Source organism: Bowmanella denitrificans (assembly GCF_039522935.1).
Lineage (GTDB): Bacteria > Pseudomonadota > Gammaproteobacteria > Enterobacterales > Alteromonadaceae > Bowmanella > Bowmanella denitrificans.
On sequence record NZ_BAAAEI010000015.1, the window covers coordinates 230,686 to 272,404 of the forward strand.

Here is a 41,719-nt window from a genome sequence, read left to right on the forward strand (position 1 = left end):
GTTTTAAGGTTAAGCTGGCAATGGCCAGCAGTTTTTATCTAACCCAGGCCTACGAGGAAGCCGGGCATCTTTGCCAGGCTTTGTTGGAGCATGTCCGGGACCTGACCGATAAACTGCGAGTCACCAAGTTGCAGCTACTGATCTTGTACGGTCAGAATCAGCTTCCTGAGGTGTACCAGCTAGGCGCGCAGGTGTTAGTTGAAGCCGGTATTGATATTCGCGAGCCAGCCGGTATTGCGACCCGCTATCTGGAACTGGAGCAGCATTATGATAAAAACAACATTGCTGGCCTTATTCATAAACCGGCCCTGAAAGACGAGAAGCTGAAACTGGCCATCGAGGCCTTGAATGTACTTTCCACCGCTGCCTATATTCTGGGGCCGGATCATTATCTTACCGTGACCCATGCGATTGTCGCTCTGAGTGTCACTCAGGGTAACTCGGCACCAGCCAGCCGCGCATACGGCTCCCATGCCATCATTCTCAGCGGTGCTTATGGACAGTATCAGCAAGCGCTGCAGTTTGCCGACCTAGCCATTGAAGTGGACAGACGTTACCAACATTTGTACACCCCTGAAGTGCAGTTCCAGAAAGCCGCCGCTGTTCTGCCCTGGGTTGCGCCCCTGGCGCAGAGCCTCGACAGTCTGGAGAGCAATATTTATCTGGCCATGGATGACAGCAACATTGAGTTTGCCGTGCATTCCGCGCTGTTTTTCGGCTTTTATCTGTGTTTAAGCGGCAAGCCGCTGGACAGAGTTAATGTGCAGATGGACAAGTATGCACGTTTTATTATGGACAAACGCATTCCCTACAATCTGGAGTTCATTAATCTTTGGCGCCAATACGTGTTGAATCTGCGCGAAGATGAGCAGGACCCATTACTACTGGCGGGGCCAGCCTTTGACGAAGCGGTGCAGGTGGAAGTACTGGAGCAAACCCAGAATCTGACCATTTTGTTTTGCTACCATAGTGTCAAACTGATGCTGGCGTATTTGCACGATGATCTGGAGCTGGCCGCGCATCACTATCAGGCCGCTGAACCATTGGCGGCCGTGGCGTTTTCACTGTATCACCAAACCGAATTTCACTTTTTTGCGGCATTACTGGCTGCCCGGCTCAGCCAGACTGAGCACGACTCATGGTATCAGATACTGCAAGGCAAACTGACACTACTGCAAAACTGGGCCATTAACGCCCCAGACAATCACCAGCACAAAGTGCTGCTGTTGGAAGCCGAACTGGCCAGGCTTAATAAGCAGGCTGCCGGCTGGCAACAATATGAAACCGCCATTCAGGCAGCACAGCAGTCAGGCTTTATCCAGCATCAGGCCATTGCCGAAGAACGTTACGCAGATTATTGGCTGCAAATGGGCAACCTGGATTTTGCCCAGCAGTTGCAAAGCAAAGCCTATCAGAACTTTAAGTTCTGGGGGGCTATCAGCAAGGTGCGCCATATGCGTCTGCGTCAAGTCGCAGGCCAGGCCGGTCAGGCAGACCAGGTGCAGCGCAGCGAAGATCTGGATTTAGTATCGGTATTTAAGGCATCAGAAACCTTAAGCGGTAAAGTCAATCTGCGCGCCTATCTGGACAAAATGATCCATATTATCGTCGAAAATGCCGGCGCGCAGGCCGGCACATTACTGTTTGTTGACGATGAAGGCGTGTTAAAAGTCCGCGCCGGTTATCCGGAAATTCGCCAGCATGAAGACTTGCCTCACAGTTTGTTAACCCTGGTCAGCCGTACCCTTAAGCCGAAACTGCTCAACAATATTGCGCAGGCCGGCAGTCTGGCCCGAGATCCTTACCTACAGCGCAGCCAACCCCAGTCTCTGCTCTGTATTCCTGTGATCGTAACCGGCAGTTATCGCGGTATTCTGTACCTGGAGCACTTCGATATGAGCGGTGCCTTTCCCCAGGACAGAGTAAACGTACTGCAGTTACTAGCCAACCAGACTGCGGTGATGTTTGACAACACCAGGCTTTATCATAAAGTGATCGAGGCCAACAAAAACCTCGAACGCAAGGTCCAGCAGCGCACCGCCGAGCTGGCCGCGTCTAAGCTGAAAGCAGAAGAAGCCACTCAGGCAAAGTCATCGTTTCTGGCCAAAATGAGTCATGAAATCCGCACCCCTATCAATGCGGTAATTGGCCTGAGCCGCCTGGCCATAAAAACCGAGCTGGATTCGGAACAACTGGACTACGTGAGCAAAATTCAGGAATCAGGCGAAACCCTGTTAGGTCTGGTCAACGACATTCTGGATTTTTCCAAGATCGAAGCAGGCAAAATGACACTGGAACACTGCAGCTTTTCACTCAGTAAGCTGGTGCAGCGTTCCATCAATCTGAACGCCTTCAGAGCACACGCCAAGGGTCTGGAACTGCTTTGTGATATAGAGCGTGATGTACCCGATCTGTTGCTGGGCGACCCGTTGCGGATCCAGCAAATCTTGGTGAACTTGCTGTCCAATGCCATAAAATTCACCGATCAGGGCCTGGTGCATATCCAGCTCAGCGGCAAAGCCAATGAGCAGAATCAGGTGCAGTTGCATATCAGCGTCCGGGATACCGGAATTGGCATGAGTGAGGAACAACAAAGCAGGCTGTTCCAGTCATTCACTCAGGCAGACGATTCGGTCACACGTAAATACGGCGGCAGCGGCCTGGGGCTGACCATCAGTAAACAGCTCTGTGATTTAATGCAGGGGCAAATCTGGCTGGAAAGCGAACTGGGCAAAGGGTCCTGTTTCCATGTCAGTCTGCCACTTAGCCGTTCAATGCAAACTGAAGCCAATCCTTTGTTCAACCCCACCCGCATGGCAAAAATGAAAGTGCTGGTGGTCGACGATGTGGCCCTGGCCAGAAAGTTGTTGCGTGGTCTATTGCAGGACGTTGGTATCAGCGCAGACGAAGCCAGTAGCGGTGCCCAGGCGATTGACATGGTCAGGCAAGCCGCCACCGACAAAAACTGTTACGACACGATTCTGATGGACTGGCGGATGCCGGAGATGGACGGCATCGAAACGTCCAAACGCATTCAGCAAATGGGATTGACGGAATCACCCCGCATTCTGATGGTGACCGCCTATGATAAACAAGAGGCCAGAAAGCAACTGGGTAGCACCATTATCAACCAGTTTCTGGAAAAGCCGGTGAATCATTCCACATTGGTGGATGCCCTGACCAATGTGATGGCGGGGCAATTAAATGATAACGAAGAGCAGCACAAAGGGCCGCTGGCCGTTCCTGATCTGCGTCAGTACCGTATTTTGTTGGTGGAAGACAATGCCATCAACCGCCAGGTGGCCTTGGGAATATTAAAAGACACTGGTGTCAGGGTGGAAACCGCTGAAAATGGCCTGGTAGCGCTGGAGAAGCTTCAGCAACAAACCTTTGATCTGGTGTTAATGGACATTCAGATGCCCCATATGGATGGTCTGACCGCGACCAATCTGATTCGCCACCAGCTTAAGCTTGTCGATTTACCTGTGGTGGCAATGACCGCCCACGTGATGGAAGCCGATCGCCAGAAAAGTCTGGAAGTGGGTATGAACGAACATATCTGTAAACCTCTGGAACCTGATGTGCTGTTCCAAACCCTGAGCCAGCTGCTGCAGGACAGGGCATTAACCAGAGCCGGGAAATTGCCCGTCAGCCAACAGCCCGAGGCTGATACAGCTTTACTTGGCAAAGTGTCACGCATCAAACTGCTATCCAGCAAGCAAGCCATCAATAATATGAGTGGTAAAACCCAACTGTATTTAAGCTTGCTACAGGATTTTTATTTTGAACAACAGGAAACACCAATCCAGCTTCAACATTTGTTGGTCAGTGGCAAGCTCGACGAATTATTGCGTTTGGTGCATTCATTAAAATCGACCTCTGCTTATATCGGCGCGTTCGACATATCCAAACGTTGCGGGGAAGTGGAAAGCCTGTTGCTGAAAAAAACCTGTGATGAAAAGGCCCTGGCCGCCATCAGTCATCAGTTACAGGAATTACTGGAAACACTCAGTCCGCTGTTCCAAGCCCCAAATGGCAGTAATAGCGCCGAACATTTAAACCCGCAGCAGTTCCGCCAAACGCTGGTTAAATTACTGCCCCTGCTGCAACAATCGGACTTTGCTGCCGAAGAGCAACTGGCGCAGCTGCTGGCGTTATGCCAGCAAACCGAATATGCAGAAAAACTGGAAGAAATTAATCGTCGGGTGGCAGATATTGAATACGAAAAGGCAGCGACTTTAGCCTCTGAATTATTAGCAAGCCTGGATAATGACCAAGTGACCTAGCCAGTTAACCGCCCTAATCCGGCACCAAGCCTATTGCGCTGCGCCTGATTGTTTTTTATGCTTGCGCAGTAAGGATAACAACAACTACAAAAATTGAGGGAACGCCCGTGAAAAAAGGTCGTCTTACCATTGCAGGCTGTGGTCTGCATCCGGGCCATATGACGCTGGAAACCCAGAGTCTGATTGAACATGCCGAAATTGTGCTTTTGGTGGCCCCGAATCCCCTGTCTATCCAGCATATACTGCAGCTCAATGCCAATACCGAGCATCTGGGGCGTTTTTATAATATGGGCTTCTCGCGCCCGGAAATTTACCGGCAAATGGCCAAACGCATTATTGAATTGGTCACGGCCGGCAAAGATGTCTGCACGGTATTTTATGGTCATCCCGGCGTATTTGTTTCTTCTACCCGGATGGCCAGTCGGGTTCTTAAGCCTTTAGGTCACCAGGTCCGCATGCTACCCGGCATTTCTGCCGATGCCTGCCTGTATGCTGATTTGGATCTGGACCCGGCTGATACCGGCTGCCAGTCTTATGAATCCACCCGCTTCTTACTTACCCGCCGCCAGGTGGACAGCAGCGCCGCGCTGATTTTATGGCAGGTGGGTCTGACCGGTGAGCACAGTATGGATCACTTTCAACCCGGCGAACAGGGACTGGCTGCCCTGACGAAACTGCTGTTGCAAAGCTACCCGGCCGATCATCAGGTATGCTTATACGAAGCGCCGATTTTTCCCGGCTTTGAACCGAAAAAAGACTGGCTGGCCCTGGCCGATTTACCCGGTGCCGGTGCCAAAGTCAATACCGTCAGTACCTTGTATATACCGGCCTGTCAGGCCCCTGAATTTGCCGCAGACCGCCTTGCCTGGCTGGGTCTGACGGAAGCGGATATTCATCATTGGGATGAGTATGAAGAAGTAGAGTGTGATATTTAACCCATAACAACAAAAGGAAAGCCTTATGGATAACCTAAGCCGTTTCTACCTGGAGCTGGCCACCAATGCCAGCAAACTGGACGCCTTCAATAATGGCAGCAATGCCGCCGAATTGGCCGCTAACCGCCAGCGTTTATTGGCTGAAGCTGGAGTGGAAGACGCTGACAAGCTCCTTTGCATGGATAGTGAAAGTCTACGTAAAAATTTAGCCACTGCTTTAATTTCTTCCACTGGAAATTGGAATGGATTAGATAAAACATCTAGCAATGATGACAATAGAAACAATGTTGGAAATATTGGTTTATCTAGAGCAGTGAACTAAAAATGAAGAAGGCGAGGCAACTGTTTTTATTCGTTGGGCTCATAATCTCCCTAGCGAGCAGCACTACTTTCTCAGATGAATTTAGCTTGCCTCAGTCTTCTCATGAAAATATTGCTATTAAAGCAGCAGATCTTGAAACGCTTGCCAGAACGGATCCCACTCAAGCGAGGTCCCTTGCAGAAAGTATATTAAACGATATAAGAGAAGATGTATCACCGGAGAACACCGGAAGAATATTAAATTCTTTAGCTTATTCACTAATGTTTTTGGGTGAGTATTCAAAATCTATGAATGCAGCTAGAGAAGCTGAAGAGTTAGCAGAAAAAGGACTGTCTCCGGAAGTAAAAGCAAGAGCTCAAATGCTACAAGGAAACATTTTACTCACCATTGGGGAATATACTAAAGCAATAGTAAAATATCAAAAAGCAGCCAATTACTATCAGAAATCTAACAATAAATTATATTTAGGTTATTGTTATAACAACATGGCTAATACATATAAAAGGTCTGGCCAATATGAATTATCTCTTCAGTACTATAAGAAATTTCAGGAGCTTTTAGAAGATAAGAACAAAGCAGGCTCTGCTGAAAAGGGAATTGGCGATGTCATGTTGTTAACTGGTCAGGTTGAAGAAGCATTTTCACATTACAATATTGCTTTAGAAAGATATTCACATGATAAGGACTATTTGGGACTGGTCTTAGCTTTAAATGGACTGGGTGACGCTTACCTTAAACAAGGAAAACCACTCGATGCAATCCAGCAGTATGAACAAGCGATAGAGATATCTTCAAAAAGGAGAATGGATTTTGCAAATCTTGCAACGCTGCATAGGAAAGCATCTGCACTGTTATTATTGGACAGAGAAGCTGAAGCTTTAGAGTGGGTAAATAAAGCCATAGAACAGGCAACGATCTCTGGTGAAAAAGAAGAACTTGCGACAAGCTTTCGGATAAAGGCGGAAATTCTAATAGAAAAAGGGGATTTCAAAGCAGCAATCAACGCATTAAAAAGTGCTCAATCAACAGAAGAACAATATAGAGGTGACAGGACAGTAACACAGCTAACAGTAATGCAAGCCCTATTCGAAAGCGAAGCCAAAGAAGCCCAGATAGCTGAGCTGGAAGAACAAAACCAGATGCTGCAACTTGAGCAGCAGGTTAGTCAGAAACGCACCGAAAATGCCTGGCTCACCGCGACACTGCTTTTGGGTATGTTGGGTGCCATCGCCCTCTGGGCGATGCTGATGCAGCGGGAAAAAATACGCCTGGCCAAACTCAGTCAGCAGTTAACGGTGGCCCGCCGTCAGGCCGAAGCGGCAACCGAGGCAAAATCCGCCTTTCTGGCCAGAATGAGCCATGAAATCCGTACCCCAATCAATGCCGTTACCGGCCTTAGTCGCCTGGCGCTGGACAGCCAGAATGAGCGTGAGCAACGGGGCCATCTGGTGAATATTCTGGATGCAGGTGAAATACTGCTGCGTCTGGTGGACGATATTCTGGATTTTTCCCGTATTGAGGCAGGCAAACTCTCTATCGAATGTGTAGCGCTGACGCCTCGCGAATTATTAAAAAGCACCCTGAATATGCATATTGTTCAGGCCAATGCCAAAGGCCTGGCACTGGTTGAAGATATCGCCGCGGATATGCCCCGCCAACTGCTTGGCGACCCCTGGCGCATCAAGCAGATACTGAATAATCTGGTTGGCAATGCCATTAAGTTTACCGAGCAGGGCACGGTGACAGTACGCCTTTGTGCTAATCCTGCCCCGGACCAGCCGGATCTGCTGATGCTGGAAGGCGCAGTCAGTGATACCGGCATTGGCCTGAGTCAGGATCAGCAGGATGCCTTGTTCCAATCCTTTAGCCAGGCTGACGATTCCATCACCCGGCGCTTTGGTGGCACCGGCCTGGGACTGGCCATTTGCAAGCAGTTATGTGACTTAATGGGCGGCCGCATCTGGGTGGAAAGTGAACCTGGCCATGGCTCAACATTCAGATTTGAATTACCGCTTAAACGCCTTGCCGGCAATCCGCAGCCCTGCCAGGACAGCTATCTTCCCAAGGGCATTCCTGACTGGTCACAATACCGGTTGTTGCTGGTGGAAGACAATGAAGTGAATCGCCAGGTGGCCATAGGGTTATTGCAAAAAACCGCGATTGAGATACAAGTGGCAGAACACGGCCAACAGGCGCTGGATAGACTGAAGGACGAGTTTTTTGATCTGGTTTTAATGGATATTCAAATGCCGGTTATGGACGGCCTGACTGCCGCTATTTTGATTCGCCAGGATCTCGAGTTACAGTTACCGATCATCGCCATGACGGCACACGCCATGGAAGCCGACCGGCAAAAAAGCGTTAAGGCTGGTATGGATGGCCACCTTGCCAAACCGATAGATACCCAGACCCTGTATAGCTTGCTGGGCAAGTATCTGCATACCGAGCGCTATTTTTCTCTGGCCTCGCCTGATGCTGAATCCAATGAGCCAACCTGGCAGGTGGAACAACTGGCGGGCCTGAATGTAAAGCAAGCCATTGCCAGATTAGGTGGCAACCCGCAATTGTATCAGTCATTGCTGGGGGCTTTTTTTCGTGACCAGAACGAGACTGCCCGTCAGTTGCGCCAGTTGCTGGCCCAACACGACCACTCCACATTGTTCAGGTTAATCCATTCGCTGAAATCCAGCAGCGCTTATATCGGCGCGTCAGGCTTATCGGCTCAGTGCGGCGCACTGGAGGCTATACTTGAACAAGGCCCTTGTGATCCTAAGCCCTTGTTAAAGGTCGCGGATGACCTGGAAGCCCTGTTAAATACGCTGGCGCCAGTATTCGAATCCAGCGACCAAAGCAGCCCACAGGCGATTGACGAGAGTGAGCTCAGGAGCCAACTGCAGCAAATACTTGCACTGCTGAAACAATCGGATTTTATGGTGGAGGAAAAACTGGCGGCGCTGCAAAAATTGTTGGCCGGAGGCCCTTATGCGGAACAAATTGCCCGCCTGGTCAAAAAAGTCGATGATGTGGAATACGAGCGGGCTGGTGAGTTGGTTACAGAGATGTTGGCAGAGCTACAGGACGCCGCGCCGCACCATAAACTTAAAGTGTTGAACCCTTAATCTTGGATCCTGACAGATGCTGGCTAAACAGCGGGTATTGATCATCGATGATGAAAAAACCAACCTAAAAATTCTCAGTGACATACTGCGAGACGAAGTTGAAGTGATATTGGCCAAAGATGGTCCTCAGGGTATTCGTAAAGCCGGGGAATATGCTCCGGATCTGATCCTGCTGGATGTCGTCATGCAAGACATGAATGGCTTTGACGTCATCAGTCACCTTAAGCATGATGCCACCACCAGCGCCATTCCGGTGATTTTTATTACCTCGCTGGGCGATGTCAGCCATGAGGAAAAAGGCTTATTGCTAGGTGCTTGTGACTATATTCAGAAGCCGTTCCACGCCGCTATCGTGCTGGCCAGAATTAAACTGCATCTGCAGTTAGGCAGACAGCGGCTGATGCTGGAAAAGCTCGCTAATATTGATCCACTGACGTCGGTAGCCAATCGTCGTCGTTACGACGAAGTGTTGCACAAAGAATGGCGCGTGGCAGTGCGCAACAAGGCGCCGCTGTCGCTGGTAATGATAGATATCGACAATTTCAAACAGTTTAATGATCGCCATGGCCACGCGGCAGGTGACAGGGTGTTGCAGGAAGTAGCGCAAACCCTGAATGAGCAATTAAAACGTCCACGGGATTTACTGGCCCGCTACGGTGGCGAGGAGTTTGTGGTGCTTTTGCCTGATATTGACCGGGCCGGCAGTATGGAAGTGATGGAAAATTGCAGACTGGCCATCCAGGCCCTACAGTTGGATCATCCCTTTTGTGAAAACAGGCAAAACGTGACGATAAGTATTGGCGGCATTACTTGTAGTCCTACAATGAAAAACCGTCCGGAGGACAGCCTTAAACTGGCTGACGACATGCTTTACCTGGCTAAGCACCAGGGCAAGAACAGGGTAATGTGGTTTGGCGAAGAACAGGGAGTGATCCAGCATGACAACAGCGCACCCAACGGTACTGCTGGTTGATGACGAAAAAGCCAACCTAAGGCTACTCAGCGATCTGCTGCGACAGGACGCCGGTATCATCCTGGCGCAAAGTGGTAACCAGGCCATTGAAAAAGCGGTGGCCATGCAACCAGACTTGATTCTGCTGGATATTCTGATGCCAGGCATGGATGGCTTTGACACCCTGCGCGCTCTTAAATCCATGCCGCAAACCAGTGACATACCGGTGATTTTTATTACCGGCCTGGACAACCCACAAAAGGAACAAGAGGGGCTGCGTCTGGGTGCGCAGGATTACATTCACAAACCTTTTAACATTGACGTGGTAAAAGCCAGAATCGCCACCCAACTGGAAATCGTCCGAAGCAGAAGGGAGCTGCAAACGCTGTCTGAGGATCTAAGCCGGGCCAGTGAGGCCAAAAGCCGCTTTCTGGCCAATATGAGCCACGAAATACGCACCCCACTGACCAGTATTATCGGCTATGCAGAAGCGTTACTTGCCGGAGAGTTTAACGGCGATGAGCAGCAGGCAATCAAAGCCATCAGCGTCAGTGGCAAGCATCTGCTGACTTTGCTAAATGACGTGCTGGACCTGTCGAAGATAGAAGCGGGCAAGCTGGAAGTGGAATTGTTACCGGTAAATTTAGCGGCACTGCTTGAAGAAGTGCAGATGCTGGTCGCCGACAACGCCAGAAAAAAGCATCTGACCTTTTCGATGGAACTGGCCAACAACCTTCCACAGGGTATTCTTACCGATCCTGTACGCCTTAAACAGATCCTGGTTAACCTGCTGTCAAATGCGATTAAATTTACCCCCGAGGGAGAAGTTAGCCTGTCTGTCAGCCAGCAAGGCGAGAAGATGTGTTTTACCGTGCGAGATACCGGACCTGGTATCGACAAAGCCCGGCAGGCAGAATTATTTGCCCCTTTTACCCAGGGTGATTCTTCTATCAGCCGGGAGTTTGGCGGTACCGGGCTGGGCCTGAGTATTTCTGCGCAATTGGCGGCGAAATTGTCTGGCCATATTCATCTTGACAGCACACCAGGTCAGGGCAGTAGCTTTAGTCTTTATCTGCAAGCCCAGCCCTGTCAAATCCCAGGTAAATATGATGCCATAGGTACCAACAAAGGCCAGCTCAACGGCAAAGTATTGCTGGCCGAAGATTCCACCGAAAGCCGCCAGTTACTCAAACGTATGCTGCAAAGCCAGGGACTGTTGGTGAAGGCAGTGGAAAATGGTCAGCAGTTGCTGGAAGCTGCCATGGCCGAAGAATTTGATTTGATATTGTCGGATATCAGTATGCCGACCATGGACGGATTGCAGGCCATTAAGTTGATGCGTGCGGTTGGCGTAGATACCGCGGTTATTGCCCTGACCGCCAATGTGATGAGTCAGGACATTAAGGTCTATCTTGAATCCGGTTTTACCGACCACCTATCCAAACCCATTGACCGGCAAAAATTCGCTAAACTGCTGAATACCTATCTTCCCAATTGCCAGAATGTTGATGAACTGCATATGCCAGGAGAGGAAATGCAGCAGTTGATGCAACAGTTTGTGCGTGGCTTACCTGCTCATTTAAGAGCCATACAACAAGCGTATCAGCAAAATAATATTGCACAGCTGGAACAATTGGCACATAAGCTCAGAGGCACCGCTGCGTTGTTTCAGTTCAAACAAATCAGCGAAATGGCCAGGCGCCTGGAACATCGTCTGCCCATTGACAAGCTACCACTGGCTCTTGACGACCTGAGCCAGGAAGTGGAAAAACTGGTCGCCGATACGGACAAGCTGTCCGCAGACTAATTAAAGGAGTCCACTATGCCATACAGGGATATGACCGCCCTGATTGTTGATGACGATGCCGATGTCAGGGCTTTTCTACGTACCGCACTGCGCAGTCTGTTTAGCTGTAATCTGATGGAAGCCTCTTGCGGAGACACCGCAGTGGGTATCTATACAAAAAACCAGATAGATTTGGTGTTTCTGGATATTCAGATGCCAGGAAAAGACGGTATGGCCATCTTACGCGAATTAAAGCAAACCGACGCCAATGCCAAGATAGTGATGGTGAGCGCCCATGGCACCATGGATTATGTTACCGAAGCCATCAAACTCGGGGCTTCAGGGTTTATTCTCAAGCCTTTCCATCTGCAGAAAATTAAGGCCATTGTTGAAAAATTAATGGGCCCCGCCACCAGCCCGGCCTAGGGGCGCACATTAAGGACTTTGCCACAGGCGTGACCTTTGCGGCATAATTGCGCAAAATTACCGCAAAAGGAATGCACATTGCGCCTGTTGAGCCTGACCGGTTTATTATTGTATAGCTGCCTGTCGTCTTCGCTGTATGCCGCATCCAGCCAATGGTTGGCGCAACTCGAAGCGCCTTTCCAGCAATGGCAAGTATTGATCAAAACCAACCCAAATCTGTTGTTGGAACAGCTACACTCAATGCCTGCGGAGCATAAAAACACCGCGTTACAACAAGCTCAATACCATCTATTGATGAGCCATGCCAGCGGCGCTCTGGTGTTGCCAGAACAATCCATACAAGAAGCACAGGCCGGGCTCAGCCTGGTGACGTTGGATGAACAGCCCTGGTTATACCACCAATTACAGCTTAGCCAGGCTCTGGCGCTGGATTTAGACGGTGCCCCCGCCAGTGGGTTAGACGCAGTAACCCAGGCCCTGCAGTGGGCAGAAAGACACGACGATGCAAACCTGCTGGTGGCGGCCCTGATGACCCGCGGCACGTTGTTAAACAGTCTGACCGACTACTTAGGTGCCATGGCCGATTTGCAACGCGCCTATAATCTGGCACCGCAACAAAGTGACGATATTGCCAGAGCGGATATTGCAGGCGCATTGGCGCTGGTTTATGAATATCGCGGAGAGGACAACCTTTCTTTGCCTTATTTTCAGGAAGCGGTGGATTACTACCGTCAGCAGCCAGCCTCGGTCAGCCTGAGTATTTATCTGTATGGTCTGGGCCGGGCGAACAAGAATCAGGGCAATACAGATACTGGCCGGGCACAACTGCAGGAATCGGCAAAAATATCTGAACAACTGAACGACCATCAGGGCGTAGCCTACGCGCTTAAAGAAATAGCCGGTATGGACTTACAAGCGCAGCGCTACACCGAAGCAGAGCGCCAGGCGTTAGAGGCGATACAACTATTCAGGCAAGCCGATAACAACTATATGCTGCTGGATACAGCCCGCTTGTTGTCGAGTATTTATCTGGCACAACAGCAGACCGAAAGAGCCCAAACCTGGCTTCAGCAGGCCCAGCAGGCGCTGGATCCGGTCAGTATGCCTATCCAGAGAGTTGAGTTGGCCATTCAGCAAGCTAAGGTGCTGGCGGCACAGGGCCATTACCAGTCGGCTTTTGACCTCTTATTGCAAAGTACCGACGAGAAACAGGCCATACAAAACAGACAGAGTAGCGAGCAGTTACATCAGCTTCGCAGTCGCTATGAACTGGATGCACAGGCCCATCAGAATCAAATACTAAATGCCCAGAATCAGTTGCAGCAAACCCAGTTGCAAAGCCAGCAACGCAAAAATCAGCTGCTGATCTTGCTGTTTATTTGCGCTACCTTAATTTGCACATTGTTACTGTTTTTATTCTATCGCCAACACAGCCACAAACGCGCCCTGCAACAACTGGCCGACACAGACAGTTTGACGGGGCTGCTAAACCGACGTAAAACACTGGCCCTGTTGCAACTGCAGGCCGATCTGGCTAAACGCCATGGTTTTGATTTTTGTGTGGCCTTGGTTGACCTGGACCATTTCAAAAAAATCAATGACAGTCTGGGGCATCAGGGAGGTGACGTGGTATTGAAGCATTTTGCCGATCTTTGTCAAAAAACCCTGAGGCATACAGATATTGTCGGCCGCATAGGCGGTGAGGAATTCCTGATTGCCCTTCCCCATACCAGTATTGACGATGCCGCTGTTCTGATGGAAAAGCTTAGGAAACGCGCCGAAGACATCACCAAGATGATGGCGCTGACTGATTTGCAAGTATCAATTTCAATCGGGCTGGTAAACAATACGCCACCGCGCACTGCCATAGAGCTTCTGGCCCAGGCAGATAAAATCCTGTATTCGGCCAAAGACGCCGGTCGTAACCGGGTTGTTGTGGATATTCCAGCGGTAGCATAAGCCATTGGATTATTTAGCTATCCCCCATGATCAAGCGTAGAAACTTGTTCAACGCGGTTTCCAGACAATGTATGGAATCACCGTCAACCAACAGCACAATATGGCCATCCAACTCCCGGTTACCAAAGCTGAAGCGGATTTTAATCAGCAACATCATCTTGTCGTCCTGACCCTTATCCAGCAGCTTGGCAATGGCGCCCCAGAACAACTGTGGCGGTTCATAATCAAAATGTTCGTCGAACATGTCTGCCAATGAGGCAAAACAAGCACTTAGCACAATATTGCCCATTTCCCCCAGCGCATCCTGCTCAATGTCGGTCAGGGCGCCCATCGGGACGTCAATGCCCATCATCATACGCACCAACTCCAGGCTGCGCATTTCAGGAATGACCATCATGGCCTGCCCTTTCAAACCACCCGCAAACTTTTGCGCAATAGCACAGACCTCGTGCCCCTGATTCAGATAGTCAACGGCAGTGGGTAGATCACACACATCCACCATGGGCACGCTCATATGGATGTCTTCCCGCACTATTTCGCTAAGAGCAGCAGCAGCCTGATTCACGCTGATATTAAAAACTTCGCTTAGGGCATCCCGCTGCAGGTCGTTAAGATGCAGCATGAAAACGCTCCATATCAATAAGCAACTGCTTGACCACATCTGGATTAACGGGCTTTTTGTAGTACCCCAATCCGGCGTCCTGAACCTGTTGTTGCATGGATCTCTGCACATTGGCAGTTAACAGGCCGATAAAGCATTTTTGCTGACTTTGCTGTAATTGAGTGGCTAACTCCAGGCCATTCATATTGGGCATATTGAAATCCAGCGAGGCACCATGAAACTGGTGCTTAACGGCCAGTTGCAGCGCTTCATCACCACTGCCCGCTTCAAACAACTCCAGATCAGTATGCTGCTCTCGCAAGAAATTGCATACGAATAATCTTGCTACTTTACTGTCATCCACTACCAGAATTTTATAAGGCATAGATGCCTCCTTTTCCTAATCTGCCACACATACCTTATTCCGCCCACTTGCCTTGGCCTGGTAAAGGGCCTTGTCAGCCCGCCCTAATGTATGTTCAGTTTTTTCCGATTCCTGTAACTGTGCTACGCCCACACTTAAGGTGACTGGCATCTCCATAGATTGCTCCTCGATCAGGGCCCTAAGCTTATCAGCCAGTATAGCGGCCTCCGACAAACTGGTTTTGGGACAAATCAACAAAAACTCCTCTCCACCCCAACGCCCCAGCACATCACTGGCCCGCACACTGTTTTTAAGTGTACGCGCCACCCGCTTAAGCACAGCGTCGCCAGCTAAATGCCCATAGTTGTCATTAATCTGCTTGAATCTGTCGACGTCCATCAGAAGCACGCTCAGCGCATCGCCGTAGCGCCCCGCCCTTACCCCTTCCTGACGCAACACCGTATCCAGAAACTTACGATTGTAAAGGGACGTCAGTTGATCGGTATTAGCCAAACGCTGATACAGCTTAGCTTTTTCTTCAATTAACCGCTTGGCGGTAACTGCTTTTACCAATTTATCAGTACGTTGATTCAGCTCCGCTGACATATGCGCAAAGTTACCCACCAGTGTCTGTAGCTCACGTATACCACCAGCTTGTATTTCATCCACTGACAACGGCCGCTGACCAATTTCAGAGGTCAGACTGGCCAGTTTATTAATTGGCTCGGCCAGCGTCTTGGCATACCAGGCTCTCCTGCGCTGCACATAGGGTATGTATATAAGCAACGCCATTGCCACAATCAGCACCAGGCCCCAGACCAGCTTTTTAACCAGACTCAGCATGTCCTGTTGCGATTGCAAAACATCTGAAAGCTCATAAAACATAATAAACTGCCAGTCGGTAGACGGAATTTTCACTTGCGTCACCAGGTGGTCATGCTGCTGACCGGCAATTCTGGCGACTTGCTCGTTGTTTTGCAGAAACTGCGCTAAACGCTTTGCCAGTTGCTGATCTTGCAGACTATCAAGCCGGTAACTGTCAGGCTTGTACTGGGTGCTGCTGACTTTTTCCGAATAGGCATGGCCCGACAGCTCAGGTAATCCCAGTAATTCAGACATATCATTAGACATGGCAACAATACGTCGCTGACCATCCAGCAGAAATACTTTTTTGCTGCCGATATGTTCATCGACGAGTAGATTGTCCACCAGGGCAGCCAAACCAATATCCAGACCAACCACCCCCTCAAGAAAGTCGTTGCGATAAACCGGAGACAACGCGGACACCACCCAACCCATACCAGCCGGGTCAAGGTAGGCCGAGGTCCAGACCACCCTGCGTTCGGGGTTATGTTGCTGATCGGCCAGATAATAAAAGTTAAAATCCTGCATGTGCATGACAGGGCCGAACCTCAGCGCGGGATTGGCGATATAAGGGTAAATGCGGTTCATATTATCCCAGGAATTAAAATAAGCCTGCGCCACCGTCGGATTGGTTTGCACGATAGACTTATACAAGGTGTCTAGCCCTTCCAGGTTACGCGCTTTCCAGCGCTGCTCTGCGCCTATCTCGGTATCACCAGAATAGTACATACCTGCTCCGCCATTATCGGCAGACTTAAAAAACACGCCGTCAGCATTGGTACTAAACTGCGGTTCTGGTGCCCTCAGGGGTAAATCGGTGTGGCGGGAAAGGCTCAGATAGTGTTCATGTGACGCCCGAAACAGCACAACCAGATGGCTGACTTCACGTAACTGGCTGTCAATCAAAGCCGCCGCTTTCTGACTCAGGCCCACAACAGAAGCCTTCAGACCATTAAGCAAGGCGCGTTCTGCCACAGGCGTGGCATAAACAGATAAAAGTATTGCCAAAGACGTGAAAAGCAGTAAGCCCAGGACCAATGGGTAGACCGAAACATTGATAATCATCTGCCGGATACTTGTATCCAGGCTGATCAGCTTGGCTGGATTGTTCAAGGTTGATGACTGACTTGACTTTGGTGGTAGCAAAACTTCGCTCCCATAGCTAACTCAGCGCAGGCATACCAGCTTGCCACCATCGCAGCAAATCTTCTTCTGGCATGGGCGGAGAATAATAATATCCCTGACCAATATGACACCCTTGCGCGGCCAGGTACTTCCAATCAGATTTCTTCTCGATACCTTCGGCGACAACCTTAAGTCCCAACTTGTTGCACATGGACAAGGTACTCTCAAAAATAACCTGCAAATGCGCCTTACGGGAGACGCCTTCAATCAGACTACGGTCAATTTTCAGCTCAGTAAAGGGAATTTGCGACAGTTGTTTAATTGATGAATAACCGGTGCCGTAATCATCAATGGAGAGGCCGCAGCCGGACAATCTCAAACGGGTAAGAATTGACAACGCCTTGCCGATATCCTGAATAATGGCGGTTTCCGTCACTTCAAATATCAGCTGTTTCGCCGCGTCCCCAAGTTCTCCGACCTGCTGCATTACCCGGCCACTGAAGGCTTCATTGGCAAAAGATACCGCCGACAAATTGACTGAAATTGCGGTATCCAACCCTGCCTGTTGCCAGCGCTTTTGCTGCTCAATCGCCAGACGAATCACTTCATAACTCAAATCATCGATGAGGCCATGTGCTTCACAAAGCGGGATGAAATCATTGGGGAACACAATCTGGTATTGATTGCATGTTAGCCTGACCAGCGCCTCAACGCCCGCCAACTGGCCGCTTTGCATGTCAATCTTGGGTTGATAATGCAGAACAAAGCGTCGCTGGGTCAGCGCCATGCGCAATTCTTCAATCGCCAGCGGCGATGACTGGGCTGTGCGGGGTTTAAAATCCAGTTTGTCGCGTCGCTGAGTATAAAGTCGCAACAGACTATGCAAACGCTCCACCGACAAGGGTTTCTGCACCCCATCCAGCACCCACAACCCCTGGGTATTGGCCATCAGTTCCACTGCGGAGATCAAACTCAATTCGCGGCCACTGACAATAATGATGGCGGAATTCCGCTGGCGGCTGGCCAACAGGTGGATCAGTTCAATACCATCCAGATCCGGCATTTCCAGATCACAAATCAATATGTCGTAATCCTGCTCCCTGGCATCGATCATGGTCAGGGCAACCCGGCCATTTTCGGCCAGCGCAACCTCACCAACACCAGCGTCCAGGCACATATTGGCAACAAATTCCCTTTGACTGACGCTGTCCTCAACAATCAACACAGAAAGCCTTTCCATCACATCACCTAATGCGTTCGACTCTGCCGAATCAGTACATCCGGCACATCATCCAGTTCGACGACCTGCTCTGCACCACCATGCTTAATCGCCTCTTTGGGCATGCCAAACACAACGCAGCTTGCCTCACCTTGTGCATAAGTATTGGCCCCGGCCTCTCGCATGGCTAACAAGCCCCTGGCACCATCGTCACCCATACCGGTCAGAATAATGCCGCAAGCATTGCGTCCTGCGTTGCGCGCCACAGAGCGAAACAAGACATCCACAGACGGACAATGACGATTTACCACAGGCCCGGCCCGAACCTGAACATGATAAAACGCACCACTGCGGCTTAACGTCATATGCCGACCACCTGGTGCAATCAGAGCCAGACCAGGCCTGACCCGGTCACCGTCACAGGCTTCACGCACGTCAATCTGGCACAAACCATTCAGACGCTGAGCGAAGGCAGCGGTGAATTTTTCAGGCATATGCTGAACAATCACCAGGCCCGCCACATCAGCCGGAAGGGGACTGAGAATTCGCTCTAATGCAATAGTCCCACCAGTAGAGGTGCCAATGGCTATAACCTTATCAGTGGTTTTACTGAGCGCCGCAGAGGCTGGTCTCTCCTGCTGATTTTGCAACTGGGTTCTATGCCCTGCAGAAAGCGGACGAATATTACCGACCCGGGAGGTTGCCGCCGAGCGAATAGCTTCAACCAACTGTTGCTTGCTACTTTGCAAAAAGCCTTTTACACCCAACTGTGGCTTAGTAAAGATTGCCACGGCACCGGCCGACAGCGCTTCCATGGTGGTCTCGGCACCCTGTTCGGTAAGGGAAGAACAAATAACCACGGGGGTGGGCCTGGACCCCATAATTTTTCGCAAGAACGTGATACCATCCATTCGCGGCATTTCCACATCCAGGGTAATAACATCCGGCCAGTTTCCGCGCATTTTCTCCACCGCAAAATAAGGATCTGCGGCTGTACCAATCACTTCCATATCAGCTTGTTCAGTCACTATTGCAGCCAACATTTGCCTAACCACAGCAGAGTCATCCACGATCAATACACGAATTTTTTTCTCTGCATGACTCATGGCAATGAACTCTCGCTAAGCCTGAAAACTTCACATTCCCCCGTGTGGCTATCAAACAATAGTTTTCGTCCCTGCTCGCCACCGACATCCCGGTTAAACAACTGCCACCCCTGCTGCTGAACAAATGCGTCAGCATAGTCCACGTTGCATCTTGCCACCTGAAAGTGCCTGGCCAATCCCCGTGTTCTGGCATTTCCCGCGCCACCATACAGACTGGCCTGCACATCGCCCGCCACCAGCCCGGCCTTTTGTACCTGACGCTGAAAATGCGGCAGGATAAGTTCGGCATATTTGCCCATGGACAAAGGACTTATCGCGCCAGCCTTGGCATGCACCATCAGATAGTGGCAGATCGCAAAAAAGCCTGTGGCTGGATGCCACAGCACCAGACTGACACAAGAACCTAAAATAGTGCTGTACTGACGGGATAGTCGCCGACCTGTTGCATAACCGCCTGGCGCCAGATAAATCATGGCATAAACCGATAGCAACCGGTCCTCACTGTCTGCAGGCGGGGATCATAACCATTGATGCTCTCAGAATGTCCAACCAGCAACCATCCGCCGGGTCGCAAGTTGCTCAGTACATTTTGTACAATTCGCTGTTTGTCGGCTAATTCAAAATAAATCAAAACGTTACGTAGAAGAATCAGATCAAAGCTTTGCCCTAGCCCAGGGCCATTTATCAGGTTGTACCTAGTGAACGTCACATGGTCTCTTAACGCAGGCTTGAACATAAACCAGCCTTCGTCTTTGCCCTTACCCTTAACACAGAAGCTTTTCAGGAGATTCTGCGGGATTCGTGCGGCTGCCTGGATGGGGTAGATCCCCCGCCTGGCCGTATTCAGTACCTGCGTGTTGATATCTGTACCGACAATCTGCCAGGACGAGGCTAATCCATAGCGCTCTGCCATCAGCAGAGCAATGCTGTAAGCTTCCTCGCCACTAGATGCTGCCGCACTCCATACCTGCCACCCGCGCTGCTTTTGCTCGGCATGCAATAATTCATGGCTGATAAAATCAAAATGCTTAGGCTCGCGAAAGAAGTAAGTCTCATTGGTGGTGAGCAGATTGATCGCCAGTTGCTGTTCGTTCTCATCGGCCATTAAGCACTTGCGATAGGCACTCAGGTTGGTCAACTGCAGTTCACGCAGACGTTTCTGCAAACGGCCGTTGACCAGAGGTTGCTTGCTGTCATTCATATAGATGCCAGTTTTTTCGTACAACCACCTGGCTATCTGCCTGAAATCGTGCTGACTGAGATCATTGGCTATCAATGGACACCTTGGGTCAGAAGTTTTCGAAATCAAACTCGTCGTCAGCAACTTTTTCCTGCGTTTTACTCTTTACTCTGGGCGCAACATTTTGTTTTGTGTGCAAGGCTTTACGGCTTAATGAACGCCTGCTGGCAGTCGCGTTATGGTCTACCTGGAAAAACTCCATCATCTCTTGTAATTCAACCGCCTGACTGGTCAGCTCTTCCGAGGTGGAAGACAATTCTTCCGACGCCGCCGCATTCTGCTGAGTAGCCTGGGTAATTTGGCTAATCGCGGCATTTATTTCATTTGCCCCCGTGGTTTGTTCAGCGCTGGCCGCTGCAATTTCCTGTACCAGCTCAGCGGTTTTTTGAATGGAAGGCACAATTTCATCCAGCAATTTGCCAGCCTGTTCCGCGAGGGCCACGGAACTTCCCGCCACTTCCCCAATTTCCTTGGCGGCAGTTTGGCTGCGGGCGGCCAGCTTGCGCACTTCAGCAGCCACCACTGCAAACCCCCGTCCGTGCTCGCCAGCTCTACCTGCTTCGATGGCGGCATTCAGCGCCAGTAAGTTGGTTTGGTAGGCAATATCATCAATAATACTGATCTTATCGGCAATCTGACGCATGGCCACCACCGTCTGCCTGACCGCTTCCCCCCCTTCCATGGCTTCCCTGGCACTTTTGTTGGCAATGCCGTCGGTGATCTTAGAGTTGTCATTATTCTGATTAATCGAGGCACTCATTTCTTCCATGGCTGCCGAGGTTTCTTCTACACTGGAAGCTTGTTCTGACGCCGCCTGACTAATGGACTGGGCCGTGGCACTCATCTGCTCAGAGGCAGATGACAGGTTATCGGCTGCGGCCCGCACCTGGCTGATAATACCGGATAGTTTCGCCACCATCTGGTTAATGGCATACAACATGCTGTTGTTGTCACCATTCGCCAGTTGGATTTTTACCCGCAAATCCCCGGCAGCGACTTTCGAAACAATCTCTTCGGCATATTGAGGCTCACCTCCCAACTGCTTGACCAGGCTACGGGTAATGGCGATGCCCAGTATAACACTGGCCACCAGGCTCACCAGAATCAACACAATATTAATGGTCAGGGTCCGCTGGTAGTTTTGCATCGACAGATTGAATTCCTTTTCCGCCACCATCAGTTGCACATCCACCAACTTTGAGAAGCGATCGGACACAGGTTCAATGCTTTGATACAGACGCTCCAGTACAAAGCGGTCAAGCGCTGCTTTGTCATTGGTGGTCAGGATTGTCAGCAGCTCACTCACCGCATTGTCTGCGCTGATAAGCAAAGGCTTTAGCTCATTCACCAATGCCGTTTCTTCGGCCACCAGTGATGTGGCAAGATAGGCCTGCCAGGTCTGGCGCACTGTTTGCTCTGCCATGCGGATATTTTTCAGTCCTGCCTCGGCACTTAGGCCACCATTTCTGACCTTATGAGCGGTATCGACAATATTGACAGCGTACATATCTGCGATAAGTTTAAGATCTTTAAGCGGCACCACCCGGTCTTTGTATACCGTTTCCATCGCCTGGTGTTCAGACTGCATGCCCCTGATGCCCATCAATCCTATCGTCACAATCAGCAGGATCAGGACACCGGCCAGCAAGGCCAGTCGAAAGGCAACTTTCATATTGCTAAACATAATTACCCCACTTTTTATTGTTCAATGACGTTTTCGATGATGGAGGCCATTTCTTCCACCGACAGCACTTTCTCTGCATGTAACAAGATCACAAATTGTTCATCAATATTGGCTACGCCCTTAATAAACTGAGCACGAATCTTGGCTCCAAAGGTCGGTGGTGCTTCGATTTGGTGCGGCTCAATGTCCAGCACTTCGTTCACCGCATCCACCACCACGCCAAGCACAACATGATGCTGCTCAAAAGGAATTTCCAAAATGATGATGCAACTGCGTTTTTGAATCTGTGTCACGCTTTTACCAAAGCGCAGGGATAGATCGATCACGGGTACCACTTCACCACGCAGATTCAGTACCCCTTTGACAAAATCCGGCATCAATGGAATGGCGGTCACGCCACTGTATTCAATAATTTCCTTAACCGCCTCAATACCAACAGCAAAACACTCATCGCGAAGTACAAACGTCAGATACTGGTGATGCTGGCTTGCATGCAACGGATCCAACACAACATCATTCATGTTTTTCTTTCTCCGATTTGTCTGACGCGGGCGCGCATTGGCGGCTTTCTTTATGCATGGTGAATTCAATTAACTGCGGCACATCAAGAATAAAGCCGATGTCTCCACTGCCCATCACAGTAGACCCACCTATGCCACGAATGGCACGAAACATCTTGTTTAACGGTTTAATTACCGCCTGCAGTTCCCCTAGCAATGTCTCCACAACCAAACCGGCGCGATTCTCACCAAACTGCACCACCACCACATGTTCGCGCTGCAAACGCTGCCCCGGAATTTTCAGAATATCCCGCACCCGCACAAAGGGCAGGACTTCGCCCCGTAAATTCAGGTAGTCGCGCTCTACTGCCAGTGCTTCGGCATCAAAAGCCAGGCACTCCTGAATCATATTGACCGGGATCACCAGATGGGCATCACCTACCGTGACTTCAAAGCCATCAATAATGGCCAGGGTGAGCGGTAAACGAATGCGAAACCTTGTGCCCTGATTAATGTCACTGGCTATGCTGATCTGGCCACGCAGTTCCTCAATATTGCGCTTCACCACATCCATGCCGACACCGCGGCCGGATAAATTCGTTATGGCTGACGCGGTCGAAAAGCCTGGTTCAAATATCAGTTTATAGATGTCTTCCTTGCTGAGCTGCTTGTCTGCATCCAAAATACCGTTTTCAATGGCTTTGGCGCGGATCCTGTCAGGATCCAGTCCGGCCCCATCGTCTGTGATTTCAATCACCACAGCACCAGCTTCATGATAAGCATTCAGACACAACTGCCCTTGTGACGGTTTGCCTTTGTAAATACGCACGTCCTGGGGTTCGATACCATGATCAATGGCGTTACGAACAATGTGCATAAGCGGGTCGGAAAGCTTTTCCACCATTGACTTGTCCAGTTCGGTTTCAGCTCCCAGTACCTCCAGGTTAATATCTTTGCCCAGTTCCTTACTAACATCGCGCACAATTCGCTTCAGGCGGCCGAATGATTCACCTATCTGCACCATACGCAGGCCAAGGGCCGCATCGCGGATTTGCTCAACCAGCAGGGTCATGCCGGCAAAGGACTCCTGCAGTTTTTCATGGGCCAACTGGCCGATAAGTAGCTCATTGGCAGCACCGGCCGTCACTAACTCACCAATTAGACCAATCAGATTATCCAGTTTTCTGGCATCAACCTTAAGAAACTGCAGGTCAATCGGGCGCTTGTGTTCCTGATTCTTCTGTTTACTCAGGGCTGCGCTCACCAGGCTCTTATCCACCGCCCCCTGTTTAATCAGCATATTGCCCAATGCCTCGGCTTGCCGGTTTTCCTGCAAGGCCCGACGCTGCTCAGCCAGTGCCATTTCAAGCTCACGTTTGGTCAGTGCCCCACTGTTGACCAGCGTTTCACCTAAGCGAGCATCATCCTCGGCACAGGCCTGCACCTTGTTCACCAAGGCCTTGGGGGCGCTGATCGTGACTTTGCTGCTATCCTGAATAAATTCAAACACTTCCTCTATTTGCTGCTTATCGGCACTGCTAATCAGCGCCATTTGTAGACGCAAATAACAGCACTCGGGATCAAACTCGCCATCTGAAAAATCCGCCGTGACCCTGACGTCATCTACCTGCCCGAGCGTTTGCAGAAATTTTAATTGCGAGCAGGGATCCATGCCGTCGCGAAAAACCTCCCGTCCGTAGTCTATGTGTATAGACCAATGCCCGCTGTCATCAGGAATTGGGGCCTGGCTAGTGTCTGTCAGTGGTTCATCTGACTTGGGTGGGTGCAAGTACACATCCAAAGCAGCCAGTAGTTTAGTGCCCTGGTTTTTGTCTGAGGCCAACTCAGGGTCAGCAATGGACTGGATCATCTGCACCATATGACGATGACAATCCAGCAGCAGCTCGGCCAGGGCTGGGGTAAACTCCAGCTTGTCTGCGCGAACTTGCTCTAAAACACTTTCAACGCTGTGCGTAAAGGCCACGATGGCATCAAAGCCAAACAGTCCTGCTGATCCTTTAATGGTGTGAGCAGCACGAAATATGGCATCGATATGTGCGTCTATTGTGGCATCACCGGCCTCAACCTCGAGCAGACAGGATTCCATCACGTCCAGCAGTTCTTCTGCTTCATTGATGAACAGCTGTTGAGCTTCATGCATGTCCATTGACTGGCTCCTGAGGGTTGTCCGCCAGCGGCTGAAAGTCAGCATCCAGTTGATAAAGGGCAAAAACCTTTTGCACCACATCATTGTCGGCCATGCTCAGAACAAACTCAGTATGCTCTGGCATACGGCTTTTCAGCCACCAACACAACTGCATTCCGGCCGAATCAAATTCCAGCAGGCTGGAGAGATCCAGAATCAGCTTTTCGGGAGGCTGTTCGGCCAGCTCGCTTAGTTGCAAAAAGGCCTCACGCACATTGAAAATACTCAGCTCACCGTCGCACTCAACAACGGTGAAGTCCGCCTTGTTAAACAGATTAATCGCCATAACAACGCTCAGGGCAGAATAAGTTTATTCACTGCATCCAGCATTTGCTCAGCCTTAAAGGGTTTCACTACCCAGGCCTTGGCACCGGCGGCTTTACCCGCGGCCTTTTTGTCATCGGCACCTTCGGTTGTCAGCATAATGACAGGAGTAAAGCGGTAAGCTGGCAGTTTCTTTAGCTCGCTGACAAAGGTAATCCCGTCCATGTTTGGCATATTCACATCTGAAATGACTAAATTAATTTTCTGCCCGCTCAGCTTAGCCAGTGCATCCTGTCCATCCACTGCTTCAATGACGTCAAAGCCAGCACTTTTTAACGCAATACCTACCACCTGGCGAATGCTGACAGAGTCATCGACTATCAATATCGTTTTGCCCACAACTGCTCCTTAAAAAAAAGTGACGTCTGAATTATCCTGCGGTTTGCCTTTGCTCTTCCCCCCGCGATGAACAGCCGCCTGTTCCATCGTGGTATAAGTGCTGCTTAGTGCATTCAACCAGGCCTGAATATCTATGGGTGGGGCCAGCTCACCGGTTTGTAGCAAGTGCTGATGCTGATCAAGTGTATGCTGTAACTTGTGCATATCGTCTTTGATATGCCCGAGGATCTGGCTGATTCTGTCCTGAAACTGCAACCCCACCAGTACGTCACCGACATCTTTTTGTATCTGATGACTTTCATCTTCCAGCACTTTGGCCGACTCAATTATTCCCTGGCCTGATTCCTTAAAGCTGGACAAGACATTACCTATACTGGCCTGTGCATCAGCCATTTGCTGTTCGTCTTGCTCTGCGAACTTAGTGGTGCGGGAAAGGGTTTTCTGCAGCGTTTCATTGGCCTGGTCAATTCGCTGGGTGATCCGAGCCCCCGTCTCACCAGAACGGGTTGACAAGGTTCTCACCTCATCCGCTACTACAGCAAAACCTCGCCCCTGCTCTCCTGCTCTGGCAGCCTCTATAGCGGCATTCAGGGCCAGCAAATTCGTTTGTGAAGCAATACCGGCGACCTCTGCCCCCATCGCTTTAAGCTCATCGGTAATGGCAGCAAGTTCGGTGATTTCCTTTAGCAGTTCACGACGATTGGCCATGGCTTGCTGCAGTATGTGCACTATTTGGCCAAGTTCAGTGTCCGCCTCCTCTATCACCTGACTCAGGCCTTGCTGGCCCTGCATACCGGATGCGGTCTTTCTGGAGGTCTGTACCGAGACTTGCAACTGTTCATGAATATGGCTGAAGCGTTGCACCAAATCATTGATATTGCTTTCCACCTGCTGATTCACCAGGTCCTGCAGACTGGTCCACAGGGGCAACAATTCCAGCAGGGTCTGCTGGTAGTTAGCCAACAGTTGGCGCTCTGACTCTGCCGGATTTTGCATCGGCAGCTCCTCAACAAATGGATCTTTTGCAACTGTCACAGCAGATAAATACCAAAAAGCCAGCAAGCCTGCCATGCCCAGCAAAGTACCACTGAGCATCAGGGCCCAAGATGCACCGCTTAACCAAAGACAAATGACCGGGGGGAGAAAAGCCAGCACGACAGTGCCGACCAGCAACAGCCTGTTGTTGCCTGAATGAATATCAAGCATGGTATCTCCCGTTATTTGATTGTCTGGTGAGAACATGCGCATCAGGCATACAGACTCCTTCCAACTGGTACCAATAAGATCAGCCACGCCAGCACCGCAAACTGCCTTAAAACTGCTCCACTTAGGTGTTGAATCCTAAGGAGTTTTAAGCGTAGACCTGGATATGGAAACTGCAAAGTTCAATTTATGCGGTTGCTTATCAAAGCGTCCAGACTATATGTTGGTAAGGTTAAGAATATCTTTGTAACGCGTAAGTCGCGGATCCTGAGCCTTGTTTTGGCTTTCTTCCTTAGCCGCGCGCTCCGCCGCTTCGCGGATTAATTCTTCCAGTTTGTCTTTCAGCGCCTTTAGCTCTTCTTCCATCATATTCAGGGATTCCTGCTGTTTGGGGCTGAGACTGCCTTTATTTTTCATCGACTCGATTGCACTTTCCAATTGCTCAATCTTTTCCTTTAGTTCTTCAATTTTTTCTCTGTCCAAACCAAGTCGATTGGCCAGCATAGCGTCCATCAGGTCATCCATAAAACGCTGTTGTTTGGATTTATCACTGAGGGAAACCTGATCTTGCTGCGGATCCAGTGCTGCGGTGTCTGTTTGCCGCCCGCTGGCAGTTGTCTGCCCCTGGGCCCCAGCAGAAGAGGATATAGGAAGGGGTTGATTACTGGTATTAATGTGCATCTTGCGTCCTGCCTGGCTGATTAGCTGAGAATCAGACTATGCACAGCAAGATGAATGCCAGGCGAAACTGGCAATATTTAATCCACCAACAGGGCGTACTGGCGTTTAAGTTGTTGAATTAGCCCTTCGGCTTTGAGCAATTCCACCCGCTTGTTCAGTCTTTCCACCAGCTCATCACTGGCGTCGGGATTCAAAGCAAGATGATTACCGGTCGATCGCCTTGGTAAGGCCATAGCAGGCTCCAGTTGCTCAGCATCATAGCCCGCATCCCTGGCCATGTAGGGCATGGTTAAATCCGACCCCGGTATCAATTCAACCCGCTCCATAAACACCATACTGTAAGTGTCACTGATACGGGCAACAGGGTAGAGTAACTCTCCTTCCTGCATACCTAACGCCAGCAAACGCTGATGCCATTCACCATTTCGCACCACCGCAATTCTTAGCTTGATGGCATCATTGAGGGTTCGAACATCAATGTCCTGTCGTTGTCTGAGACGGTAAAAATAGGGCTGGGATGAAACCAAAGGCCCCACCCACTTAAACTGATTCTCTCGGTGAATATTGCGCGGCAGAGTTAACAGCGCCGTATTCGGTGTTTTATTCACCAGTACAACCGCTCTGGCCCAATTGATTTTTTCCATCCGGTACTGGATGCCTTCATCATCAAGAGCCTGGCTGATTAACTGATAATTCATCCCGCCAGGGCGGCCATCCTGAATAAAATGATAAGGTTCAAGATCCTGTGTGTAGATAACAAGCGTGGGGGTGGCCCAAAGCTGGCCGCTGAGAAGGAAGAGAAAAGTCCATGCACACTTCATACGTCCACTGTAAAGGATGGCGGAGGCTCACAAAACAGTAGCACAGATTCTCTTCACTGTACTACCGTCGTGACTTTAATGCTGTTCCGCTAACTTTGTGCGATCCTGTTGATCGCTCAACCGCCAGCCCTGCAAATTTTGTCTGATGACATTGGTCAGGGCCTGAATATGTTCTGTACTGGCATTCAATGCAGGGATGTATTCGTAACGCTCACCGCCCGCCTCAAGAAAATAGTCGCGGTTTTCAACCCCAATTTCTTCTATGGTTTCCAGGCAATCGGCAGAAAAGCCAGGACATACCACTTGCACTGACTTGACCCCTTCGCCCGCTAAGGCTTTGAGTGTTTCATCGGTATAGGGTTTAAGCCACTCTTCCCGGCCAAACCGGGACTGAAAAGCACTCAGGTAATGGATCTTGTCCAATCCTAGTTTTTCAGCAACCAATCTTGACGTTTTCAGGCACTGACAATGGTAAGGGTCACCGTTATCCAAATAGCGTTGAGGAATGCCGTGGTAGGAAAACAACAAACGTTCTGCCCGCCCATGCGCTTGCCAATGTGTTTGAATGGAATCAGCTAACGCCTGAATATAAGCCTCTTGATCATGATACTGACCAATAAAACGCACTTCAGGCATCCATCGGCGTTTTTGCAGACAAGCACTGACAGCATCAAATGTCGACGCCGTCGTGGAGGCACAGTATTGCGGATATAAGGGAAGAACCAGTAGCTTTCTAACCCCCTGGTCCAGCATCCGGTTAATGGTGGAATCGATGGATGGATTGCCATAACGCATGGCAAATTCCACAACCAACGACTCCCCCCATTCAGCCGCTAAAGACTGTCGTAATGCATTAACCTGGTCTTGGGTGTGAAACATCAGCGGCGAACCCCGTTCTGTCCACACCGTTTGGTAGGCATGAGCACTGCGCGCCGGACGAATGTTGAGGATCACCAGATTCAGAATCAGCCACCATAGCCAGCGCGGGGCTTCCACCACTCTGGGATCTGACAAAAACTCCTTCAGATAACGTTTCAGCGCTTGCTTGGTTGGCGCGTCAGGGGTACCGAGATTGGTCACCAATACCCCTATTTTGTCAGGCTGGCTATGATTAAAGCTTTCGCTGTTGCGATACTGCATGCTGATTCCTCAAATGCTACATTCAGGGTGCGTAATAGGTTGGCGCCCCAGGTCCTACCGGCATACCCAGCAAAAACACCCAAAGGTAAAACAATACTGTCCAGCCGACAAAAAAGATCATGGAATAAGGCAACATGGTAGCAACCAAGGTACCTATTCCCAGATTTCTCTGGTAACGACTGGCCACCGCCAGAATAAGCCCAAAATAACTCATCATCGGGGTGATCAGATTAGTTACTGAATCTCCAATGCGATAAGCGGCTTGAATCACCTCCGGGGCAAATCCTACCAACATCAGCATGGGCACAAAGATCGGGGCGGTCACCGCCCATTGCGCGGACGAGCTGCCAAGCGACAAGTTCACTATCGCACACATCAAAATAAAGAACACAAAGACCTCTGGCCCATCCAACCCCATAGCAGTCAACAGCGCTGCGCCTTTCACCGCCAGCACGGTGCCAAGATTGGTCCAGTTGAAAAAGGCTACGAATTGAGAGGCAAAAAACACCAGGACAATATACATCCCTAAGGTACTCATACCTTTGGACATGGCATTTATCACGTCTTTGTCATTTTTCATGCTATCCACAGTTCTACCATAGACAAACCCTGGTATAGCAAAACCAACAAATATAAACACCACTATGCCATGCAAAAATGGCGACTTAAGAATACCACCGGTTTCAGGGTTGAGCAGAATGCCACCTAACTGGGGGACCAGGGTCATGCCAATCACCAAGGATACTGCCAATAACGCCAATCCGGCATTGCGCAATCCACGTTTTTCCTGCGCGGTCAGGGCTTGCAGCTTAGGGGTCTCAAGGTTCGTTTCTGCATTAGCCTGATTAAACTTGCCCAAACGAGGCTCGACAATTTTTTCGGTAATGACGGCGCCCAGAATGGCAATCATAAACACGCTGACAAACATAAAGAAGTAATTGGCCTCCGGACCGACGACATAGTCTGGATCGATCATGCTCGCCGCTTCGGTTGTCAGACCTGCCAGCAAGGGATCGATGGTGCCCAGAAACAAATTGGCACTGTAGCCGCCGGATACACCAGCAAACGCCGCTGCCAATCCCGCCAGAGGGTGACGGCCTAAAGAATGGAAAATCATCGCCGCCATGGGGATCAATACCACATAGCCCAGTTCAGATGCGGTATTGGATAAGATACCGGCAAACACCATGGTAAAAGTTACCAGTCGGGCGGGCGCTTTTAACACCAGTCCACGCATTGCCGCCGATAACAAGCCCGAATGCTCGGCCACAGCCACACCCAGCAAAGCCACTAATACCGTGCCCAGCGGCGCAAAACCGGTAAAGTTGGTCACAAGCCCGGTCACAATGCGCTGTAGACCATCAGCGCTTAACAACGAAATGACTTCAATCATACCGTCCGGCTCGCGGCCTGCAGCCCCCAGCGGTCTGGGATCAGCAACACTGACATCCAGATAACCAAGTAGACCACTTAACAAAATGATAAACAGCGAAAAACAGGCAAATAACGTGATGGGATGGGGCAACAGGTTGCCAAACCACTCAACGGTGGAAAGAAAGCGGTTAAACCAGCCGCTTTGCATCTGCTCTTTATTGGTGGAGCTTTGAGTATTTTCTGCTAGCAAAGGATGACCTCGCGGTTTCTGTCTAGAAGGTGAATAAGACCTAGTCTAACAAAAAACCGGATAAAAATAGAATTCAGTGTAAAAGCCTTATTTTTCCACCACTAGCAGTTAAAAATCAGTTATGTTACCCAAGCTTAAAACATTCACCCAGAACAACTATCTATTTAAAACAAGCCCCACAGAGGTGATACGGAAGAAATAACCAGACTTGCAGTCAGAAAATCACCAAACCTTTATTTCCATACGTTTCATTTATTCTGGCAGTAGCTGAATGCCTCAACGCAGGCCATCATCAGATGATACATTGAAGTGGCGGGGGCAGACTGAGCCAATGGCTGATTGTGTTCGTCGAGACGCTCGATATACAGTCCCGGCACAGGGCAGTTGAGATGATGCTCAAACAACGCATTGATGGCCTTTGCCGCTGCCAGCTCAGCCCCTGGCCGGCCCATTCTGGCCTCAGCCAAATGCGCCTTAATCAGCTCAGTTACCGTCCACAGGCGTTTTGAGGCCTTCGTTACCTGTCCAAGATGATTCACTTCGTCAAATAACAGACCATTGCAGTCCTGACCAAACTGTATTCCCCGTTGGTATAAAGTGTCGCAGTATGCGCTCACCGGTGCATCACTAAACATCTGATAACGGCGCAGTAACCATACCCATTCCATATGGTGCCCTGGTTCAACAGCCTGCCCTTGCGCAAAGCTGAGAGGGCTTAAATCCTGGTGAAAATATTCATAAAGCACACCGTGTTGGTGCGAAAAGAACTTAAGCTCAAATAAGCTGAAAATCTCTGCTGCTCTGGCCAGCCATTTTGCCTCACCGCTGGCTTCGTACCAGGCCAACAGCGCTTCAAACAGATGCATATGCGGGTTCTGCCGACGCGTCCCCCCCAGGCTGCCTTCCAACCATCCGCCTGTTGTGGTCTTGAATGTGCTGTCCAGCAGTGCCAGCAAACGCTCGGCACGCAGTTTGGCACAAGTATCGCCAAAGGCTCGAAACTGATAGGACCAGGCCAGTAGAAAAAAAGCACAGTCATAGGTGTCCAGACTGTTGTCCACCACCTGATGGGCCGCATCCAGTTTAAATACATAGGCACCGGGGTATTGCGGATGGGTGGCATGGTTATCCAGATAATGCTGTATTGCCGTCACTATCCCCTGCCCCTGGGCACACCAGCCCAGTTCATAAGCCACCGCATAGGTAAACATTTGTCTGGCCTGCACCCGGGTGCGCCTATCCTGTGCAAACTCGGCCTTGCCTAGTGCATTCATGCATTCGGTACTGGCCCCAGAGCTGGATTCAATGCCTTGTTGTTGCCACAACGGCAATGCATACGTTTGCATCCAGTGGGCAAACTTTTCCGTTGCTTGTATAAGTGGTGCTGATACTGTCATGGCTTAATACATCCGGCATTGGCAATGGGCAGATAATATTGAACAACTGCCAGGTTGCAACCGCTTTTGGAAGCGAACATTGAACACCAGAGCACAACAACAGGGGTTATGGGGCTTAAGCAAGCCACTCTTACTGGAGCAGACATTGCAGTTTTGCGTGCCCCTTATGGACACTTTATTCCTGGCTATTATCAGCGATGCCGCCGCGTCTGCAGCAGGGGCGCTGGCGCCGGTGCTGTTCTTATGTGGCAATATTATCTGGGTGACGGTATTTGCCGGCGCCAGTATTGCCAATCAGCGCCTGGGCGCAGGCAAGCTGGATAAAGCTAAAGCGACAATCTGGATTTATGCCTTCTGGTCAGTGCAGTTGGGTATTTTGATTGCCCTGTTACTGTATTTCAGTGCCCCTTGGATTACCTCGATAATGGGGCTAAGTGGCGATATCGGCCTGAATGCCAGAGAATACTTACAGGTGGCCTTTGCCCTGATTGTCATCTGGGCAGTTAAAGGTGTCTGTCATTCCATTCTCAATATGCATGGCCTGCCAGGCTGGAATCTGCTCGCCAATCTGGTGTACTTTGTGGCCAACCTGGCCGGTAACGCCATTGTGGTCTTCCAGTTATTTGGTATAGCCGATTACGGAATAAGTGGCGTGGCCTGGGCCAGTGTCATTGCATCCAGCCTGGGCGTGTTAGTCAGTGTAGCGGCCATTACTGTTAATGTGCCTCTAAGGGTCAGCATCCTGCAGCTCAAACAGAATGTCGCCAATGTCAGTCAGAACCTGGTGCGTATTGCCGCTCCCAGTGCCATTGAGCCCTTATCTTTTGATATCAATATGGTGGTGCTTAACAGTATGGCAGCCAAACTGGGGGCACTGGCACTGGCTGCCAAGGTTTATACGTTCAATACCTTTATGCTTGGCCTGATAATCTCGGTGGCCCTGACCACCGCCACACAAATTCTGGTTACGCAGAAAGTCGGTGCAGGTGAACTGGACCAAGCCGATCAACAATTACGCCGCAGCCTGCGTATTGCCTTATGGGGAACCGGGTTAACCGCCGCTTTACTGGTGACTTTGCACCATCCCATTATGCGTCTTTACACCCAGGATGAGCTGCTGCTGGCCGGAGCATTCTGGTGGTTTCTGCTGGCAGCGTTATCTGAGCCCGGGCGTACGGTTAATATTATGACCGGCCTGAACTTGCGGGCGACCGGCGACGGTTGGTATATCTCGGCGGTGGGGTTGCTGTTTACCTGGTTGGTGGCACTGCCGCTGGCCTATCTGCTGGCTTTTGTGATGGATTTGGGCCTGATTGGCCTGTTGATCTCTGCCGTGGTGGACGAATCGGGTCGCGCAGTTCTGTTTTACCGCCGCTGGCGCCAGCAACACTGGCATCATTCCCATGTACACGCCAGAGAAACCCGAATACAAGGTAAGCAGAATTAAAAGCCAACGCTATTGAGCCCATGTTTGATGTTCAACTTAGGGCTAATCAGCAAACGACAAACCCAGTTGATACAACTCGTTTTTCTTAAGCTGATAGTGACTGGCGGTCAAAGCTGCGGCTTTTTTTAATGGCAGCTCGGCCATAAGTAATTTCAGCAATGCGATGGCCTCTGCCGGTATTTCACTGTTGTTGTCAGAGGCAGGAGCGATCATCAGCACAAATTCACCTTTCTGATGTACGGGATCTTCACGGAGCCAGCTCAGCACATCTTCACTGCGCCCGCCATAAAAGGTTTCGAAAGTTTTGGTCAATTCCTTGGCCAGCACTACCTGACGCTCCGCACCGAGTTCATCCACCAACATGGCCAGGGTTTCTTCTATTCTGCGTGGCGCTTCATAAAAAACCGTGGTCGCCCTGGCATCTGCCAGATTGGCCAAGCTCGTCCTGCGCGCAACCTGCTTAACCGGCAAAAAACCTTCAAAGCTAAAGCGGTCGGTGGGCAAACCTGCTGCACACAAGGCCGCAATGGCTGCGCAAGGTCCTGGCAGTGGCACCACTTTAAAGCCGGCACTGCGGCACAAACTAACCAGTGCATAACCAGGATCGCTGATCAGCGGTGTGCCTGCATCACTGATTAATGCTAGGCTCTGTCCCTGTTGCAGACGTTCTAAAAGTTGCTCAGCACGCTGTTTTTCATTGTGATCATGCAGCGACAACAATCGGGTTTGAATCTGATAGTGGTTCAGCAAAGTACGACTATGGCGGGTATCTTCTGCAGCAATCAGGTCCACTTCCCCCAGCACCCTTAAAGCACGCTGACTAATATCCTCCAAATTACCAATGGGGGTCGCGACAATATAAAGACAGCCGCTGTGCATGGATGATTGTTGCATAGTTCGCTCATTAAAGTTTGAATCGCGCTATTCTACCTTGCATACATGTGAATTGCCGCAAAGCTGAGGTAGAATTGCCGGGAAACGCCAACCCCAAGCGCAGGAATGCTGATGTCCAGGATGAGAACCCTCATATATGCTATTGCTGTCATCGCCTTGAGCGCCTGCAGTTCAGCGCCCAAAGTGAGCCGCACTGACTCCACCAGCATCCGTCCGCAGCCGCAACAGGCGCCAATAATCTTAAATGCGCAGCAATATCTGCAACAAGCAAGACTCTCTGTCGGCGATAAACAGAAGAGCCTGCTGCTGAATGCTGCCCAGGCGTTCAGACAGGAACAGGACTGCACCAGTGCGCTTAAAGTGCTCAAGCCTTTGCTGCCTGCCCTGCAGGAGCAGGGCCTGCTGGATCAAGGCCACTTTTTACAAGCCCGTTGCTTAACCGACTTAGGGCATTGGTCACTGGCCAGGTCCAGTCTTCAGCAGGTTAGCCAAAATCTGCATATACTCCCCAAACGACTTGAGCTGGCGGCAGAGCTGGCTGAGCATTTGGGTGAGCATTATGCAGCCGCCGGGCACCTGGCTGATTTGGCTAGTCTGCAACCGGATCGACAACAGGCATTGAACAAAACTATCTGGAAATTCATTCAGCAAACACCGGATGATGTGCTTCGAACCAGCGCTTCCAGGCAAACAGCCTTGCATCCCTGGGTGCAACTGGCAGGTATCAGCAGAACGCAAAGCGGGGAAAGCCTGGCCACACAATTAATGGACTGGCAAAACCGTTATGGCCTGGAACTGCCGGAAGAGTTGCATCCATTGTTAGCACTGTCAACGGGTTTGCCAAAGCGCATCGGTATCATTCTGCCCTTGTCTGGCCGCCTGGCCAATCAAGGCGAGGCACTAAAGGATGGCATATTGGCAGCCTATTTTACCGGGGCACAAAGTGCCCGGCCGGAATTGCACTTTATTGATTCGCTGACATTGGACAATCAGAGCCTTGCCACACTGGATTTGCAGTATGATTTTATAGTTGGCCCTCTGCTCAAAGAAAATCTGGATGCGTTCCTGCCGCAACTGCCAGCACAACTGCCGATATTGGCTTTAAATCGTCTGGATCAACCGTCAAGCCAGCAAAATCGCTATTTTTATTCCCTGGCACCAGAAGACGAAGCAGAGCAACTAGCCAGTATCCTTGCCCAGAAAGGCTATAAAACACCCTTAGTGGTAAACGCAGACCGCCCTGTATTCGAGCGCATGACCAGCAGCTTTACGACCAAGTGGCAGGCTCTGAATCAACCCGAACCCAGACAAGTCAGTTTTACCGACAATAAATCCATGCGCGCTGCAATGGAGAGCTTGCTGGATGTCAATCACAGTAAACAACGTATCGGCACAGTAGAAAAATTAGTTAAACAGGAAGTGCACGCCTTCGCCCGCAACCGTAGGGACGTCGACGTCATTGTGGTATTTGCCAGCGCAGCACAGACTGAATTACTGAATCCTATTATTGAATCCAGTATCAGCCCTTTTGCGCAAATGGTGCCGGTATATGCTTCCTCGCGCAGCTTTAGCCAGGAACTGGGCAGTAACAGCTTACGTGACCTGCGGCATCTGACATTTGTTGATATGCCCTGGATGTTAAGCGATGAAAACAATCAACTGAGAGAACTCAGCCGACAACTTTGGCCTCAGCGTAATGATGGCCAGAGCAGACTGTTCGCAATGGGATATGACGCTTATAACTTGTTACCGAATCTGGCGCAGATGGCCAGCGTGCCACATATGACCAGGTCAGGGCTGACGGGAAGCCTCAGCATGGACGAATTTAACCAACTTCGCCGCAGCCTGCCGTTGGGACGAGTGGAGCAGGAGAAGGTTATCCGCCTTGCAATGGATTAAGCAAAGACTTTCCGGGCTGCGTGGTCAGGCCGCCGAACAAAAGGCCTGCCGCTATCTGACGGCGCAAGGTCTGGCGTTAGTGCAAACCAACTATCGCTGCAAATCGGGTGAGATTGATCTGATCATGCGTGACCAGCAAGAATGGGTGTTTGTTGAAGTGAAATTTCGTTCAAGTTCGTCGCACGGCAATGCCAGTGAATATTTTGACCAACGCAAAAGAAACAAATTCGAATCCGCCCTGCAACATTATATGCAAGCTAACAGACTCAACCCCGCCATCGTGCCGCACCGCATCGATCTGGTCGCCATTGACGGGCAGCAAATCCAATGGATTAAGTACCTATGATTGAAAGTATTAAAGCCAACTTCACTGAAAGCATTCAAACTAAAATTGCCGCCATCGAAATGCTCCCTGACGTGATTGAACGGGCCACCTACATGATGGTACAGGCATTAATTGCCGGCAATAAGATCCTATGCTGCGGCAATGGTGGCTCGGCCGGTGACGCCCAGCATTTTGCTTCACAACTGCTAAATCGTTACGACAGAGACAGACCCAGCCTGCCGGCGCTTGCCCTGACCTGTGACAGCGCCACCATCACTTCGGTGGCCAACGACTATAGCTACGATGAAATCTTTTCCAAACAAGTGCGGGCACTGGGGCAAAGTGGTGATATTTTACTGGCCATCTCCACCAGTGGTAATTCGCGCAATGTCATTATGGCAATGGAAGCGGCACTGAATCGTGATATGACCATTATCGCCCTCACCGGTAAAGACGGTGGCGAGATGGCTGGCTTGCTGGGCCCCAATGATGTAGAAATCCGGGTACCATCAAATAAAACACCGCGCATTCAGGAAGTGCATTTATTGGTGATTCATTCCCTGTGTTGCGCCATTGACGACTGTTTGTTTCCAGATCATAGCGGAGAATAAACCATGACTAAGCGCTTCTCTTCCTCCATGTTGTTACTGGGTCTTGTGTTAGGCGCCAGTCAGTTATCGGGCTGTGCGGCTGTTATTGTCGGCGCAGGCGTAGGCGCTGCTTCGGTGGCCCATGACAGGCGCACTGTCGGCACTCAGTTGGACGATGCCACCCTGGAGTCACGTATCAGCAGCAAGCTCAGCAGCCACCAACAGATAAAAGAACTGGCGCATATCAATGTGCAAGTCTTTAATGGTGTGACCCTGCTGGTCGGTCAGGTGCCAGACGAGCAATTAAAGCGTGAAGCACAGCAATTGGCTGAAAGCCTGCCACATGTAAACCGCCTGCACAACCAACTCCGCTTAGGTCCACCCACCCCGGCGTCCGTGCGTACTCACGACGTTTGGCTGGCGACCAAAGTGAAATCCAATCTACTGGCTGACAAACGGGTCGACGGCTTACACATTAATGTGGTGGTAGAAGATTCAGAAGTCTTCCTGATGGGACTGGTAAGCAATCAAGAAGCTAACATCGCCGTGGATATCGTCAGAAACATTGATGGTGTTGTGAAAGTTATAAAAGCGTTTGAATACTTATAAAGAAATTTATCTGCCAATGTAAAAAAATATTTCCACCTCTTGGCACTTACCCATAAGTGCCACATTTCTCTATCGCATTTTTTGCAACATTTCATATACATACCGCCACTTTGTGACAACTTTAGGCATTCATCGCAACATATGACACAAATTGTTGCAATTACTATCTTCCCGTAATAAAACTTTAATTATGCGACCTGCTTGTTTAACTAATAAGTCATGGCGCTGACAACACTCTAAATATAAAAGTCTGAACCGGATTTTACGGATTCTGAGATTCAGATATAAAAGGGAAACAACATGCTTAAAAAAAATAGAATCGCCAGGGCGATTCAATATTCACTCCTATTAGGTTCGGTTAGCATTGCTCAGGCTGCACTTGCTCAGGAAGCACAACAGCAGGACGATTCACTCCTCGAAGAAGAAGTCGTTGAGAAAGTAGCAGTTACCGGCTCACGCATACGCAAGGCTGAATTTTCCAGCGCTTCACCGGTTCAGGTTGTTAGCGGAGAAATATCCAGAGAAATGGGTATGTTTAACGCTGAAGACATGCTTCAAACAACCACTCAAGCAGGTGGCCTGCAAATTGATAACAGTTTTGGCGGTTTCGTATTAGATAACGGTCCAGGTGCCTCCACCGTTGGCTTTCGTGGGTTAGGGCCAGAACGCACGTTAGTGCTGCTAAACGGTAGACGCATTGCCCCTGCTGGGGTTGGTGGAGCGCCGGTCGCAGCCGATTTAAACCTGATTCCAGGTGTCATGATTGATCGGGTCGAAAACCTGTTTGATGGTGCCTCCACCGTATACGGTTCTGATGCCATTGCCGGTGTAGCCAACATCTTATTGCGAAAAGATGTTGAGGGCTTTGAAATTGAGGGCTCTTACTCAAATCCGCAAGCTGGTGGTGGTGAAGAAGAAATACTTTCTGTTATGTGGGGGCAAACCACTGACAATGGCTTCATCACCATAGGCGCAGAATATAACAACCAAAGAGCACAGTCCGTCGCACAAAACCCTTTCAACCCTAACTGTGTTGAATTGTATTATGAGGACGAAAATGGCAATAAATTAGGACAGTATCGCAGTGTTGCACCGTCCTCTCGACCTGTAGACAGCTGTGATATCTTCCCTTTAACCAACCGCATACAAGCTCAAAATTTCTGGGGCAGTTTGTATTACACTCCAAACAAAACCAATGTCGGTATTCCGAATTTTTCAGAGTCAGGCGTGCCCTTTCAATATGCTGGCCTGTTCCCTGACTGGGTTGCCGTTGATGGCAATGGTGATGGAATTCCCGATTCTGCCATAGTGGATGGTGATGGTGATGGGCTGCAGGACTTTTCATTCCAGGACCCCTTCTACTCATACGCCCGTTCTGATTACGCCAACTCTGAGGACTTTATCAACCCGCTGAAACGCTATTCCGTCATGGTTAATGGCGAACACAACTTCGGTGATGATGACGACACCACTGTGTTCTTTGAGGGGCTATACGCGACAAGAAAATCCACCTTTTTCAGTACCGGTAGTTCTTTCTTCCCTTGGGTACCAGCCAGCAACCCATTTAACCCTTGTGGTACAAGCGCGCCAAACTGTGAGGCATCTCTTGATATTGACCGTGGAGGTGTGGCAACCCGTCCCATTCTTTACGGCATAAGAGGTGATCGCGATCGCTTTGAGGCAGAGGTGTCTCAATACCGCCTGACAACAGGAATAATGGGTAACATTGGCGCACTTGACGACTTCGCTCAGGGAAACTGGGCGTATGAACTCTATGTTGGTTACAGTGCTTCAAAAGGCGAAGACAGAAGAAATGGTTTAGATGACAGAAGACTACAGTTGTCACTCAATACAACCGTACAAAATGCTGATGGCAGCTACAGTTGCGGTGATGGCACTGACGGTTGCGTTCCTGTTAATGTTTTTGCTGACAATATGTTCCAGTTAGGTGGTGGCCATTTCACTGCTGAGGAAGAAGCTTATCTGTTTACCGAACGTTATATGGAAACCAAGGTCAAACAGAGCATTATCAGTGGGTTTGTCACTGGTGACCTGTTCACTCTGCCCTGGAATGACGAAGTTGTTCCCATGGTACTGGGTGCGGAATTCCGTAAAGATGAGATTGAATCCAACCCCAATGACATCGCTTCTGAAGGGTATATGTATAACTACTTCGTCGACAAAGGGGCAGACGGCTCACGCAATATGCGCGAAGTATTTACCGAATTTGACTTCCCGTTGTTGAGAGGAGAAGAGTGGGCAGAGGAGTTAACGTTGACTGCCTCTGGACGCTGGACCGATGAAAGTTACTACGACCCGGCAACAACCTACAGCCTGAAGATGGTGTATCGTCCGGTTGAATGGTTTACCATTCGTGGTACCAAAGGCACGTCTTATCGTGCGCCCAACCTGCGTGAGCGTTTCCTGAATGGTACTACAGGCTTTAACAACATTACCGACCCCTGCGTAGTGCCGGAAGCTGCACGTGTTGAGCCTTTGGATCCCAACCTGCCGTCGACCTACGATCCTGCTGAAGAAACCCGTCAACAACGGATACTGGATTCCTGTAGAGCCAATGGTGCTGACCCAACCTCTTTGGGGTTGGGTCTGACCGGAACAAGTTTTACCAGCAACGTCAATACAGAAATTGTCACTGGCGGCTCTGAAGAGCTGAAGGAAGAGAACTCTACAGCAAAAACCTATGGTTTTGTTTTCGAACAGCCGTTCTCCGAAGACTTTGATTTAACGTTATCGGCGTCCTGGTACCACATCGAGATAACCGATGCTATTGTCGAGCCAAGTAATCAATACGTTGTGGATCAATGCTACGACAATGCCGAGATCCCGGATGGCAGCAGTGGTTTCTGTAGTCGTGTGACTCGTGATAGCAGTGGCCGTATCCAATTGCTGGATACCAGCTTCCTAAACGCCGGTCTGTATACCTCCAAAGGTATTGACTACAACATTTACTACAACCAGGAGTTTGTAGTTGATGGTAAAACGTTGGAAGTCACGCTCGACATGCTGGCTACCAACATGAAAGAGCAGATCAGCGATATTCTGGGCAGTGTTGACGACAATGCCGGCGAACCGGCTTACCCGGAATGGCGTGCCAGTGCCAGACTTTCGCTGGGCTATGACGATTTCCGTCTGAGCTGGATCACTCGCTTTATCGGCAAAGGTGAATTGGACGATCCGGGCGAGTTCGCCAATGACAGCACCACCCCACCTTGCGATGGCCTGGAAATTCAGTGCCGCCCGGTATGGTATACAGAAGATTACTATACTCACGACATTGCGCTGAATTGGTCTCAGGACAACTACAGCGTGACTTTCGGGATCCGCAACGTGTTTAACGATGCTCCGCCCAAAGCCGATGATGCTGGTGTGTTCTCTAACCGCAATATCCCTCTGGGTATCGGTTATGACGTATTTGGCAGAACAGCCTACCTCAACTTTGGCGTCGACTTCTAAAACGTCTTTAAATCCTTAAAAGCCAGGCACCTTTGTAGCAATACTCAGGTGCCTTTTATTTCAGATTGTGATGGAAGAGGATTGTTAATGAAACATCTGCTACCCGCTCTGTTGATGGCCTTGTCAACAATGGCCAATGCACAGACACAAACCAGCCCCCAGGTAGACGCCTTTGCCGCGTTACCAGCCATCCAACAGGCCAGTGTCTCACCCGACGGTAAACGCCTGGCTGTGCTCAGAGCTACCAGTAAAAATGGT

At 50.1% G+C, this 41,719-nt stretch carries 33 protein-coding genes and 1 pseudogene (1 of these 34 cut by a window edge); 15 read left to right on the forward strand and 19 right to left on the reverse strand.

Going from position 1 to position 41,719, the window contains the following annotated elements; genetic code table 11:
- The 9 genes and pseudogenes from ABD028_RS14590 to ABD028_RS14625 all read left to right on the forward strand — a co-directional run.
- Nucleotides 1–4,286, forward strand: the 3' portion of a protein-coding gene (locus ABD028_RS14590) for a response regulator (protein WP_343845870.1). It extends 2,311 nt beyond the left edge of the window; the window shows 4,286 of its 6,597 coding nt (coding positions 2,312–6,597); the start codon falls outside the window, past its left edge; the stop codon is at nucleotides 4,284–4,286.
- A gap of 107 nt (nucleotides 4,287–4,393) precedes the next feature.
- A complete protein-coding gene (locus ABD028_RS14595; RefSeq protein ID WP_343845872.1) occupies nucleotides 4,394–5,221 on the forward strand; it encodes an SAM-dependent methyltransferase in 828 nt (275 codons plus the stop codon).
- Between the two features lie 25 nt (nucleotides 5,222–5,246).
- Nucleotides 5,247–5,543 carry a hypothetical protein gene (locus tag ABD028_RS14600; protein ID WP_343845874.1) on the forward strand — a complete coding sequence of 99 codons (297 nt, stop codon included), beginning with the start codon at nucleotides 5,247–5,249 and terminating at the stop codon, nucleotides 5,541–5,543.
- A gap of 260 nt (nucleotides 5,544–5,803) precedes the next feature.
- Nucleotides 5,804–6,439: pseudogene (locus ABD028_RS23295) on the forward strand (tetratricopeptide repeat protein); the annotation flags it as partial.
- A gap of 177 nt (nucleotides 6,440–6,616) precedes the next feature.
- Nucleotides 6,617–8,662 (forward strand): ATP-binding protein, encoded by a 2,046-nt coding sequence (locus tag ABD028_RS14605; RefSeq protein ID WP_343845876.1) that lies wholly within the window; start codon nucleotides 6,617–6,619, stop codon nucleotides 8,660–8,662.
- Between the two features lie 16 nt (nucleotides 8,663–8,678).
- Complete coding sequence (locus tag ABD028_RS14610; RefSeq protein WP_102797173.1) at nucleotides 8,679–9,635, forward strand: GGDEF domain-containing response regulator; 957 nt, start codon at nucleotides 8,679–8,681, stop codon at nucleotides 9,633–9,635.
- A complete protein-coding gene (locus ABD028_RS14615; RefSeq protein WP_343845877.1) occupies nucleotides 9,601–11,421 on the forward strand; it encodes a response regulator in 1,821 nt (606 codons plus the stop codon). Before ABD028_RS14610 ends, ABD028_RS14615 begins: the two co-directional genes overlap by 35 nt.
- A gap of 15 nt (nucleotides 11,422–11,436) precedes the next feature.
- Nucleotides 11,437–11,826, forward strand: coding sequence for a response regulator (locus ABD028_RS14620; RefSeq protein WP_343845878.1), 390 nt, complete (start codon nucleotides 11,437–11,439; stop codon nucleotides 11,824–11,826).
- 78 nt (nucleotides 11,827–11,904) lie between these two features.
- Nucleotides 11,905–13,785: a diguanylate cyclase gene (locus tag ABD028_RS14625; protein WP_343845879.1), complete on the forward strand. Its 1,881-nt coding sequence runs from the start codon at nucleotides 11,905–11,907 to the stop codon at nucleotides 13,783–13,785.
- Nucleotides 13,786–13,798: 13 nt separating this feature from the next.
- Here the strand turns inward: ABD028_RS14625 and ABD028_RS14630 are convergent, their stop codons facing one another.
- The 18 genes from ABD028_RS14630 to ABD028_RS14715 all read right to left on the reverse strand — a co-directional run bounded on the left by ABD028_RS14630 (nucleotide 13,799) and on the right by ABD028_RS14715 (nucleotide 32,223).
- On the reverse strand, nucleotides 13,799–14,407 hold the full coding sequence (locus ABD028_RS14630; RefSeq protein WP_102797177.1) for a chemotaxis protein CheC: 609 nt from the start codon (nucleotides 14,405–14,407) through the stop codon (nucleotides 13,799–13,801).
- The gene (locus ABD028_RS14635) at nucleotides 14,394–14,771 is read right to left on the reverse strand and encodes a response regulator (protein ID WP_102797178.1); all 378 of its coding nucleotides are present in this window, start codon (nucleotides 14,769–14,771) and stop codon (nucleotides 14,394–14,396) included. Before ABD028_RS14635 ends, ABD028_RS14630 begins: the two co-directional genes overlap by 14 nt.
- A 15-nt stretch (nucleotides 14,772–14,786) precedes the next feature.
- Nucleotides 14,787–16,760 carry a diguanylate cyclase gene (locus ABD028_RS14640; RefSeq protein ID WP_343845881.1) on the reverse strand — a complete coding sequence of 658 codons (1,974 nt, stop codon included), beginning with the start codon at nucleotides 16,758–16,760 and terminating at the stop codon, nucleotides 14,787–14,789.
- Nucleotides 16,761–16,776: 16 nt separating this feature from the next.
- Nucleotides 16,777–17,979 (reverse strand): EAL domain-containing response regulator, encoded by a 1,203-nt coding sequence (locus ABD028_RS14645; protein ID WP_343845883.1) that lies wholly within the window; start codon nucleotides 17,977–17,979, stop codon nucleotides 16,777–16,779.
- 8 nt (nucleotides 17,980–17,987) lie between these two features.
- Nucleotides 17,988–19,064: a protein-glutamate methylesterase/protein-glutamine glutaminase gene (locus tag ABD028_RS14650; RefSeq protein WP_343845884.1), complete on the reverse strand. Its 1,077-nt coding sequence runs from the start codon at nucleotides 19,062–19,064 to the stop codon at nucleotides 17,988–17,990.
- Nucleotides 19,061–19,537, reverse strand: coding sequence for a chemotaxis protein CheD (locus ABD028_RS14655; RefSeq protein ID WP_102797182.1), 477 nt, complete (start codon nucleotides 19,535–19,537; stop codon nucleotides 19,061–19,063). The genes ABD028_RS14650 and ABD028_RS14655 overlap by 4 nt, the downstream gene beginning before the upstream one ends.
- Nucleotides 19,534–20,388 (reverse strand): CheR family methyltransferase, encoded by an 855-nt coding sequence (locus ABD028_RS14660; RefSeq protein ID WP_343845885.1) that lies wholly within the window; start codon nucleotides 20,386–20,388, stop codon nucleotides 19,534–19,536. Before ABD028_RS14660 ends, ABD028_RS14655 begins: the two co-directional genes overlap by 4 nt.
- Nucleotides 20,354–21,988 (reverse strand): methyl-accepting chemotaxis protein, encoded by a 1,635-nt coding sequence (locus ABD028_RS14665; RefSeq protein ID WP_102797183.1) that lies wholly within the window; start codon nucleotides 21,986–21,988, stop codon nucleotides 20,354–20,356. The genes ABD028_RS14660 and ABD028_RS14665 overlap by 35 nt, the downstream gene beginning before the upstream one ends.
- Before the next feature lie 14 nt (nucleotides 21,989–22,002).
- Nucleotides 22,003–22,509, reverse strand: a complete 507-nt coding sequence (locus ABD028_RS14670) for a chemotaxis protein CheW (RefSeq protein ID WP_102797184.1) — start codon at nucleotides 22,507–22,509, stop codon at nucleotides 22,003–22,005.
- The gene (locus tag ABD028_RS14675; RefSeq protein ID WP_343845886.1) at nucleotides 22,502–24,655 is read right to left on the reverse strand and encodes a chemotaxis protein CheA; all 2,154 of its coding nucleotides are present in this window, start codon (nucleotides 24,653–24,655) and stop codon (nucleotides 22,502–22,504) included. The genes ABD028_RS14670 and ABD028_RS14675 overlap by 8 nt, the downstream gene beginning before the upstream one ends.
- Nucleotides 24,642–24,980, reverse strand: coding sequence for an STAS domain-containing protein (locus tag ABD028_RS14680; RefSeq protein WP_102797186.1), 339 nt, complete (start codon nucleotides 24,978–24,980; stop codon nucleotides 24,642–24,644). The genes ABD028_RS14675 and ABD028_RS14680 overlap by 14 nt, the downstream gene beginning before the upstream one ends.
- 8 nt (nucleotides 24,981–24,988) lie before the next feature.
- Nucleotides 24,989–25,357, reverse strand: coding sequence for a response regulator (locus ABD028_RS14685; protein WP_102797187.1), 369 nt, complete (start codon nucleotides 25,355–25,357; stop codon nucleotides 24,989–24,991).
- A gap of 9 nt (nucleotides 25,358–25,366) precedes the next feature.
- A complete protein-coding gene (locus ABD028_RS14690) occupies nucleotides 25,367–26,563 on the reverse strand; it encodes a methyl-accepting chemotaxis protein (protein WP_425542116.1) in 1,197 nt (398 codons plus the stop codon).
- Nucleotides 26,564–26,776: 213 nt separating this feature from the next.
- Nucleotides 26,777–27,241 (reverse strand): flagellar biosynthesis anti-sigma factor FlgM, encoded by a 465-nt coding sequence (locus ABD028_RS14695; protein ID WP_343845887.1) that lies wholly within the window; start codon nucleotides 27,239–27,241, stop codon nucleotides 26,777–26,779.
- Between the two features lie 77 nt (nucleotides 27,242–27,318).
- Nucleotides 27,319–28,062 carry a substrate-binding periplasmic protein gene (locus ABD028_RS14700; protein WP_343845889.1) on the reverse strand — a complete coding sequence of 248 codons (744 nt, stop codon included), beginning with the start codon at nucleotides 28,060–28,062 and terminating at the stop codon, nucleotides 27,319–27,321.
- A 75-nt stretch (nucleotides 28,063–28,137) separates the two neighbouring features.
- Complete coding sequence (gene hemH, locus ABD028_RS14705) at nucleotides 28,138–29,202, reverse strand: ferrochelatase (RefSeq protein ID WP_343845890.1); 1,065 nt, start codon at nucleotides 29,200–29,202, stop codon at nucleotides 28,138–28,140.
- A 22-nt stretch (nucleotides 29,203–29,224) separates the two neighbouring features.
- On the reverse strand, nucleotides 29,225–30,784 hold the full coding sequence (locus ABD028_RS14710; protein WP_343845911.1) for an AbgT family transporter: 1,560 nt from the start codon (nucleotides 30,782–30,784) through the stop codon (nucleotides 29,225–29,227).
- A 290-nt stretch (nucleotides 30,785–31,074) separates the two neighbouring features.
- Complete coding sequence (locus tag ABD028_RS14715; RefSeq protein ID WP_343845892.1) at nucleotides 31,075–32,223, reverse strand: AGE family epimerase/isomerase; 1,149 nt, start codon at nucleotides 32,221–32,223, stop codon at nucleotides 31,075–31,077.
- Between the two features lie 79 nt (nucleotides 32,224–32,302).
- Here ABD028_RS14715 and ABD028_RS14720 point away from each other — a divergent pair, with 79 nt between their 5' ends.
- Entirely contained in the window at nucleotides 32,303–33,670 is a 1,368-nt protein-coding gene (locus tag ABD028_RS14720) for an MATE family efflux transporter (protein ID WP_343845894.1), read from the forward strand.
- 42 nt (nucleotides 33,671–33,712) lie between these two features.
- Here the strand turns inward: ABD028_RS14720 and rsmI are convergent, their stop codons facing one another.
- Entirely contained in the window at nucleotides 33,713–34,564 is an 852-nt protein-coding gene (gene rsmI, locus ABD028_RS14725) for a 16S rRNA (cytidine(1402)-2'-O)-methyltransferase (RefSeq protein WP_343845896.1), read from the reverse strand.
- Nucleotides 34,565–34,675: 111 nt separating this feature from the next.
- Here rsmI and ABD028_RS14730 point away from each other — a divergent pair, with 111 nt between their 5' ends.
- From ABD028_RS14730 to ABD028_RS14750, 5 genes are all read left to right on the forward strand, one after another.
- The gene (locus ABD028_RS14730) at nucleotides 34,676–36,463 is read left to right on the forward strand and encodes a penicillin-binding protein activator (protein ID WP_343845898.1); all 1,788 of its coding nucleotides are present in this window, start codon (nucleotides 34,676–34,678) and stop codon (nucleotides 36,461–36,463) included.
- Nucleotides 36,450–36,809, forward strand: coding sequence for a YraN family protein (locus tag ABD028_RS14735; protein ID WP_343845900.1), 360 nt, complete (start codon nucleotides 36,450–36,452; stop codon nucleotides 36,807–36,809). The genes ABD028_RS14730 and ABD028_RS14735 overlap by 14 nt, the downstream gene beginning before the upstream one ends.
- Nucleotides 36,806–37,399, forward strand: coding sequence for a phosphoheptose isomerase (locus ABD028_RS14740; protein WP_102797197.1), 594 nt, complete (start codon nucleotides 36,806–36,808; stop codon nucleotides 37,397–37,399). Before ABD028_RS14735 ends, ABD028_RS14740 begins: the two co-directional genes overlap by 4 nt.
- Before the next feature lie 3 nt (nucleotides 37,400–37,402).
- On the forward strand, nucleotides 37,403–37,987 hold the full coding sequence (gene dolP / locus ABD028_RS14745) for a division/outer membrane stress-associated lipid-binding lipoprotein (protein WP_343845902.1): 585 nt from the start codon (nucleotides 37,403–37,405) through the stop codon (nucleotides 37,985–37,987).
- 300 nt (nucleotides 37,988–38,287) lie between these two features.
- Complete coding sequence (locus tag ABD028_RS14750; RefSeq protein WP_343845904.1) at nucleotides 38,288–41,461, forward strand: TonB-dependent receptor domain-containing protein; 3,174 nt, start codon at nucleotides 38,288–38,290, stop codon at nucleotides 41,459–41,461.
- The last annotated feature ends 258 nt before the right edge of the window (nucleotides 41,462–41,719 follow it).

Excerpts from the sequence above, each read along its gene's own strand:
- ABD028_RS14750 (WP_343845904.1), top strand. The coding sequence starts at position 38,288 with ATGCTTAAAAAAAATAGAATCGCCAGGGCGATTCAATATTCACTCCTA.
- ABD028_RS14655 (WP_102797182.1), bottom strand. The coding sequence starts at position 19,537 with ATGATTTATCTGGCGCCAGGCGGTTATGCAACAGGTCGGCGACTATCC.
- ABD028_RS14715 (WP_343845892.1), bottom strand. The coding sequence starts at position 32,223 with ATGACAGTATCAGCACCACTTATACAAGCAACGGAAAAGTTTGCCCAC.
- ABD028_RS14700 (WP_343845889.1), bottom strand. The coding sequence starts at position 28,062 with ATGAAGTGTGCATGGACTTTTCTCTTCCTTCTCAGCGGCCAGCTTTGG.
- ABD028_RS14600 (WP_343845874.1), top strand. The coding sequence starts at position 5,247 with ATGGATAACCTAAGCCGTTTCTACCTGGAGCTGGCCACCAATGCCAGC.
- ABD028_RS14635 (WP_102797178.1), bottom strand. The coding sequence starts at position 14,771 with ATGCCTTATAAAATTCTGGTAGTGGATGACAGTAAAGTAGCAAGATTA.
- ABD028_RS14650 (WP_343845884.1), bottom strand. The coding sequence starts at position 19,064 with ATGAGTCATGCAGAGAAAAAAATTCGTGTATTGATCGTGGATGACTCT.
- ABD028_RS14680 (WP_102797186.1), bottom strand. The coding sequence starts at position 24,980 with ATGGCGATTAATCTGTTTAACAAGGCGGACTTCACCGTTGTTGAGTGC.
- dolP (WP_343845902.1), top strand. The coding sequence starts at position 37,403 with ATGACTAAGCGCTTCTCTTCCTCCATGTTGTTACTGGGTCTTGTGTTA.
- ABD028_RS14630 (WP_102797177.1), bottom strand. The coding sequence starts at position 14,407 with ATGCTGCATCTTAACGACCTGCAGCGGGATGCCCTAAGCGAAGTTTTT.
- ABD028_RS14665 (WP_102797183.1), bottom strand. The coding sequence starts at position 21,988 with ATGTTTAGCAATATGAAAGTTGCCTTTCGACTGGCCTTGCTGGCCGGT.
- ABD028_RS14710 (WP_343845911.1), bottom strand. The coding sequence starts at position 30,784 with ATGCAAAGCGGCTGGTTTAACCGCTTTCTTTCCACCGTTGAGTGGTTT.
- ABD028_RS14610 (WP_102797173.1), top strand. The coding sequence starts at position 8,679 with ATGCTGGCTAAACAGCGGGTATTGATCATCGATGATGAAAAAACCAAC.
- ABD028_RS14690 (WP_425542116.1), bottom strand. The coding sequence starts at position 26,563 with ATGCTTGATATTCATTCAGGCAACAACAGGCTGTTGCTGGTCGGCACT.
- ABD028_RS14605 (WP_343845876.1), top strand. The coding sequence starts at position 6,617 with ATGCAAGCCCTATTCGAAAGCGAAGCCAAAGAAGCCCAGATAGCTGAG.
- ABD028_RS14615 (WP_343845877.1), top strand. The coding sequence starts at position 9,601 with ATGACAACAGCGCACCCAACGGTACTGCTGGTTGATGACGAAAAAGCC.
- ABD028_RS14695 (WP_343845887.1), bottom strand. The coding sequence starts at position 27,241 with ATGCACATTAATACCAGTAATCAACCCCTTCCTATATCCTCTTCTGCT.
- ABD028_RS14620 (WP_343845878.1), top strand. The coding sequence starts at position 11,437 with ATGCCATACAGGGATATGACCGCCCTGATTGTTGATGACGATGCCGAT.
- hemH (WP_343845890.1), bottom strand. The coding sequence starts at position 29,202 with ATGCAGTATCGCAACAGCGAAAGCTTTAATCATAGCCAGCCTGACAAA.
- ABD028_RS14730 (WP_343845898.1), top strand. The coding sequence starts at position 34,676 with ATGTCCAGGATGAGAACCCTCATATATGCTATTGCTGTCATCGCCTTG.
- ABD028_RS14670 (WP_102797184.1), bottom strand. The coding sequence starts at position 22,509 with ATGAATGATGTTGTGTTGGATCCGTTGCATGCAAGCCAGCATCACCAG.
- rsmI (WP_343845896.1), bottom strand. The coding sequence starts at position 34,564 with ATGCAACAATCATCCATGCACAGCGGCTGTCTTTATATTGTCGCGACC.
- ABD028_RS14675 (WP_343845886.1), bottom strand. The coding sequence starts at position 24,655 with ATGGACATGCATGAAGCTCAACAGCTGTTCATCAATGAAGCAGAAGAA.
- ABD028_RS14645 (WP_343845883.1), bottom strand. The coding sequence starts at position 17,979 with ATGGAAAGGCTTTCTGTGTTGATTGTTGAGGACAGCGTCAGTCAAAGG.
- ABD028_RS14740 (WP_102797197.1), top strand. The coding sequence starts at position 36,806 with ATGATTGAAAGTATTAAAGCCAACTTCACTGAAAGCATTCAAACTAAA.